This is a genomic window from Streptomyces sp. NRRL S-350, assembly GCF_000719705.1.
Classification (GTDB): domain Bacteria; phylum Actinomycetota; class Actinomycetes; order Streptomycetales; family Streptomycetaceae; genus Kitasatospora.
The window spans coordinates 1-56,876 of sequence record NZ_JOHO01000017.1; the positions used below are offsets into that span (position 1 = coordinate 1).

Genomic DNA, 56,876 nt, shown 5'->3' on the forward strand with positions numbered 1-56,876 from the left:
GTGCGGAGCTTGTCCGGATCGGCGTCGGGCCACCACATGCCGGTGAGTTCACGGACGGCCTTGGCGACCGTGGACTCACCCATGCGCCCGCTCCTGCGGCACGGGGCGGCCGGTCACGCGGTGAGGTCCCTGCGGGCCTGGTCGCCCTGGTCGCCTGGTCGGCGCGGCCGCCGTCGGCCCCCCTGGCCGGATCCTGCGACCCGGCCGGCCCGCTCTCGCTCCGCCGTCCGTCATGACTTCCCCCTGCGTGATCGTCGACCTCGTCATTCCGGTGAGGAGATCGACGAACCACGGGGCAGGGTTTCAGTCCGGTCCCGTGATGTCGGTCACGTCGGCGGGGAGGCGCGCGAGGGCGCCGAGCCGCAGCCCAGGGGGAAGGAGGTGGGTAGCGTTCGGGGCATGACGAACCGTGACTTCCTCGTGGTGACCACGACGCACGACGACGAGTCGAAGGCCCGCGACCTCGCCTCGGCGCTGGTGCGCGACCGGCTCGCCGCGTGTGCGCAGGTGTATGCCGTCCGGTCCGTCTACTGGTGGGACGGCGAGGTCCGGGACTCCGCGGAGTGGCGCATCGACCTGAAGACCCGGGCCGAGCTCGCCGAGCGGCTGGCGGCGCGCATCGCCGAGCTGCACTCCTATGACACTCCGGAGGTCGTCGGCGTTCCGGTGGTCACCGGCTCGACCGCCTACCTGGACTGGGTGGACGCGGAGACGACGCAGGACCGCTGAGCACCCGCGCGACCGCCGAGCATCCGCACGACCGCCGAGCATCCGCGCGCGGGGGCCGGCAGTCGCACCCTCCCCGCGGCCGCCCCGGCGTCGGCCGCGGCGGGCTTCTCCCCCTCGGCCCCGCCACCTCGGCGTGCACGCACGGTCCGGCCTCCGATTCCGCTCGCGCTGCAGCCCTTTCGAACAGTCAGAGGCGACGGGGGCCCGGCCAGGAGGACACGAAAGCGGTGTGATCATGGTCATAGCGCGAGTGCCGACCGCCCGCCGCGCCCGACGTCGACGGCCGCCCCGCGACGCGACCGCCCCGGCCGACCGCCAGAATGGCGCCATGAGGTTGATCCACACCGCGCTCGGCGCACTGCTGCTCCTGCTGATCGTCGGCAGCATCCTGCGCACGCTGGTCGTCCCGCGCGGGCTCTACTCGTCCCTGGTCAACCGGCTCTGGGCGGTGCTACGGACCGTGCTCCGGCTCTCCGCCACCCCCTTCGGCGGGTACCGCGCGCAGGACCGGGCACTGACCTGGCTGGCGCCGCTCGTCCTGCTGGGCATGCTCGGCATGTGGCTCGGCGGGATGCTGCTCGCCTACACCCTGCTGCTGCACGGCACATCGGACTTCGGCTGGACGACCGCCATCCGCGAGGCCGGCTCCAGCCTCTTCACCCTGGGCTTCGCGAGCGGCGAGCGGTTGCAGTTGTCCGCGATCGACTTCATGGCCGCGGCCAGCGGCCCGCTGGTGATCGCCCTGCAGATCTCCTACCTGCCGACCCTGTACGCCGCCTACCAGCGCCGCGAGACCGAGGTGACACTCCTGCAGTCCCGGGCCGGCGAGCCCGCGTGGGGCCCCGAGCTGCTGGCCCGTCAGTCCCTGGTCGACACCGAGACCGCGCTGCCCCAGCTCTACCGCGACTGGGAGCGCCTGGCCGCCGACATCGGGGAGAGCCACTCCAACTACCCGGTGCTGCTCTCCTTCCGCTCCCCTCAGCCGAACCGCAGCTGGGTGGTCGGCCTGATCGCCGTGATGGACGCCGCCGCGCTGCACCTCGCCCTGTGCCCGCGCTCGGCCCCGCCCGAGGCCCGCCTGGTGCTCCGCGCCGGCTTCACCGCGATGCGCGACATCGCCCGCTCGCTGCGCATCCGCTTCGACCCGGACCCGGACCCGGACGTCCCGATCCGGCTGACCTACGCCGAGTACCTGGGCGCCGTCGCCATGATCAGCGCGGCCGGCTTCCCCCGCGAGCGCCCGGTCGAGGAGGCCTGGCCGCACTTCCACGGCTGGCGCGTCAACTACGAGGCCGTGGCGTACGAACTGGCCCGCCGCAGCGACGCCGTCCCCGCCCTGTGGACCGGCCCGCGCGACTTCCGCGCAGCCGTCATCCCCCCGACCCGCCCGACCGACCGCCGCCCGGGGGCGGCCCAACCGCCCCAGGCGCCCCGGTTGCCGCGCTGACGACGCCGGGGCGGGCGGCTCCGGGGTCTCGGCACCCGGGGACCGGGCCCCGGGACCTCAGTACCTCACACGTCCACCGGACCACCTGCGGCCAGCGAGCGCTCGGCTGCCGCGAGGATCTCCACCACCCGCAGGCCGAAGTCCACCCCGCACGCGTGCGGCTCGCCGGAGGCCGCGGCGGACCGCAGGGCGTCCAGCGCCCGGTGCAGGGCGGCGAGCGGCCCCTCGCCGCGCTCCGGCAGGTGCACCACGCCGTGCTCGCCGCGCAGTTCCATGGCCGTCCCGCCCGCCGCGACCGGCGCGGTCAGACTGAGCGCGAGCGTGCTGGAAGCCCCGCCGGCGTGCCGCAGCACCAGGTGCACGGCGTCCAACGGCCCGGCCACCGCCGTCACCTGCGTCACGTCGCCCAGCACGGGGAGCAGCACGGACAGCGCGTGCGGGCCGACGTCCCACAGCGAGCCCTTCTCCTGCCGCCACGGCGACGCCGCGTACGGGCTGGAGCTGCCGGGCGCGAACACCGAGCCGAGCCAGTCCGAGCGGCCGGTGTACCAGCCGCCCAGCGCCGCCTGCTCCTCGATCCACGGGATCTGCGGGCCGCCGAAGCGCACCGTGAAGAACACCACCGAGGCGAGCTTGTGCTCCCGCACCGCCGCGGCCACGGCCCTGGCGTCCGGCACGGTCAGCGCGACCGGCTTGTCCAGCAGCAGGTGGCAGCCGGCCTCGGCGGCCCGCACCGCGAGGCCCGCCTGGACCGTCGGCGGCAGGGCGATGGAGACGGCGTCCACGTCGGCCAGCAGCCGGTCGAGGTCCGCGTACCCGGGCACGCCGTGCGCCGCGCCCAGCGCCTCGGCCGCCTCCGGGCGGCGGCCCCAGACGCCGGTGAACTCCAGCCCGGGGTGCTCGGCCAGCACGGGCGCGTGCACCCGCTCCGCCCAGGGGCCGGTGCCCAGCAGTCCGATCCGCACGATGTCTCCGTTCCTCGTGTGCCTGGTGACGCGGCCGCAGCCGGTCGGTCAGCCACCGTACCGGGTCGCTCGGCCGCGCCCCGGGCCGTGTTCCGGTGGCGTCCGACGCCTCTGCCGTGCCCGGTGCCTCAGCCCTGGACGCGGGCGAGCGTGAAGCCGTCGTAGCCCTTGCTGCCGACCGTCTGCACCGAAGTCGCGGTGACCCTCGGCTCGGCCGCGATCAGCTCGTGCAGGGCCCGGGTGCCGACCACGGCGGGGTCGCTGCTGTCCGCGTCGGCGACGGCACCGCCGCGGACCACGTTGTCGACGATGATCAGCGAGCCCGGCCGGGTCAGCTGGAGGGCCCGGCGGAAGTACTCGGGGTTGCTCGGCTTGTCCGCGTCGACGAAGACCAGGTCGAAGGGCTCGACGCCCTGCTCGACCAGCGCGGCCAGCGAGTCGGCGGCGCGGCCCAGCCGTACCTCGGCGACCGCCTCCAGCCCGGCGGCGGCCAGGTTGGCCCGGGCCACCTCGGCGTGCCGGGGGTCGATCTCCAGGGTGATCAGGACGCCGTCCGCGGGCAGGGCCCGGGCCAGCCAGATCGCGCTGTAACCGCCGAGCGTGCCGACCTCCAGGATCCGCTTCGCGCCCTGGGTCAGCGCCAGCAGGTGCAGGAGCTTGCCCTGGTTGGGGGCCACCGCGATCTCCGGCAGCCCGGCCGCGTCGGCGGCGGCCGCCGCGGCCTCCAGCACCGGGTCGTGCCCGACCAGCTGTTCCGAGAAGTACGCGTCCACGGCATCCCACGTCGCCTGCAACGCCATCGGGCCCTCCAGAGTGCAAGATCGGCAAGTACCCCGCCGATGCTACTCCGAGGGCCCGACGGCTCCCGCTGCTTCGAGGGCGCGGTGCTCCGGGACGGCCGTCAGCCGTGGTCGGTCACTCCGCGACCACGGTCTTGGCGGCCGCGGCCGCGGCGGCCGCCTCCTCCGCCTCGATCCTGGCGTGCGTCTTCGCGGCCCGGCGCTTCATGATCCATGCCGAGAGCGCCCCGACCACGATCGCCGCGGCCAGACCGGCCCATGAGAAGCGGGCCAGCCACGGCTCGATGCTCTTGCCCACCTTGTAGACCAGCAGGGTCGTCCCGCCGGCCCAGACGACGCCGCCCAGCACGTTGGCGATCAGGAACTTCCAGTACGGCATCTTCAGCGCGCCCGCCAGCGGGCCGGCGAAGATGCGCAGCAGGGCGATGAACCGGCCGAAGAAGACCGCCCACATGCCCCACTTCTGGAACGAGCGCTCGGCGGTGGCCAGGTGGGAGGGGCCGAAGTGCTTGGGGAACTTGCGTCCCAGCTTCTCGAAGAGCGGCTTGCCCCCCTTGCGTCCGATCGAGTAGCCGATCGAGTCGCCGATGATCGCGCCGGCGACCGCGCAGGCCGCGACCCCCCACGGGCTGACCACGCCCTTGACCGCCATCAGGGACGCCGTGACCAGGGCGATCTCGCCGGGCAGCGGAATGCCCAGTGATTCGATGCCGATGATCAGGCCGACCACGGCGTACACCGCGGCCGGTGGGATGCCCTCGATCCAGGCGTCGATGTGCAAGGCCAGTACCTCCGTGGCAGGACGGGACCGGCCGCGCCCTCCGTGGAGCCGCGGGCCGGTCCCGGCAGTCTTCGTCCGATGGCGGCACGACGCCGCTCCCCCTCAGGGCAGGGTAACGTGCCGGGCGGGCCCGTCCCCCTGGCCGATCACCCGTCGACTTCGACGTGCGGCCGGACGTCATGGTTCCAGTCCGGCCCGCATTTCTTCAAGAGTCGGCAAAGTACCGCGACCGGGCGGACGCCCTCCGGCGCGGTCGGCGCCCACCGCGCCGCCCCCCCTACGCCCCGGCGAACCGGAGTGCGACGACGGACGGCCGCTGCCGCACCCGGCGCGCGAGCGGCAGCAGGGCGCGCACCGGGCCGCGCCCGCCCTCCGGGTACACCTCCCGCACGTCGGTGACCGCCGGGTGGGCGGTGGCCAGCTTGCCGCGCTCGTCCGCGTCCATGCCGAACGGCATCGGCGGCGCCTGGTAGTACCGGTCCCGCAGCCTGCCCTCCACGGCCCGCCTGCTGAACCAGCGCGGCACCGCGTCGAGCACCAGCGAGCCGCCGGGGAAGCGCTCGGCGCAGGCCGCGATCAGCTCGCGGACCTCCTGTGGCCGCAGGTACATCAACAGCCCCTCGGTGCTGACCAGCACCCCGTCGGCCGGGTCGACCTCGTCCATCCAGCGCGGGTCGTTGGCGGAGCAGGCGAGGATCCGGTGCCGCTCGTCCGGCGGCAGCAGCCGCTCCCGCAGCGCGGCCGTCTCCGGCAGGTCCACCGACAGCCAGGCCGCCCGCCCGTTGTCGACCCGCCACGCCTGCGTCTCCAGCCCGTCCCCGAGCCCCACCACCGTGCCGCGCGGGCACCGCTCCAGGAAGTCCGCCACCTCCCGGTCGAAGCAGGCGGCCCGCAGCGCCTGCAGCTGGCTGAGCAGCGTGTTCTCCCCGAACTTCTCGGCGAACGGGAAGTCGATCCGGTCCACCAGCTCGACCGCCTTCGGGTCCGGCAGCACGGTGTCCGGCCGCCGTGCCTCCAACGCCCGGTGCCACAGCGTCCACAGCGCCGTCTCCGGCACCGCCGCCAACTCGGGCCGTTCCACCCCGCCACTCATCGTTGCGCTCCTTCGCCGTACTCCGCCCGCGGTCGTGAACGCGCCGATTCTGACACCCGTCCGTGCGACGCCCCCGCCCGACGCGCGGCCCGCCACGGTCCGGCCTCGGCCCTCCGCGTCCCGGGCCGCCCGTCGGCGGGCGACCGCCTCCCGGACGTGCTCGGGCCGGCGGCGCGGCGCCGCTCAGCCGAGGGTGAAGGCTCCGTCGGGCGGGGGCGGGGAGTCAGTGGCGTCCGCGTCCGTGACCGGGGCGGTGCGGCCGACCAGGGCCGCCAGGTCGTCGCCGTCCACCAGTCGGGCCGGGAAGACGTCGCCGGCGAACAGCCGGCTCAGCTCCGCCGCGGGCAGCGGCGCCGTCGAGCCGGCCAGCAGCACGTTGCCGTACCGCCGGCCGCGCAGCACCGACGCCTCCGCCACCAGGCACACGTACGGGAACACCGCCCGCACCGTCGCCGCCTGCGCCCTGGCGAAGGCCAGCGGCGGGCCGTCCGCCAGATTGGCGGCGTAGCAGCCGCCGTCGCGCAGCACGCCCGCGGCCAGGCCGACGAACTCGACCGAGGTCAGGTGCGCGGGGGTGCGGGAGCCGTGGAAGACGTCCGCGATCACCAGGTCCTGCGAGCCCGCCGGGATGCCGGCGAGGGCCGCCCGGGCGTCGCCGACGGTCGCGGAGACGTCCGCGCCGGGCCCCTGCCAGGGCAGGTGCTCGGCGACCAGTTCCAGCAGCGGGCCGTCCACTTCCACCACCCGCTGCCGCGAGCCGGGCCGGGTCGCGGCCAGGTAGCGGGGCAGGGTCAGCGCGCCGCCGCCCAGGTGCAGGGTGTCCAGCGGCCGGCCGGGCTCGGCGAGCGTGTCGGCGAGGTGGCCGAGACGGCGGGTGTACTCGAACTCCAGGTGGGTCGGGTCGGCGAGGTCGACGTACGACTGCGGGGTGCCGTCCAGGGTGAGCAGCCAGCCGCCGTCCCGGTCGAGGTCCGGCATCAGCTTGGCGAAGCCGAGGTCGGTCCGCCGCCCGACCGGCACCGGCTCGTCCGTCACGCGTTCTCCCCGACGGACCGGACGTCGCCGACCGGCCGGACGTCCTCACCGGGCTGCGTGTCCCCGCCGGGCTGCTCGTCCCCGGCGGGCTGCGTGTCCCCGGCGGGCTGCTCGCCCTCGGCAGGCTGCGCGGCCTTGACGTCCAGGTACGCGGCCAGCCAGCGGTCGAGTTCGGCGAACACCTGCGTCCGGGCCGTCTCCGCGGAGAGCACCAGGTCGTGCATGCCGCCTTCGATCCGCACGATCGTCACGTGCCGGCCGAGCTTCGGCCCCTGCGCGGCGATGTCGTCGGCGCGCAGCACCGCGTCGGCGTGGTGGAGGGCGTTGTGCCACTTGGTGGTGGTGACGGACTTGGTCGACGCCATCAGCAGGACGGGCACGTCGATCCCCAGCCCGCGCCGCAGCCGCCGGTGCCCCTGGTGGATCGCCGCGAGCCAGCCCGCGAACAGCGGGAACCCCTCGGCGGGCTTGAGGGTGAGGTCGAAGTCCCACTCGCCCCTGTGGTCCTTGTGCAGGCTGTGCGTGTAGTGCGGGTTGAGCGTCGAGGGCAGCACCCGGGTCGGCGCCAGCCGCGCGATGGCCAGCACCGCCGGTGCGCCGACCGTCCGGACGGCGGGTGCGGCGGGCATCGAGAGGAACGGGCTGTTCAGGAACAGGCCGTCGACCAGTCCGCGCCCGGCCCGCCGCCCGGCCCACAGGGCCCCGACCAGCCCGCCGGTCGAGTGCCCGTTCACCAACAGCTGCCGGTGCCCGTCCACCTCCCGGATGATCCGCACCGCCTCGTCGATCTCCTCGTCGTACTCGGCGAGGTCCCGGACGAAGTTCGGCGACTGGTGCGGCCGCAGCGACCGTCCGTACTTGCGCAGGTCCAGCGCGTAGAAGGAGAACCCGAGCGCGGCGTAGTGGTCGGCCAGGTTGGTCTGGAAGAAGTAGTCGTTGTAGCCGTGGATGTAGAGCACCGCCCGCTTCGCGCCGGGGACGACCCGCCGCACGAGCGTCGCGCACACGGCGCCCTCGGTGTCGGCCCGGAGCTCCAGCTCCGCCGCCTCGTAGGGCGCCCCCAGGATGTCTTCCCGAAACTCCATCGCCGCCGCACCGATCCTCTGCTCTGCCTGCCGCTGCGGCAGGTGACCACCCGTTCCGCCCCGACGATACCGGCCGGTAGGTGCGCGGCGCTCGGCGGCCGGTCCGGCCGGCCGGGTTGCGCTACCGGGCCTGTTCGGCGCCGGACTCGGCCCTCGCCTCGGACTCGCCCGCCTGGAACTCGGTGGCCGCCCAACTGGCCAGCAGGCGCAGCGACTCGGCCGAGGCCGAGCCCGGTTCGGCGTGGTAGGCGACCAGCACCTGGTCGGCGTCGCCGGCCGGGCGCAGGGTCTCGTACTGCAGCCTGAGCCCGCCGACCACCGAGTGGTGCAGGAGCTTGGTGCCGTGGCCTTTGTCCTGGATGTTGTGGGAGGCCCAGAGACGGCGGAACTCCTCGCTCTTGACGGAGAGTTCACCGATCAGCGAGGCGAGCCTGGGGTCGTCCGGGTCGCGTCCGGCGTCCAGCCGCAGCATGCCGACGATGTCGGAGGCCTTGCCCTCCCAGTCCACGTACAGCTCGTGGGCGCCCGGGTCGAGGAAGACGTGCCAGGCCATGTTGCGCTGCTCGGGCGGCATGGCCGCGAAGTCGCCGAACAGGGCGGTGCCGAGCCGGTTCCACGCGATGACGTCGAGGCGCCGGCCGAGGACGTACGCGGGCACGCCCTCCATCGCGTCCAGCAGCCGCTGCAGTTCGGGCCGCACCCGCTGCACCCGGGCGGCGGCCCGGCCGGGGCGGCGGCGCGGCGGCTTGGTGAGGCGGCCGAGGTGCTCGCGCTCGGCGGGGGTGAGCCGCAGGACCCTGGCGATGGCGTCCAGCACGGCGGTGGAGACGCTCTCGCCGTGGCCCTGTTCGAGTCGGGTGTAGTAGGCGGTGCTCACTCCGGCGAGCTGGGCCAGCTCCTCGCGGCGCAGCCCGGGCACCCGGCGCCTGGTCGCGGTGTCCGGCAGGCCCACGTCCTCGGGTCGCAGCCGGGCGCGGCGGGATCGGAGGAACTCGCTGAGTTCGGTGCGCTGGTCCATGACTGCAGTATGCGGGCGATCCGGTGCCGGGGGTCGGGCGCGAGGGTGATACTGCCGTGCGTACGTTCCGGGGCCGTACGTCCCGCCTCCCTACGTCCCGGCTTCGTACGTTGATCGTTGATCTGGCTGGCCCGATCGGGCCGCCGCAGGCTTGGGGCATGACGAACGAGACGCCGCAGAGCACCACCACCCCGAACACCACCACCGCGAGCACCACCACCGCGAGCACCACCCGCACCGTCGCTGCCTACGCGGCGCAGCAGCCCGACGCCCCGCTGGCGAAGACCACCGTCACCCGACGGGCCGTCGGCGCGCAGGACATCGTGATCGACGTCCGGTACTCCGGCATCTGCCACTCCGACATCCACCAGGTCGGTGAGGACTGGGGCACGGGCATCTTCCCGATGGTCCCGGGCCACGAGATCGCCGGCGTGGTCGCCGAGGTCGGCCCCGGCGTCACCCGCTGGAAGGTCGGCGACCGGGTCGGCGTCGGCTGCTTCGTCGACTCCTGCCGGGAGTGCGACAACTGCCGGGCCGGCCTGCAGCAGTACTGCACCGGCGAGGGCGGCGTCGTCTTCACCTACAACGACACGGGCAAGGACGGCCTGCCGACGTACGGCGGCTACTCGACGGAGCTCGTCGTCGACGAGGCGTACGCGCTGCGCATCCCCGACAACCTGCCGCTGGACGCCGCCGCGCCGCTGCTGTGCGCGGGCATCACGCTGTACTCGCCGCTCGCGCACTGGGGCGCGGGCCCGGGCAAGAAGGTCGCGATCGTGGGCCTCGGCGGTCTCGGCCACCTGGGCGTGAAGCTCGCCCACGCGATGGGCGCGGAGGTCACCGTGCTCAGCCAGTCGCTGCGCAAGCGCGAGGACGGTCTGAAGCTCGGCGCCGACCACTACCGGGCCACCTCAGACCCGGCGACCTTCGCCGAACTCGCGGGCAGCTTCGACCTGATCGTGAACACCGTCTCCGCCGACCTCGACCTCAGCGCCTACCTGGGGCTGCTGCGCGTCGACGGCACCATGGTGCAGCTCGGCGCGCCGGAGAAGCCCGTCACGGTCAACGCGCACGCGCTGCTGACCGGGCGGCGTTCGCTGGCCGGGTCGATGATCGGAGGCCTGCCGGCGACCCAGGAGATGCTGGACTTCTGCGGTGAGCACGGCATCACCGCCGAGATCGAGCTGATCCCGGCCGACCGGATCAACGAGGCCTACCGTCGGGTGCTGGACGGCGACGTCCGGTTCCGCTTCGTCATCGACGCCGCGACCATCTGACGGTCGGCTCTGACGGCCGGCGCGCGGAACGGCCGCCCAGTACGGCGGCACGTCCCGCCGTACGGAACCCGTACGGAACCCCCGTACAGGACCCCGTACGTGAACCCCGTACTCCGACCCCGTACCTGAGCCCGCACGAAGGTGCCCCGCGTCCCGGCGCTCTCCCGCCACCCGGACGCGGGGCACCCGCGTCACACCGAGGCCGTCCCGGCCGGCCTCCTCCGCGCCTCGCGGCGCTCCAGCCGCCGCTGCCGGCCCCGGCGCAGCGGCTGGTCGGGCAGCCAGCCGAAGGTGAGGCAGGATCCCACCACCCCGAGCAGCATCCCGAGCAGGAAGCCGCCCATGTTGGAGGTGATCCAGCTGCCCAGCGAGGCGAGGACGGCGAGGATGGAGTAGAACAGCCGCTGCGCCGGGTTGAACAGGATCAGCAGGCCGCACAGCACCATCACCGCCGGCACCAGGTACCCGGCCAGCCCCTGCATGCCGACGTGCAGGACGACGGGCAGCGGGGCCTTGAGGGTGAACAGGACCTCGGCCCCGCCGAGCGTCACCAGCAGCCCGCCCCAGAACGGTCGCCTGCCCCGCCAGTCGCGCTTGGCCGGTCGGGCGGCGGGCTCGGCGGCGGGAGCCGTGGCAGCGGCGCGGGGTGTGGCGGCCGTCCCCTCGGCCGCCACCTCCTCGGCGCGTGTCGGGGCGCTCTCGCCGGTCGCGGCCGGTTCCGGTACGGACGCCGTCATGCTCAGCAGCCCTGGGAGTTGAAGCTCAGCCGCAGGTTGGGCAGTTTGAACCCGACGGCGGTGCTCGCGTAGTTGTGCTGGTTGAGGTGGGTCAGCTGGACGGTGTCGGCCTGCTGTCCGAAGACGCCCGGGTTGCCCTTGCCCGCCGGGCCGGCCTTGGTGTAGGTGCTGGCGTCGCCGCCGATCTCGATGTTGGTGAACTCCGCGTCGCCGGAGAGCATGTCGGAGTCGGTGGTGAGGTTGGTGGCGCTGACGGGGGTGCCGCCGTCGCCCGCGTGGATCACCAGGTTGATGCCGCCGAGGTCGACGCTCTGGCACAGGTTGGTGATCTGGGCGGTCTTGATCGCGGACACCGCGACCAGCACCTGCCCGCCGGTGGAGCCCGCGTTGGGGCTGTCGGGGATCATCGAGTCCAGGCCGCCGAACTGTGCGAAGCCCTGGCCCTCCAGCTTGTCCGCGGTGATCGTGAACGGCATGCCGGAGATGGAGAACTGCGCGGCGAGCACGCCCTGGGCGGTGAGCGCCATCAGGACGCCCCCGGCCGCGACGGCCGGTACGGCCATCAGGGCGGTGCGCTTCAGTCGGACCCGGCCTCTTCTCGGCCCGGTCGGCGTCTGCTCGGTCTCGGCCGCCGCAGCGGCGTCCTCGGACATGGCCATGTGTGCTCCCTGTGGGTGGGTGGGGTGTGCAGGCACTGGCACGTCGTCCTGGCGCGGACAGCGTTCGCCGGCCCGACCGGCCCGTCCGCCCCGTGGCAGCGGGGCGGATCCGGTCGGAGCGCGGTGGGTAACTGGTAAGCTACTGCCGGGTATTGGCCGGGTCAATACGGGTGCACGAAGGATCTTCACCGATTCCCGACCCGAGCCGCGCGGCCGCCTCCGCCGGGCCCAGGAACGGTGCCAGGCAGAACAGGCTCAACCCCGGCAGGAGATCCGGGAGTTGTTCGGTCCGGCCGGAGTCCACCCGGCGGTAGATCGCACTGTGGACACCGCCCACCACCGCGTCCACGATCTCCTGGACAGCCACCCCGCAAGGCAGTTGGGGCACCTCGGCGAAGAACGCCCGGAATTTCTTGAGGAGTTGGTCGCGCTCGCGCCGCCCGGCGGGGCCGACCGCCTCGACCTCGATCACCGCCATGGTGGCGAACGCTGGTGTACCGGCGAGTAGTTGGAGCATCGCGCCGAGAGCCTGCCGGATCCCGTGGCACCAGTCCGATTCGGCCGCGAAGGCCGCCGCCATCCGCCGGATCACCACCCCCGTCCCGTACCGGTGCGCCGCCAGGAAGGCGTCCTCCTTGCCGCTGAACAACTCGTAGAAGACCGGCCTGGTCACGCCCGCCGCACGGCAGATGTCGCTCACCGTGGCGTGCCGGTAGCCGCGCTCGGCGACGGTCTGCACCAGCCCGTCCAGCAGCCGCTCGCGCTGGGTCGCGGCGACCACGCCCGCGGGCAGCCGGCGCGGGCCGGGCTTGATCGACCGGGCGGGATCGCGGCCGGTGCGCGCGCCCGGCAGCAGGACCACGTCGGCACTCCGGAGGTAGTTCCGTTCCATCACCAACTCCTGTGTCCTGTATTGACATTGACGCAACATCTGGTTTACAACACTGACAGGTTTCCAACCGGTGGCCGAGCAGGCCGCCACCGGCCGACCTCCAGGGGCTCCCACCACCCGGGCGAACCGCACGGACCGAGGGGCCAAGGGGCCGACGGACCACGGCGCACACAGGCCCTCGGCGGTGGCAGCCGCCGACGTGCAACCTCCACGCACCACCGCACGTCCGCACCGACCCGGCGCAGTGCCGCCGCGTTCCGCACCGCCGGACGCCCGCCCCGCGCACATCCGTTCACCGCCATACCGCACGAGCGGGCCCGTGGCGCCGGGCCCGCCCCCACCGCGGCCCCCCGCCGGAGCCCCGGTACGCCAGGCACCTCCCCCGTCGTGCACACCACCACACCCGCACGCCGGGATTCCCCCACCCGTCCCCACGGGACGGAGAGAGGCACCCTCATGCGCATCCGCCGCACCCTCGCCACCGCCGCCCTCACCGCCCTCGCCCTCACCGGCGCGGCCATGGCACCCGCCGAGGCCGCATCCGCCGTACTGACCACCGGCAGCCCGTCCGGCCCGGCCGTCGCCGTCGGCGACGTCCTGACGGCCAACCTGGCCTCCGGCAGCTACGCGACCTTCTACAACAGCGCCACCGGGACGAGCGGCATCAAGTGCGCCGCCTCCTCCTTCTCGGCGACCGTCACCGCCAACCCGGCAGCGCCGGGCAGCGCCGTCGAGCAGCTCAACGCCCAGACCTTCGGCTCCTGCACCTCCAACGTCCTGGGCGTCACGGGCGTCAGGAGCATCACCGTCACCAACCTGCCGTTCACCAACACGGTCAGCGACGCCCCCGGCAACCCGGTCAAGCTCGCCCCCGGCGCGGCCGGCCCGATGGGCACGACCGTGGTGCTCAGCACCATCCTGGGCAGCATCAGCTGCAACTACCAGAACTCCACCGGGATCAACGGCACCACCTCCAACACCGGCAACACGATCGGCTTCTCCGCCCAGCCCTTCACCCTGGTCTCCGGCCCGGGCCTGTGCTTCTCGACGGGCTACTTCAGCGCCACCTACGGCCCGGTGACCGACACCTCCGTCGCCGGCAGCCCGGTCCTCTTCGTCAACTGACGCCGGGGCCCCACCGGCCCGACAGCGGCGTACGGCACCCGCACCACGCCGTACGCCGCTCCCCCGTACCGTGCCCGCGCCGTGCCGCCGCGGCGCGCCCCGCGCCCTCCCCCGGACGTCGGGACGCCGAAGTGACCGGCCGGTAGGGTGGCGCCGCACGGAGACGGCGAACCGGAACGGGGCGGGCACATGGCCAACGGCACCAGCGGCGGCAACGGCACCAGCGGTGCGGGCGACACACCCGGCACCCGCGACACGCAAGACAGCGGTAGCGGCAACCACACCGGCACGGGCTTCTTCACGTCGGTGGCCGACGCCGCCGAACAGCTGGCCGCCGCCGGCTACCTCGCCTCCACCGCCGTGGCCACCACCGTCTTCCTCGCCGACCGGCTCGGCAAGCCGCTGCTGGTCGAGGGCCCCGCCGGAGTCGGCAAGACCGAACTCGCCAAGGCCGTCGCCGAGATCGGGCGGGCCCGGCTGGTCCGCCTGCAGTGCTACGAGGGCATCGACGAGGCCCGCGCGCTCTACGAGTGGAACCACGCCAAGCAGTTGCTGCGGATCACCGCCGGCCGCGACGAGGGCTGGCAGGACGCCCGCACCGACATCTTCGGCGAGGAGTTCCTGCTCACCCGCCCACTGCTCACCGCCATCCGCGGCGAGGAGCCGACGGTGCTGCTGATCGACGAGATGGACAAGGCCGACGTCGAAGTCGAGGCGCTGCTGCTGGAGGTGCTCAGCGACTTCCAGGTCACCGTCCCCGAACTCGGCACCATCACCGCGAGCCGCCGCCCGTTCGTCCTGCTCACCTCCAACGCCACCCGCGAACTCTCCGAGGCGCTGCGCCGGCGCTGCCTCTTCCTCCACCTCGACTACCCGGACGCCGAGTCGGAGCGCCGGATCGTCCGGCTCAAGGTGCCCGGCCTGGACGACACCCTGGCCGAATCGCTGGTCCGGATCGTCGGCGCCCTGCGCGCGATGGACCTCCGCAAGGCCCCGTCCGTCGCCGAGACCATCGACTGGGCCCGCACCCTGCTCGCCCTCGGCTCGGACACCCTGGACGAGGCGGCCGTCCGGGACACCCTCGGCGTGGTCCTCAAGCACCAGGACGACATCCGCAAGGCCGCCGGGAAGCTCACTCCCGCATGACCGCCACACCGCGGCCGGGCGGCCCGGGACCGTCCACCCGGGAGGCGGCCGACACCGCCGCCCGCCTCACCGGCCTGGTCCGGGCCCTGCGCGGGCACGGCCTGCGGATCGGCCCCGCCGAAACGGTGGACGCAGCCGCCGTCCTCGACGTCCTCGGTTTCGCCGACCGCGAGCAGATGCGGGCCGGGCTGGCCGCCGCCCTGCTGCGCTCCGACGGCCAGCGGTCGGTCTTCGACGCGACCTTCGACCTGTTCTTCCCGCTGGGCGTCGGCACCCCCGAAGCCGTCCGCGCCGACCCGCCGCCGCTGCCCGACGGCCCCGAGCCACCCCGCTTCGGCCGCCCCGACCCGCTGCGGGACCAGCTGCGCGAGCGGCTCGCCGCCGCGCTCGCCGCCGACGACCTCGCCGCTCAGGCCCGACTGGCCGGCGAGGTGGTGGAGGCCTTCGGCCGCTACGGCGCCGGCAGCGCCCCCGGCTCCGCCGGCTGGTCCGCGCAGCAGGCGCTCGGCCGGCTCTCCCCCGAGACGCTGCTCGCCCGGATCCTCGCCGCCCTGCGCGACCGGCAGGCCGTACGCGACCAGCACGGCGGCCCGCTCGACCGGCATGGCGCCACGGACCTCGCCGACCGTCTCCTCGCCGACGAGATCCGCCGCCGCATCAGCGACTTCCGCGCCCTGGTCTCCGGCGAGGCCCGCCGCCGCGCCGCCGAACTGCACGGCCCCGAGCGGATCGCCGAACGCGCCGTCGCCCCGACCGCCGACCGGATCGACTTCCTCTACGCCGGCCGCGACCAGCTCGCCGAACTACGCCGCACCGTGCACCCGCTGGCCCGCAAGCTCGCCACCCGCCTGGCCGCCCGACGCCGCCGCGCCGCCCGCGGGCAGATCGACCTGCGCCGCACCCTGCGCCGCTCCCTGACCACCGGCGGCGTGCCGCTGCGCCCCGCGTACCGGCTGCGCCGCCCGGCCCGGCCGGAACTGGTGCTGCTGTGCGACGTCTCGGGCTCAGTGGCGGGCTTCGCCGACTTCACCATGCTGCTGGTGCAGGCGATGAGCGAACAGTTCAGCAAGGTACGGGTGTTCGCCTTCGTCAACCGCACCGCCGAGGTCACCGGCCTGCTCCGCGACGGCGACGACCCGGCCCGCCTGGCCGCCCGGATCCTCGCCGAGGCCGACGTGACGGGCCACCACGGCAACAGCGACTACGGCTCCGCCCTGGGCGACTTCGCCGGGCACCACCTGGACGCGGTCGGCCCGCGCACCTGTGTCCTCGTCCTCGGCGACGCCCGCACCAACCACCGCGACCCCGACCCGGACGCACTGCGCCGGATCGCCGCCCGGGCCCGGCGGGTCTTCTGGCTCAACCCCGAGCCGCCCTCCCTCTGGCCCACCGGCGACTCCGCCGCCCTCGCCTACGCCGACGTCGTGGAGATGCACCCCTGCCGCAACGCCCGCCGCCTCGGCGAACTGATCACCCGCCTGCTGCCGGTCTGACGCCGCCCGGGGAGACCCCGGGCGGCGCAGGCCGGCTTCGCCTCCCGGCCCGGGCGACCGGCCCGGCGACTAGCCCTGCGGCTAGTCCTGCGACTGGTCCTGCGTCCGGTCCAGTGACCCGAGGAAGTCCAGCAGCGCCTCGTTGACCTCCGCCGGCCGCTCCTGCTGCGTCCAGTGCCCGGTCTCCGGGAGGCGGACGTGCCGGTGCAGATGCGGCGTCACCTGCTCCAGCAGGTGGGCCATCACCTCGGCCGGGACCATGGCGTTCACCAGGTCCTCGTCACCGACGACGTACAGCGCGGGCGCCTCGATCCGCCGGCCGGCGAACGCCGCCATCAGCTCGTTGTTCCGGTCGATGTTGCGGTACCAGTTGAGGCCGCCGGTGAAGGCCCGCTCACCGTGCCGGGCGTAGTCGGCCGCGAACGCGTCGAGGTCCGCCTCGGTGAGCCAGGCGGGAAGCCGCTCCGGCTCCGGCAGGCTGTCCAGCAGCTTCGTGCCGTCCGGGACGACCCACGGCTTCGGGTCCCCGTCGGCGCGGGGGTGCCCGAGGATGCGGCGGAAGGAGGCCTTCGGGTCGGCTGCCAGCTCGGCGTCGGCCCGGCCCGGCTCCTGGAAGTAGATCTGGTAGAAGCCCTCGCCGAACTTCTCCCGGGCCGGCGCCAGCGGCGACGGCCCGGACGCCAGCGGCGGCACGCTCAGCCCGGCGACGCCGCGCACCAGGTCGGGGCGCAGCGCCGCGGTGGCCCAGGCGACGGGGGCGCCCCAGTCGTGCCCGACCACCACCGCCCGCTCCTCCCCGAGGGCGCCGATCAGCGCCGTCACGTCGCCGACCAGGTGCAGCAGGGTGTAGGCGTCCACGCTCGCGGGCTGCTCGCTGCGGGCGTAGCCGCGCTGGTCGGGCGCCACCACCCGGTAGCCGGCCTCGGCGAGCGGCCCGAACTGGTGGCGCCACGAGTACCAGCTCTCGGGGAAGCCGTGCAGCAGCAGGACCAGCGGCCCCTCCCCCTGTTCGGCGAGGTGCAGCCGCACCCCGTTCACCTCGACCTCGCGGTGCTTGACCGCCTCGTAGGACACCGGACTCACAGGACTCGCAGAACTCACGGAACTCCCCATTCGACAGAACGTACGTCCGTATCCGAACCTGCCCACCCGGCGACGGTCGGAACCCCTCGTCCTTCCGTCCACCGGAAGCAGCCGAGGCCGCCCCGGGGGATCCGGGACGGCCTCGGCCTCAGGGTGGTCCGACGTGGTGTCAGTTCACCGTGTAGCTGTAAGGGATCGCCGCGAGCACCGAACCGGTGGTGTTCAGGGCGTTGTTGGCGGTGGCCACCCCGGTCGGGCCGGAGACCAGGTACAGCACGCCCTTGACCGTGCTGCCCTTCGGGCCGGTCGGGGTCAGCGTCACCTGAAGCGAGCCGGTGGCGCCGGGGGCGACGGCCACCGGGTTGGCGGCCTGGGCCGAGGCGTTCACCGAGGCGGCGTACGGGTCACCGGTGCTGGAGGCCAGCGCCGGGTCGAAGGCCTGGGTGTGCGCGGTGGCCGTGATGGTGGAGGTGCCGGTCGGCGCCCCGCCGTTGCCGAACGGGCCGATCTGCTGGACGAAGGTGCCCCAGTTGCCCGGGACGATCGGCTGCTCGGCGGTGCCGTTGTCGGTCACGACCGAGAGGGCGGAGCCGTCCTGGGCCTTCTTCAGGTCGCCGAACAGGTCCGGGGAGCCGGTGGTGGCGCTCAGCTCGATCTGCGCCGGCGTCGAGGACGCCGCCACGGCCTTGAGCTGGTCGGTGCCCGGCGGCACCAGGAAGGACGGCACCGAGGAGCTGAGGCTCAGCGGCAGGTTGACCGTCGCCGAGGTGCCCTGTGGCACCAGCGGCAGGTCGACCCGGCGGTCCAGCCGGCCGTCGGCCGCGATCTTCTGGGTGGCGACGGTGTTGTTGGTGTAGTTCACCTGGACGGTGACCGGCTTGCCGGCCGCCAGCTTGGTGTGCGCGTCGTTCGGCAGGCCGGCCGCGGTGGCCTGGTCCTGGTTGAAGGCGACGGTGCCGGTGAAGTCCTGGGCGAGCTGCTGGCCGCTGACCGGGCCGAGCACGTTCAGGACGAACCGCCAGTGGCCGGCGGCCGGGTTGACGGTGGTGGCCGAGACGCCGGCCGCGGAGCCGGTCAGGTTGCCCTGGGCGTCGAACAGGCCGTTGCCCTCGATGTCGATCGGGGTGCCGTTCGGGCTGATCAGCGCGCCCTGCATGAGCAGGTTGGCGTCCTTGCCGACGGTGACGCCGACCCGCAGGTCCTTCTGGCCCTTCGGGACGTCGAAGCCGTAGGTGAAGCTCTGCGTCGGCGAGGCGCTGCGGCCGTTGCCACCGGTGATGGTGCCGGTGAAGGTGCCCTTGCCCTGGTTGACGGGGACGAGGCTGCGCAGCACGACGGGCACGCTGGTGGTGTTGCCGTTGGAGGCGGAGACGGTGATCGCCTCGCTGGAGTCACCGCTGGTCGCCGGGGTGGTCAGCTGGACCTTGAGGGTCTTGGTCTGACCGGGCTGCAGCTCGGTGGTGCTCGGGCTGACGGCGCCGGCCGGCACCGCGCGCTGGGTCGCGGTGCCCAGCTGGACGGGGCCGGTGAAGCCGGCCTTGCCCGCCGGGGTGTAGAGGATCGCGGTCCACTCGCCGGCCACCGGGTGCGGGACGTCGACGAGGCCGAAGTCGGCCGGCGTGGCGCCGCCCTGCGGGCGGGTGTTGGTCTCGAAGCGGCCCGACGGGTCGAGCAGCGTCATGCGGACCACCGGGCCGTTGGTGACCGGGTTGGGCGCGCCGTGCCAGGCGATCGAGGCCGCGAGGCGGTCGGCGCCGGCCGGCACCGTGAACTTGACCTGCTTCTGCACCCAGTCCGCGCCGTTGGTGGCGTACTTGAAGGTGTCCTTCGCGGACGAGTCCAGCTGGACGGTCTGCTGGCTGCCGGACTGCGGGGCGAAGCTGCGGGTCGCGGCGCTCACCGTCTGCGGCTCGTCACTGGTGTTGGTGACGGACACGTCGGCGGTGTGGGTCGAGCCGGGGGCGCCGGCGATGTCGACCTGGCCGGTGTTGACCACGACGGTGTTGGCGCCCTCGGTGCCGTCGCCGTCGTCGTAGCCGCGGGCGGCCTCGACGGCGGCCCGGACGTTCAGCAGACCGGCGCCCTGCTCCTCGGCCGGGACGCCGAGGTCGGTGGCGGTGCCGGTGATGAACTTCTTCACCAGCGCCGGGGAGGGCGAGTCGCCGCCGTGGGTGTCGCGGTAGGCCTGGATGACCAGGGCCGCGGCGCCGGTGACGAACGGGGCGGCCTGGCTGGTGCCGCCGAACGGCTGGATCGGCGAGGCCTGGCCGTTGAAGCCGGTGCACTCGGTGTACTTGGTGACGTCGGGGGTGCACACCGCCCAGTCCGACTCGCCCGGCGCGACCAGGTCGACCGTGCGGCCGGCCTGGGTGAAGCCGCCCGAGGAGAGCGCGGAGATGCGGTTGTCGCTCCAGGTCTTGTTGGAGAACTGGGAGGCGGCGTAACCGGTCTGCTGGTAGTTCTGGTTGTCCGTGGAGGCGCCGACCGAGATGACGGACGGGTCGGTGGACGGCGTGCCGATGGTGCCGCTGATGCCCGCGTCGCCGGAGGAGACGGCCACGGTGACACCGGCCTTGACGGCCTGCTCGTTGAAGAGCGAGATGGTGTCGTGCGCGCCGCTGTCCGGGGTGACGTTGCCGCCGAAGGACTCGTTCAGGACGTCCACGTGGGCGACCCGCACCGCGTAGTCGATCGACTGCAGGATCGACGAGTTGGACATCAGCTCGCCGCCGGCCTTGAGGGCGACCAGGTCGGCGTCCGGGGCGAGGCCGCGGATGCGGATGTTGCAGCCGGCCGGGAGCGGGTGCGAGGAGTTGACGAACTTCGAGACGTCGTAGGTCTGGCGGCCCTGGGCGATGACCGCCGAGGCGTCGCCGAAGGCCTCCGCCGCGCCGCTCGGCGCGTCCCAGCCGTCGCCCGCGAAGTCCTTGTAGTCGACCACGGCGTGCGAGCCGTCGGCCCGGATGAAGTCCGGGTTGTTCGGGTCGAGGGCGTCCGCGATGTAGGCGACCTTGACGCCCTTGCCGGTGGCCAGGTCGGCCGCGCCGGGCTTGCCGTTGCCGGTGACGGCGCGGGTCGAGTACAGGCCCTCGGGCTCCAGCAGGGGCTTGCCGGGGTCGGAGGGGCAGACCGTGTTGGTCGCGTTCTCCTCGGCGCCCTGGCCGTTGCTGCCCGTAACGGCCTGCGCGGCGGCGGCCTTGGGCGCCTTCGCGGCCGCGGCACCCGCGGTGTCGGCGGCGTCCTTGGCGGTCTTCGCCTTGCCGGCGGCCGCCGGGGCGACCTGGACCTGGGCGTCCGTCACCACGGAGGAGACGGCCGGGTCCGCCTGCAGCTGGGCGCGCAGGGCGGGGCTGACCGTGGCCGAGAAGGCGTTGCCGACCACGAAGGTCTTGATGTTGGTGCCGCCGCCCGCCTTGACCTTGTTCAGCAGCGGCGCCTGCGAGTCGGCGGCCTTCTGCTGGCGGGCACCCAGGTGGCCGTGGTCGGCCGGGGCGTCCGTTATCTGGTCCTTGAGGATCACGATCACCGGCACCGGGGTCCCGTCCGCGGACGCCGCCTGGGCGTTCTGCGGGTCCGGGGTCGGAGCTGCGTTGGCACTGGTCCCGAAGCTCAGGACCATGGACGCGGCGGTGACCGTGATGGCAGCTGTTAGCTGGGCTTTCCGCCAGCCGATCATGGACATCCTTTCGTCTGATGCGACGTCAGGTTGCACGGCTCAGCGTACGCGGATCCGGATCGGAGGCGTGGTTGCTCGGACCGCGCGTCCCGACAGCTGTCGAATTCCAGCGCATCCGGCACGACCACGACAAGGGGAATATCCCCATCAAAAAGTAAAAATGACCATCAGAAAGTAAAATTCACGGCAGAAATCGGGCCATGTCCGCCCCTTTTCCCCGAGCAAGCCCGACCGGACCCGGGCGGAACCGGCCGGACCGGCACCGGAAATGCGGATGGCGAACTCCCGACAGTGGCGAAACACCGCCACCGGCAGCAGCCTTGTCGACTGCCTACTTGTCGACACAGACACTTGTCCTTCCCTGCCCGCCCGGGCCGAAACCGGGCCCCACGGCCGGGGCTTGCCGCCCGTTTTCGGGCGACCGGGAGTTCGTCCACGCACCCTCGGGGCCGCACCCGCCCGGACCTGACCGGCCGTCCGCCCGATCAGGTGGCGGCCCGCCGCTCCTGAGCGTCCACCAGGTCCTCGGTGGCGGGCGCGCGTCGTCCCGGGTCAGCCGGTGGCGTCAACAGCCCGTGAAGTCGACCGACGACGTCGGCGCCCCGAGCCCTCGACCAGGTGCCGGCCCCTCGGTGCGGCGCGCAGCGCCCAGGCGGAGGCCGGGCCGGTGGCGCCGTACGGCACGAGGTCGATGTCGACCAGCCGGGTGCCAGGGTTTCCGGCCGCGCAGTGAAGCTGCGCAGCAGCGGGCGCAGGGGTTCCGGGACCCGCCAAGTAGGCCCGGTACCAGCCCCGTCGGGCCGTCTCGACGGGCGCTCGGCCTGCCCGGCGCGGGGAGGGCGGAGCTTGAGCTGCTGGTCGGGCGCGGTGCCGACGGTGTCGGCCGGTTCCCTCGGCCGCGAAGGCGGTCCGGGCGGTGCGCGGGGCGATCCGGCGGTCCTCGACGGCCTCGACGAGGTGACCGGCAGTGACCTCGCGAAAACCCTTCGATTGATAACCTCGCGCCATAAAGAGTCGCTTTTCCGCGACGATTCTTTATGCCATAAGGAGATTCCGGATGACCGTCCACGCCGGGCAGGGCGCCGCCCACCGGTCGCTCACCCTGCTGTGGGGCGGGCGCGAGGAACCGCGCCCGGGGTGCAGCGGCCCCAAGCCGGGCCTGAGCGTGGACGCGATCGTGTCCGCCGGAATCGCGGTGGCCGGCGCCGAGGGCATGGCCGCGCTGTCGATGCGCGCCGTGGGCGAACGGCTCGGCCGCACCGCGATGGCGCTCTACACGTACGTTCCAGGAAAAGCCGAACTGCTCGACCTGATGCACGACCGCGTGCTCGCCGAAATGCCGGAACCTCCGGAACCGCCGGAACCCGCCGGACGCCCCGCGTTCGCGGTCGGATCGGCGCCCGCGGACGGCTGGCGCGGAGCCGTCACCACGTGGGCCGAGGAGTTGTAGGCCTGCTCCCTGCGCCGCCCCTGGGTGCTCCCGGTCTTACAGGGCCGCCCGGTGCTCGGGCCCGCCGAAGTCGCCGCGGTGGAACGCCTGTTGCGCGCGCTGCGGCCGGCCGGCCTGGCACCGGCGCGGTTGCGCGGAGCGGTCGCCGCGCTCTGGCAGTTCGTCGGCGGCCTCGCGGACGAGGAGTGGTGGACCGCGCGCTCCGCCCGACCGGCCGAACTGGCGCCGGACTTCGCCGATCGCTTCCCGCTGCTCACCGGCCTGGCCATCCTGCTCGACGGGATCGCCGCGGGGGCGGTAGCCGACCCGTGCGGTGGCTGATCGAGGAGGGCCGGTCCGTACCCCCGATCAGTGGAGGCACAGGCAGAACGGATGGCCCGCCGGGTCCGCGTAGACGCGCCAGTTGGCCTCCGGGCGGAGCCGGTCCGTCCGCTCCAGCAGGGTCGCCCCGAGGGCGAGCGCCCGCTCCTCCTCGCCGTCGAGGTCGTCCACGTCGAAATCCAGGTGGAGTTGTTGCGGATGCTGCCGGCCGGGCCATTCGGGCGGCCGGTAGCCGTCCACCCGCTGGCAGGCCAACGGCGTCCCCTCGAACCCGTGCACCTCGATCCAGTCGGGGTCCTCCGGGTCGGGGACGACCCGGCCGCCGAGCAGGTTCGCGTAGAACTCCGCGAGCCGTACCGGATCGGCGCAGTCCAGCGCTACCGCCTGCAGCTTCCTGATCACTTCCGGGCACCTTCCGTAGCGGGGCCGCCCGCCACGGCCCGTTTGTCGCACCGGTGTGCGTACCCGGTGCCCGGGCCGGCATGCACCGTCGTGAGCCGGGCCGGCGGGCGGCCGCACGGGCGGGCGGCTTGCGGCGCTCAGGGGCGGACCGGTTTGAACAGGCGGATCGCGTCGCGCCCTTCCTGGACGAGCGCGTAGGACGATTCGGGAACGGGGTTCCAGGCCCCCGACAGGTCGCCGAGGGGTTCGGAGACGATGATGCGGGTCTCCTCGGACACCTTCTGCAGGACGGGATTGTCCGGGTGCAGCGCGCGCAGCGCCTGGAGGCTGGTGCTGAAGAACAGCGAGCGCGAGGCGCGCTCGGTCGAGTAGCGGAACGCCCACAGCCGCTTCCCCTCGGAGACGGCGACCGTCATCTGCATCGGGTCGGCCACGTCGTGGCGGGCCGCGACCGTCTCGACGAAGCCGGCCATGCGCTCGACCGCCCCCGGCACGTCGTCCCGCAGGCCGAAGGTGAGCGCCAGGTAGAACATCAGCTCCGAGTCCGTGGAGCCCTCGATGCCGGGGTAGAGGGAGGCGTCCACGGCGAGGGCCAGATCGCGCTTGAGCTTCGGGAAGTCGCGGATCGCCCCGTTGTGCATCCAGAGCCAGCGCCCGTACCGGAACGGGTGGCAGTTGGTCTGCTGCACCGCTGTGCCGGTGGAGGCGCGGATGTGGGCGACGAACAGCGGTGAGCGCACGCAGTGTGCCAGCTCGTGCAGGTTCCGGTCGCTCCACGCCGGCCCGACCGCCCGGAAGACCGCCGGCTCCGCGGCGCCGTCGGCCTCCTGGTGCGCGTCGGGGTACCAGCCGACGCCGAAACCGTCGCCGTTGGTCGTCTCCACGCCCATCCGGGCGTGGCGGCTCTGGTCGATCAGCGAGTGCTCGGGCTTGTAGAGCAGTTCCTCCAGCACGATCGGGGACCCGGAATAGGCCAACCATCGACACATGCGGCTCACCGTCCTCACGGCAACGCGTCGTACGGCCTCGTCGGCCGACTCCTTCCACCGTAGGCCGAGGCGCCCGGCCGGGCCCCTCGGCCCGGACCCCGCACATGGCTGCGCCGATTGCGGGCACGAGCAGGACATGGGCACACAACATGCGGAAACGGAGCGGAAGTACGACGGGGCCGCGCTCCCCGAGCGGCTCGACCGGGTGCCGGGCGTCGCCACCGCTCAACGCGCCGAGTCCGAGGACCTGGACGCCGTCTACTACGACACACCGGACCTGCGTCTGCTCCGCCGGCGCATCACCCTGCGCCGGCGCACCGGCGGGAACGACGCGGGCTGGCACCTCAAGCTGCCGCGCACCGACGACGTGCGCCAGGAGGTCCGGCTGCCGGTGGAGGCCGGCGGGCCCGGCGACGTCCCGGCCGAACTCGCGCAGCTCGTCGCCGCCTTCACCCGCGGCGGCGCGCTCGCCCCGGTGGCGCACCTGCGCACCCACCGCTCGCAGCTGGTGCTGCGCGACGACCGGGGGGACGCCCTCGCGCGGATCACCGAGGACCGGGTCGCGGCCCACGTCCTCGACGCGGACCGCGTCGCCCCCGCCCCCTCGGACGCCCGGCCGGCCGCGGACGGCCGGGCGGGGGACGACGGCGAAGGCGGCCCACCGGGCGGGACCACGACCGAGGTCCGCGGGTGGACCGAGTTCGAGGTCGAGCTGGAGCACGGCACGCCGGCGCTCCTCGACCGGGTCGAGGCCGCGTTCACCGACGCGGGCCTGGTCCGCTCGCCGTGGCCCTCGAAGCTCTCCCGGGCCCTCGGAGAGCGCCGCGCGGCCGCGGTCGAGGCGTCCGAAGGGCCCGGAACGCCCCGGTCCGGCAGGTCGGGCGGGCCGGCATCCACCCCGGCCGCGGGATCGGCCGGCGCCCTCGTCATGGACGGATTCCGGAGCCGGCTCGACGCGCTCCTCACCCTCGATGCGGCGGTGCGCCGCGGCGAGGCGGACTCCGTCCACCGCATGCGGGTCGCCGCACGGACGCTGCGGAGCCTGCTCAAGGCCCACCGGCGGCTCTTCAAGGGCGACCGGGCGCAGACCGCGGCCGCCGAGTTGCAGTGGCTCGGGCGACTGCTCGGCCGCGCCCGGGACCGCGAGGTACTGGGCGACCTGCTGGTCGGCGGGCTGGACGCGGTGCCCGCCCAACGGCGCGGCGGCGCCCTGCGCGGCCGGCTCGCCGAGCACTACGCCAAGGAGTACCGGGCAGAGTGGCAGCGGGCCGTCGCCGAACTCGACGGCGACCGCTACTTCGCCCTGCTGGACCGGCTCGACGCCTTCGCCGCCGACCCGCCCCTGCGCCACCGGGCCGACCGGGACGCGCGCGGCTACGTCTCCGACGCCCTGCGGCGCGAGCAGCGCCGGACGACGGAGCGCCTCGACCGCGCTCTGCGCAGCGAGCCCGGCCCGCTCCGCGACCAGGCGCTGCACGGCGCCCGCAAGGCCGCCAAGCGGGCCCGGTACACGGCGGACCACGCGCAGTCGCAGCTCCCTCGGCGCGCGGCCCGGCGGGTGGCGAAGTTCGGTGGCCGGATGAAGAAGCTGCACAAGGTCCTCGGCACCCACCAGGACAGCGTCGTGGCCCGGGCCGAGCTGATCACCCTCGCCGGGCAGGACGCGGGCGGCGAACGGGACGCCTTCGCCTACGGCGTGCTCCACGAACAGCAGCGGCACATCGCCGACGCCGCCCGGCGACGGCTGCCGAAGCTGCGCCGCCGCGCCGGACGCCGCAAGCTCACCCGCCTGCCCTGAACCGTCGCGCCGCCGGTGCCGGAGCACTCACGACGGTGCCGGGGCCGCCGGTGATCGGGCCGGCGTCGGCCGGCGCGAGGCCCGGGGCCGCCGCCCGGCGCGGAGGCGCCGGGCCTCAGCCGCGCCGGGCGGCGGGGACCGCCAGCAGGACGCCGAGCACCAACAGGGCGGCGTACCCGGCCGTCTGATGGCCCTCGGGCACCAGGAAGCGGACGAAGCCGAACAGCCGGAACCCCCCGGTCCAACCGGACAGCAGACCGGACGCGCCGCCGAGGATCAGCACGAAACCGAGGTAGCCGAGCAGGGTCTTCATGTCCCCGAGCCCAGGAATCCGCCACCGCTGGGGCATCCGACTTTCGGTGCGCCCGGCCGCCACCGAAGTCGTGCGCGGCGGCCGTCCACCGACGGGCACCGGACGGAGCAGCAGGCACGGCGGGCCGGCGGCGGCCCGGGTACGTTCGCGATGTGCAGCCCAAGCGAGTGCAGCAGAAGTCACCGTACGTGACCAGGGTCGCGGCGGCCGCCGCCTCGGCCCTGGTGCTCGCCGTCGGCGCCCCGGTGGCGCTCACGGCCCTCGCCCAGGACGCCGCCGGCCCGGTCGGCGGAGAACGGCTCGCCAGCCCGGACGTCCAGGTCGCGCCGCTGGCCGGGGCGCCCGCGCTGCCGAAAGCGCTGAGCGGCCGCTCCTGGCTGGTCGCCGACGCCCAGACCGGCGAGGTGCTCGCGGCCCGCAACGCCCATCTGCAGCTGCCCCCGGCCAGCACCCTCAAGATGCTGTTCGCGGACACCGTGCTGCCCAAGTTCGACCGCGCCCTGGAGCACCGGGTCGTGCCCGCCGAACTCGCCGGCCTCGGCACCGGCAGCAGCCTCGTCGGCGTCAAGGAGAACCTGCCGTACCGCGTCGAGGACCTGTGGCGGGGGGTCTTCCTCAGCTCGGGCAACGACGCCGTCCACGTCCTCGCCCACATGAACGGCGGCATCCCGCAGACCGTCGCCGAGATGCAGGCCCGCGCCGGGACGCTGCAGGCCAGGGACACCAAGGTGGTCTCCCCCGACGGCTACGACATGGACGGCCAGGTCTCCTCCGCCTACGACCTCACGCTCTTCGCCCGCGCCGGGCTGCGCAACGCCGACTTCCGCTCCTACTGCGGCACCCGCACCGCGCACTTCCCCGGCGGGCTGGACAAACTCACCGGGCAGCGCACCAGCTTCGACATCGCCAACACCGACCGGCTGCTCGGCACCTACCCGGGCCTGATCGGCGTCAAGAACGGCTACACCACCAACGCGGGCGCCACCTTCACCGGCGCCGCCGAACGCGGCGGCCGCACCCTGCTGGTGACGGTGATGCACCCCGAGGCGCAGGGCAAGGTCTACGAGGAGGCGGCGAGCCTGCTCGACTGGGGCTTCGCGGCGGCGGGCAAGGTCCAACCGGTCGGCCGACTGGTCGACGACCTCGGCGCCCCGGCCGCCTCCGCCCCGACGTCCTCCCCGGCCCCCTCCCAGGGCACCTCCGCGGCCCCCTCCGCGGGCGCGGAGGCCGAAGCCGACTCCCAGCTCCCCCCGTGGTCCCGCCCGCCCGTCATCAGCGGCGACGGGCCCGGCCTCGCCCCCGCCGTCTGGACGGCCGCCGTCCTCGGCACCGCCCTCGCCGTGTGGGCCACCGCCCGCGCCGCCGACCGCCGCCGCACCGTCCGGGCAGCCGGCGCCGCTGCGGCCGCGCCGCAGGCCCGCCCCGGCGCGACCGCCCTCGGCGGCCCCGGCCGGCGCCGCCTCACCCGCCGCGCCCGCGCCCTGCTGCGCCCCGCCCGCACCCGCCGGCCCCGGGCGCCGCGCTGACCTGCGGCCGGACGGCCCGTCGCGCCCTCTAGACTTCCGGCCATGACCACGCCCGACCCCTCCGCCGCGGACCGGCTCGCCCGGATCGTCCAGCTCTCCGCCGGGAGCTACCTGCTCGTCACCACGTACAAGAAGGACGGCACCACCGTGCCGACCCCCGTGTGGGTGGTCCGCGACGGGGATGCGCTCGGCGTCTGGACCGTCGCGGACTCCTGGAAGGTCAAGCGGATCCGCAACCGGGCCGACGTCCTGGTCGGCCCGTGCGACGTCAAGGGCCGGCCGACCGGCGGGCAATACCCGGCCACCGCCGAAATCCTCGACCCCGGGCGCACCGCCGCGTACCGCACGCTGCTGCGCCAGAAGTACGGGCTGCTCGGCGTGCTCACCCTGCTCGGCAGCCGGCTCCGCCGCGGCGAGCGCGGCACCGTCGGCATCCGGATCACCCTGGCGGACTGACGCCGGCCACCTGCCGACCGCACCCGCCGCCGGACGAGCCGCGCAGGTCGCCCGTTTCGGTCCGATGCGGCCCGGGGTGGCAGGCTTGACGGCCATGGGAGAGAACGGGACCGCGCCGCTGCCACTGCTGGTGGTGGACGGCGCGAACGTGGTCGGATCGGTGCCCGACGGCTGGTGGCGGGACCGGCGGGGCGCCGCCGAGCGGCTTCGGGACGCGCTGGTCGACGTCGCCGGTCGGGGCCTGCCGGACCGGCCGGGGCCGCTGGAGGTGGTCCTGGTCGTGGAGGGGGCGGCCCGGGGCGTCGCCGGGCGGCCCGAGGTGCGGGTGGTCGAGGCGAGCGGCAGCGGGGACGACCGGATCGTGGAGCTGGTCCGGGCGGCCCGCGCCGAACACCCGGAGCGGGCCTGCCTGGTGATCACCGCCGACCGTGAACTGCGGGCCCGGGTCGGCGCGTTGGGAGCCGCCGTGGCCGGTCCGCGCAGCGTACGGCCCTGATCAGCTCGGTCTCGGGCCCGCCCCGGCGTCGCTGCCGACTCCCACCTCGCGCCCGCCTGCGGCCTCGCCGTCGGCCCACTCCCACGGGCGGGCGGCGGAGGGGCCGTGCTCCAGCAGCGGGATCAGTTCGAAGGACGCGTCGCTGAGCCCGCCGAAGGTGTAGCGGTGCGGGCCCGGGGCGGTGTGGCCGGTGGCGTAGCCGGCCAGGTTCCAGGTGTACACCGGGACGTTCGAGGGCACGGGCGCGAAGACGTCGTTCGGCGACCAGTGGGTCTGCTCGTCGGTCACCACGACCACCCGGTCGTGGCCCCGGTAGCGCGTCCGGACCGCGTGGGCGGTGGCGGTGCCGCCCAGGTTGCGGAAGCGCCGCAGGGTCTGCAGGACCGACGGCTCCGGTTCGACCACCCGGCTGTCGCTGCCGAACTGCACCAGGTCGGCCTGCTCGGCCCGCAGCGCCAGCGCGGTGCCGAAGATGGCGGCCGAGTCCGCCCGGTTGAGCTGGGTCCGGGCCGAGGGCTGGTCGAACATCGAGCCCGAGCGGTCCACCAGCACCAGCGTGCGGCCCGCGAGCGCGGGCACCCTGGCCAGCGAGTGGCCGAGGGCGGCCTCCAGGGCGTCGGCCCAGCGCGGCGAGCGCACGGCACGGTGGGCGGCCAGGAAGCGGAACGGGAACTGCCGGGAGCGCCGGACCTCCTCCGGGTCGGCCACCCTGCGGGCCACCTCCGCCGCCACCTCGTCCGAGACCCCGGCCTGGTCGAAGTTCCGCAGGTTGCGCACCAGCGCCATCAGACCCATCGAGGGGATGACGGCCTCCCAGGCGGCGGCGTCCAGCGGGCCCTGCAGCCAGCCGGCCAGGGCCTCCCACGTCATCCCGGCCTGCGCGAGGCGCTGCGCTCCGCCGGGTTCAATCACCAGCGTGCGGCGGTCCGCCGTCGGCACCGCGAGCAGCGCGTGGTGGGCGCCCAGCAGGTGCTCGTCGGCGGGCGGCAGGGCGTGCTCCGGGTGGTGGCGGCGGTCCAGGGCGTACCGGAACAGCGCGCCCTGCCAGGGCTTGGCCGGGTCGGGCGCGGGGTGGGTCAGCTCCAGGACGTCGCCGAAGCGGAAGCGGTGCGAAGGGGTGTCGTACTTCAGCAGGGCCCGGCCGGTGTAGAGGCGGCGGACGGCGTCGCCGATTCCGCGGCGCAGCGGCTGGGGCAGCCGGCGGCCGTACCGGGACGTCCAGTAGGCCAGCAACTCGCCCGGCTCGTCGGGGCGTTGGAGCACGGCGTCGACGGCCTGGCGGGACAACCCGGCGGCGCCGGCCGTGGTCCGGGCGTGGACGAACTCGGCGGCGCCGACGACGGCGGCCGTCCGGATGCGGGCCTCGGCGCGCAGGCGGCGCAGCAGGCCCAGGGTCCACTGCGGATCGCTCACGGCGTGCTCCCGGACCAGGCGGACGTAGCGTGCGTCGCGCTCGGCGGCCGCCTCGTAGAAGCTCTCCTGCCCGTACAGGTGGGAGACGGCGAGGAGGAACAGCTCCTCCTTCGGTTCCCGGACGTATCCGGCACCGCCCTGGTGGTTGGTGACCGCGCCGCCCGGACCGACCGCCCCGCCCGGGCCCGGCGCCCGGCGGGAGAGGAGCGGAGGCGGCGGGCAGCGCAGGTGCCGGACCTCCGGGACCGGCCACTGCCCGTCGGTGGCGAGCGGGGAGGACACCCCGCGCCTGGTCAGTCCCGGCAGTTCTCGCTGGATCTCGGCCCTGGTGTCGGCCTTGGTCCGTTGGCGGTTGAACCGGGTCATGCAGAGGTCCCCCTGGTGGGTGGTCAGGTTCGGCTGGGAAGGCGGGAGCGGCGGGAGCGGTGGCGGCGGCGGGAGCGGGAGCGGTGCGAACGCACGCGGCGGCAGGCGCCTCCCGGGATCAGAAGTGGCACCGGTGGCACTTGTTTTCAGTAAGGAAGTAACCGGGGCCGGGCGCATCGGGAGGCGCCGTCCCGGACGCTACCCGGTCGGCCACGGGGCCGTCATCCGATTATTCGCGCGGGCATTTCGGAGCGTCCGGGAACCGATCGCGCCGCCCGTCCGACTGCTGGTGGGTGAGTGCGAAGAAGTCGCCGGGAGTCCGGCCCTCGAGTGTGCTGGCGGGGTTCGCCCTGCTGCTGGTGGTGGTGTTCGTGGTGGCGTACGGAGCGGGCCGGCAGGTGGGCCCGGTGGCGCCCGGGCTGCGGCCGGGCAGCGGGGGCGGCGCGTCCCCCGGGATGGACGGGCACGACATGGACGGGATGCGGTGAGCGCCCTCGCGGGGGCCGGTGCCGAGGCCCTGGTCTCCACCGACCTGGCGGTCGGCGGGATGACCTGCGCGGCGTGCGTGGGCCGGGTCGAGAAGCGGCTGGCCCGGATCGACGGGGTGACGGCCGAGGTGAACCTGGCCACCGGCCGGGCCCGGGTGCTGCACCCGGCCGGGGTGGCGGTGGCCGACCTGGTGGCCGCCGTCGAACGGGCGGGCTACACCGCCGAGCCGGCGCCGGCGGGTGCGCCGGTCACCGTGGCGCCGGAGGAGCCCGACGACCGGTGGCGGCTGCTGGTGACCGCCCTGACGGCCGTCCCCGTACTGGCGCTGTCCATGGTGCCCTCGCTGCAGTTCACCGCCTGGCAGTGGGTCTGTTTCGCGCTCGCCGTCCCGGTGGTGACCTGGGGCTCGGCTCCCTTCCACCGCCGGGCCTGGCAGGGGCTGCGACACGCGGCGGCGACCATGGACACCCTGGTCAGCCTGGGCGTCGTGGCCTCCTTCGGCTGGTCCGCGTACGCGCTGCTGCTCGGCGGGGCCGGGGATCCGGGCATGCGGATGCCGTTCTCGCTGACCGCCGACGGCGGCGGCGCGGCGCACGTGTACCTGGAGGCGGCCGTCGGGGTGCCGCTGTTCGTCCTCGCCGGGCGGCTGCTGGAGGGCCGGGTGCGTCGGCGCAGCGGTTCCGCGCTGCGGGCGCTGGCCGAGCTGGGCGCCAAGCGGGTGTGCCTGCGGGGGGGCGGACGGTGAGGAGCGCCTGGTTCCGGTCGAACTCCTGCTGCCCGGGCAGGAGTTCGTGGTGCGCCCGGGCGAGCGGGTGGCCACCGACGGGGTGGTGGTCGAGGGCGGTTCGGCGCTCGACCTGAGCCTGCTGACCGGGGAGAGCGTGCCCGTCGAAGTCGGCCCCGGGGACGCGGTGGCGGGTGCCACGGTGAACGTCGGCGGAGCGCTGGTGGTCCGGGCCACGGCCGTCGGCGCGGACACCCGACTGGCCCGGATCACCGCCCTGGTCGTGGACGCCCAGGCCGGCAAGGCCCGGGCGCAGCGCCTGGCGGACGCGGCGGCCGGGGTGTTCGTGCCCTGCGTGCTCGCGGTCGCGGCCGCGGTGCTGGGCTTCTGGCTGGGCGCGGGCGCGGCCCCGCAGGCGGCGGTCACGGCGGCCGTCGCGGTACTGGTGGTGGCCTGCCCGTGCGCGCTCGGGCTGGCGACGCCGACGGCGCTGCTGGCGGCGACCGGGCGGGGCGCTGAGCTGGGCGTCCTGGTGCGCGGCCCGGAGGTGCTGGAGAGCCTGCGCCGGGTGGACACCGTGGTGATGGACAAGACCGGCACGCTGACCACCGGCCGGATGGAGCTGGCGGCGGTGGCCACGGCCGACGGCGTCACCGAGGAGGAGGCGCTGCGGCTCGCCGGCGCGGTCGAGCACCGCTCCGAGCACCCCATCGGCCGGGCCGTCGCGGCGGCGGCCCGGGATCGCTGCGGGGCCCTGCCCGCCGTGGGCGGCTTCACGGCGGCCACCGGGCTCGGGGTGTCCGGGACGGTCGAGGGCCGGGCCGTCCGGGTGGTCCGGCCGGACGACCCCGCACTGCCCCCGGTACTGGCCCCGGCGCTGGCCGAGGCGGTCACGGCGGCCGGGAACGCGGGCCGTACGGCGGCCGTGGTCGAGCTGGACGGACGGCCGGCGGCCGTGCTGACGGTCGGCGACACGCTGCGCTCGGGCAGCTGGCGGGCGCTGCACCGGCTGCGCGCGCTGGGCCTGGAGACCGTGCTGCTCACCGGGGACGGCCCCGGCGCCGCCCGCGCGGTGGCGGCCGCGCTGGGCATCGAACGGGTGCACGCCGCGGCCTCGCCCGAGCGCAAGGCCGCGGTGGTGGCCGAACTGCGCGCCGCCGGACGGACGGTGGCCGTCGTCGGCGACGGCGTCAACGACGCGGTGGCGCTGGCCTCCGCAGACCTCGGGGTGGCCCTCGCCTCCGGCAGCGACGCCGCGATCGGCGCGGCCGGACTGACCCTGGTGCGCGACGACATCGAGGCGGTGGTGGACGCCGTCCGGCTGGCACGGCGGACCCTCGCGACGATCCGCGCCAACCTGCTGTGGGCCTTCGGCTACAACGTGGTGCTGATCCCCCTGGCGGCGGTCGGACTGCTCAACCCGATGCTGGCGTCGGTGGCGATGTCACTCAGCTCGCTGCTCGTGGTGGGCAACAGCCTGCGGCTGCGCACCTGGCAGCCGGGGCGGGGCGGTTCCGCGCGGCAGCCGGGGCGGGGCGGTTCCGCGCGGCGGCCGGGGGCCGGGCGATGAGCGTGTCGGAACGGCTGAAGGCCCTCGGCCCGCCGGTCGGCGCGGCGGCCCTGACGCTGGCCCTGCTCACCGGGTGGACGGCGGTCGGCGGCGCCGGCCGCGCCCGCCCGGTGGAGGCCGGGCCCGGCTGGGTCCTGCTGCCGACGGTGAGCGCGGCCCCGGCCACGGCGGCCTTCTTCACCATCCGCAACCCGGGCGCCATACCCGACGAACTGACCGGCGCCCGCTGGGAGTTCGGCGGCCGGATCACCCTGAAGCGACACCTCCACCAGGGCGCGGCGGGGCGCTGGGAACCGACCGCGTCCCTCGCCGTGCCGGGCGGCGGTGAACTGGCGATGTCACCGGAGGACGCCGATCTGATGATCGCCGACCCGCCACCGCTGCGGGCCGGGCAGTGGGTGGAGTTCGCCCTCACCTTCCGCCACAGCCCCGAACTCCGGCTCCGAGCACAGGTGCTGGCACCGGCGGAACGGCCGCGCTGAGCGGCCTCCGGGGCCCGGTCGGCTCAGCGACCGGCCGCTGAGTCGACCGGGCCGCCGAGCCGCCGAACGGCGCCCGGGCCTTCGCCGCCCCGCCGTCACCCGTGCGGGACGACCGCGACCGGGGCCTCCGCATGGTGCAGCACCGCGTGCGCGACCCGTCCGAGCCGGGGGCCGAACTCGCCCGCACGCCGACGCCGGCCGACCACGACCAGCGCGGCGGTGGCCGCGGCCTCGACCAGGCCGCGGGCCGCACCCAGGCGGACGTCCTCGACCACCGCGACGCCCGGGTACTGCTCGCGCGGACCAGCCAGGGCGAGTGAGAGCAGCTTGGCCTCCAACGCCTCCAACTGGGCGACCTCGCCCGCCGGGACGGCCCCGCCCGCGTAGCCGAACACCGGCGGCAGGTCCCAGCCGTGCACCGCCCGGATCCGGGCACCGCGCAGCGCGGCCTCGTGGAAGGCGAACTCGAGCACCTCCTCCTCCGGGCCGTGCGCGTCGACGCCCACCACCACCTCGCCCGCGCCGCGCGCACCCTCGTGGGCGTCCCGCACCACGACCACCGGAACGCCGCTGCGCCCGGCCACCGACCGGCTGACCGAGCCGAGCAGCAGTCCGGTGAAGCCGCCGCGACCGCGTGAACCGAGTACCAGCAGGTCGGCGTCCGCCGCGGCGGCCACCAGGCCGTCGACCGGCGCGTCCAGGACCGCGTCGGTCCGCACGTCCAGCTCCGGATGCCGCCCGCGGACGTCCTCGGCCGCCTCGGCGAGGGTCCGCTGGACGGCGTCCGGCAGGGCGTCGGGCTCGGCGAAGGAGGACTCGCCGTCGGTCAGCCACGGCCAGGCGTGCACCAGCCGCAGCGACCCGCCGCGGCGGACCGCCTCCTCGGCGGCCCAGTGGGCGGCGGCGGTGCTCTGCGGCGAGCCGTCGATTCCGGCCACCACGGTCGACGTCAGCTCGCTCGGCTCGCTCATCGGTATGCCTCCAAGGAACCCCGGCCTTCCGGCCGGGGATGAATCGGACTTCCACCCGGCTGGCCGGAGTCCTGTGATGGTCCGCCGGACGGTCCGCCGGGTGGGCGGCCCGTCCGGCGGTCGGGGTGTTGCGGGCCCCGGCCTTGCTGACGCCCCGTCCGCCCCTCCCTCACCCTGGCGGCCGCACCAGACCGCACGGCAGGGGCGCAGGACCCTCGGCGGCGGGACGAAAGGCCCGCCCGCGGAGCCTACGGCCGCCCCCGGCGCCCACCCCGCCGACACCCTGGCCCTGCCGCGAACAGGGCGGTCCCGCCGGTGGGACGGCGTCCGACCCGAGCCGAGCCGAGCCGGGGCGAGCCGGGACCGGCCAGGCAGGGCGGACAGCAACGGGAAACCAGCGGGACCGACAGGTGGGGCGGCGAAGCGGGCTGTGCAACCTGAGCGAGCGGGCCGACCGGGTCGGCGGGGCCTTCACCGCCGCCCGGGCGGGTTCCTGCGGGGCCCGTGCGGGCTCAGGACAGCATGTTGATCCGGTACTGCATGATCCGGTAGTTCGTCGGGTCGTACCACTGGCTGACGACGATGTGGAAGTTGCCGAACGTCGAGCCGGGGATGACGAACCCGCCGTACGGGCTGGCGACGAGGTTGCCGACCTCCTGGCCCGGGCTGCCGGGGAGGATCATGGCCTGCTCCAGCGTCCTGGTCAGGTCCGAGGTCGGGAGCGGGAAGACCATCGCCCTGATCGACAGCGGGTCCATGTTCAGCCAGGTGAGGACGTACTTGCCGTCCATGGCGCGGAAGCACAGCTCGCCCCACTTGCGGGTGCCGAAGACGGTGGTCGGCGCCGGCGCGTTCCACCGCCAGCCGCCGTCGGCGTAGCCCCACGGCTCGTAGGCGTCCGGGTTGCCGAGGCTCTCCTTCCGCACCCGGTGCAGCAGCATGCCCGACTCCACCTCGCGGTTGAAGACCGTGGACAGCACGTAGCAGTAGCCGTCGTCGGCCACGGCGTACGTCTTCTGCTGGAACTGGCCGCCGTGCAGGTCACCCGCCCACTGGCACAGGTACTCCCACGTCTCGCCGTTGTCGGTGGAGCGCCAGAAGTCGGTGTGGTGGGTGTCGTAGATGACGCCGCGCATGAGGTGCATGTACAGCACTCCGTCGACCACGAACACGTCGGACGGGATCGCCGTGGTGAACTTGTCGCCCACCGGGTTGTGGGGCTCGTCGACGAGGCTGTTGGCGTGGCCGCCGCCGACGCTGCCGTCGATGCGCAGGTTGTTCAGGTCCGCGCTGCCGGAGCGCAGGCCGACCGGGGCGCGCCAGTCGGCGGCACCCACCCGGTCGCCGTCGAAGGTGTCGCCGCAGACGAAGAGCATGGTGCCGTCCGGGCACCGTACGGGGATGCCGAGGTCGGTCCACGGCGAGGCGAACGGCCCGGTCTCGGCCGGCCCGCTGAGGTTCCTCACCTTCGTGGCGATCGTCGGACTGGTCGGGTCGTACGGGCCGTTGGCGATCGCCGAGGTGGCGCCCGGACCGAGGGCTCCCGCCCCCACCGCCACGCCGAGGCCGAACCTGAGGAGGGTGCGGCGGGAGGGCCCGCCGGGTGTCGCGCCGTCCCCGCCCGACGGGCTCGGCACGTCCGAGGGGTCCGACGGATCCGATGAGGACGAGAACGGTGAGAGCGTTGAGTGGGTCATGCTGTCGACGGCCTTTCCGGGTCGGCGAATTCACGGCATTCCTGCGGCCCCGCATGGATCGCGCACCTCGTCGGCGGGCCGCCACCGACGCTAGGCGGGCCGCCGACGCCCCGTCGGTCAGTGGACGGACCTTCACCCGAACGGGCTAAGCGTGCCGAGGTGAGGCGCCCGGCCGCGGGCGCCTCACCGGACTTGGGGCCGGGCGCCAGGGCTCCGGGCGCAGTGCGTAGCGGCCGGTGCACCGACAGCTTCCCCCTCGCCGGACGCCGTCCCGGCACCGCCCGCATCCGGCCGGACGGCCGCAGGGCGATCCGGGCGGGCGAGGCCTGACCGCGTCGGCTCCGCCGACGTGCGCGGCAGGGTGGTGGACGTGCCTCCGGCCGGGTCCGTCCCCTGCGCGGACCCGGCCGGTAGCCCGTGGGCGGGTGTGGGACGGGCGTGTCGACCGGGTTCCGGGTCGTGGCTGCCTGTCCTGTGCCGTGGGGGTCGAGCCTAGGGGGGCCGTCTTACCGATGGCTTACCGATCGGGCTGCGGTCGGTGAGGCGGCGGTGAGGGCCGGGGTGGTGCAGCGGTGAGCGCCGGGGTGAGGCGGCCGCGAGGCCGGGGTGAGGGTGCCTGCGTGCGGTCGGGCCGGGGTGGCGGGTGTCAGTTCCCGTGCGTCGGGGTGTCGGTCAGCTCGCGGGCCTCGCGGAGGACGCGGGCGGCGGAGTCGGGCAGCCCCGCCGCCTCGTAGGCCCGGCCGAGGGTGCGGAGGGCGCCGGCGAGGAAGGACCGCCAGCCGCGGGCCCGCCACACCAGGACGGACTCCTCCAGGTGGGCGACGGCCGAGGCGTGGTCGCCGGCCGTCAGGTCCAGCTCGCCGAGGATGCCGAGGGCCTGGGCGAGGTGGTGTCCGAGGTCGAAGCGGCGGGCGATGGCGAGTGCGGCGTCGGCCGTCTCGCGGGCGCGGCCGTCGCCGGTGGCCGCGTAGAGGGTGGCCAGGTAGAGCAGGGAGAACGCCTCCACGTAGCGGTCGTCGAGGGAGCGGGCCATGGCGAGGGAGCGGGTGAGCAGTTCGCCGCCCCGTTCGACCTGGCCGGCCCGGCCGTGGGCGGCTCCCAGGAACTGGATCGCGGTCGCTTCGAAGCGGGTGTTGCCGATGAGCCGGGCGAGGCGCAGCGTCTCCGTCAGGTGCTCGATCGTGCGGTCGAGGTCGGTCTCGCCGTAGGCGATGGCGATGATCTGGTGGGCCCTGGCCTGGCCGCCCGGGTGATCGTGGGCGGTGGCGAGGTCCAGGGCGCGGCGGGCCGCGTCGAGGGCTTCCCGTTCGCGGCCCTGGGCGACCAGGCTCCAGGCGGTCAGGACGAGGGCGTCGGCGGTGCCGCGCGGCTCCTCCACCTGATCGAACAGGCGTTGCAGGTGCCGGGCGTGGTCCTCCAGGGCGACCATCGTCTGGCTGCCGTCCGTCCGTCCGACGGCGGTGTGGGTGTCGTCGGCCGGGGTGGTCCAGGTGGTGACCTCGATGAGGCCGCGGGTGAGGACGGCCGTGCCCAGGTGGTCGCCGGCCGTCCGGCAGGCCTGGAGGACGGCCAGGTGCGTGGTGCGCCAGTCGTCGTACAGGCCGCGCACGTCGCAGTACTTCTCCTGGCAGGCGGCGAGGTCCCAGGCCAGCGGGACCATGCGCAGGGCGGCGGCCTGCCGGGCGCTCGCGTCGAGGGCGGGCTGCTCGGCGTCGAACCAGGCCATCGGGTCGTCCAGCAGTGCTGCCGTGACGGCGGACGGCAGCGGGTGGCGCGGCGCGGCGCCGTGGATCGGTGCGAAGCAGGGCCCGGGCACCTGGTCGGCGGCCTGCTCGGCGAGCCGGAGCCAGGCACCGAAGGCCCGTTGGAGCGCGGCGGTGCGCGCGGCCGGTTCGTCGGCGGCTTCGGCGTGCTCGCGCGCGTACAGCCGGACGAGGTCGTGGAAGCGGTAGCGCAGGTGCGGTTCCGTGCCGGTCTCCTGGAGGAGTTGGGCGTCGATCAGCTCCTCCAGCTGCCGTTCGGCCTGTTCCAGGGGGATGTCGGCGACCGCCGCGGCGGCCCACGGCGCGAAGTCGGGCGCGTCGAGCAGGCCGAGCAGCCGGAAGGTGCGGCGGGTCGGCTCCGGGAGCCGGGTGTAGCCGACGGCGAAGCCGGCCCGTACGGCCAGGTTCCCGGCTGCCAGTTCGTCGAGTCGTCGGCGTTCGTCGCGCAGCAGGTGGGCGAGCCGGGCCAGGGTCCAGCGCGGCCGGGCGGCGAGCCGGGCTCCGGCGATGCGGACCGCCAGCGGCATGCCCCCGCACAGGTCGACGATCTGGGCGGCGGCCACCGGCTCGGCGGCGACGCGGTGGTCCCCGAGGATGCGGCGCAGCAGCGTGCGGGCGTGGGGGGCGTCGAGTTCGTGGAGGTCGACGAGCCGGGCGCCGGGCAGCGCCGTCAGGGGCGCGCGGCTGGTGACGAGGACGGCGGTGCGGGCGCCGCGGGCACCGGCCGAACGGGCTGCCGGACTTGCCGCGCCTGCCGCGCCTGCCGGGTCCGCCGTCTCCGCGGGGTGTTCGGGGTGCGCCGGGGTGCCGGGGAGCAGCGGGACGAGCTGCTGTTCGTCGGCGGCGTTGTCGAGGAGGACGAGCGTGCGGCGGTCGGCGAGCAGGGTGCGGTACAGCGCGGCGCGCTCGTCGAGGGAGGCCGGGATCTCGCGGGGGTCGGCGCCGAGGGCGCGCAGGAAGGCGGCCAGGACGCCGGCGGGGTCGGCGGGCGCGTCGTCGGCGCCGCGCAGGTCCGCGTACAGGCTGCCGTCCGGGTAGTCGGCGGCGGCGCGGTGGGCGGTGTGGACGGCGAGCGCCGTCTTGCCGATGCCGCCCATGCCGGCGATCACCGGCACCCGCCCGGCCGCCAGGGCGTCCAGGATGATCCGCACCTGCTCGTCCCGGCCGGTGAAGTCCGTCACGTCTCGCGGGAGTTGGGAGGGGACGCGGGACCGTCCGGGCTCCGGTCGGGCGCCCTCGCGGTCATGGGCCAGCAGCGCCAGGAAGACGTTCTGCACCTGCTCGCCCGGCTCGATCCCGAGTTCCTCGGAGAGCCGCCGGCGCAGCGACTGGAAGCGGCGCAGCGCTTCGGCGGCCCGGCCGTCCGCCGCCAGCAGCTCCAGCAGGGCGGCGTGCAGGGGCTCGTCGTACGGGTGCTCCTGGGCGAGTTCCGACACGACGGGAAGGGCGGCCCGCGCCGCCCCGGGCGACCCGGTGGCCCCGCTTGCTCCGCCGGCCCCGGCGGCCAGGGCGTCCCCGGCCAGGGCCAGCACCGTGGCGCGCACCAGGCTCTCCGCGGACGCCACCAGGGGGTCGGCGCGGTTCAGCCGCTCCAGCCCGTCCAGGACCGGCCCGCGGCGCAGGGCGACCGCCGCGGCCCGGTCCCCGGCGGCGGCGAGTCGGCGGAACCGCCCGAGGTCCACCGCGTCGGGCCCGGTCGACAGCCGGTAGCCGTGCGCGTCGGACTCCAGCACGACCGTGTCGTCCCCGAAGCTCCCGAGCCAGGTGCGCAACCGGGACATCCCGGTGTGCACCGCTCCCCGGCCGATCCGGTCCGCCTGGTCCGCCCACACCAGCTCCAGCAGTCGCGCGACGGGCAGCCGCTCCCCCTCCGCGAGCAGCAGGGCGCCCAGCAGGCCCCGCAGGACGGTGGCCCTGGGCAGCGCCTGCGGTACGGAGTCCACGGCGACCGCGAGGGGGCCCAGCAGTCCGAACGTCATCTTCATCCGCTTCGACCCCCGGTTCTCACGACCGCGCCGGGATCCGGCCGTGCCGCCCGGTCGGGTGGCGACCGCCGGCCGCGGCGCGACCACGACACTAGTACGGACGCTGATCGACGGCCGTCACCGGGCCCGCGCGCCGCCGTCCGGCCGGCACCGCGGGCGGCGGCCGCCCCCCGGCCGCCCGGCGTGCACCCGCACCGGCGGCTCACTCGGCCCGGTGTCACGGCGGCCGGGGCGGCCGATGCCCGATTCTTGCTGATGGCATGTCAGAACGGCCGCGCCGCAACGTCCTTACCCGAACGACCGTACCTGCCGGGGGCGGTTCACAGTTCCGTTACGACCTCCTGGAAGAACGCCCTCAACATCCATTGTCGCGACGCATGTTCGAAGGTAGAGTCGCCGTTCGCCGAGCACGGATGAGCACTTCTCTGCGTCATTTGGGGCGGGCATGTCAATTAGTCACGGTTCCCTCCAGGTCTTCCCCGACCTGCTCGACATGTTCAGCGATATCGCACGTCGAAATCCCCGTCGTCCGGCGATTGTCCACAACGGACACGCCCTGAGCTACGGCCGGCTCCTGGAGTCGGCGAACGCCCTGGCCACACGCCTGGGGCCGGATCCCGGCGCGGTCGCCGTACCGGCGGTCCACGCACCGGAAACGGTGGTCGCACTTCTCGGCGTGCTGACCGCCGGGGGCACCTATTGCCCTGTCGACCCGGCATTCCCGGCGGCCCGCCGACAAGCCATGGCGGCTGCCGCACAGTGCCGCACCGCCGTGTCCGGCCGGTCCGGCGACATCCTCCGACTCGATGCCCGATTAGTGGAGTTACCGGAACCGACGGAATTCTCCGGGGATCCCCCGGCAAGCCCCCCGGCCGGCTCGGCCCGGGCCGAGCCGGAACAACCGGCCTACATTCTCTTCACGTCGGGTTCGACCGGGCAGCCGAAACCCGTCGTGACGCCCCGCCGGGCCGTCGCGGCCACGGCCCACGCGCTGCGCGAGCTGTTCCACCTCGCCCCCGAGGACCGGGTCCTGCAGTTCGCCTCGCTCAACTGGGACACCTGCTTCGAGGAGATCCTGCCGGCGCTCACCGGGGGTGCCGCGCTCGTCATCGACCCGGACGCGCACAGCGGCTCGTTCCCGCGCCTCCTGCGGCTGGTCGAGCGCGAACGGATCACCGTACTGGACCTGCCGACCGCCTTCTGGCACGAGCTGGTCCACCACCTGGTCGACTCCGGCGACCGACTGCCCTCCTGCCTGCGCCTGGTGGTGATCGGCGGGGAGGCGGCCGGGCCCGCCCGGCTGGCCGACTGGGCCCGGCTGCAGACCGGACGGATCCGGCTGCTGAACACCTACGGCTGCACCGAGACCACCCAGATCACCCACGCCGTGGACCTCGCCGGCCCGCTGGCACCGGGGCGGACCTGGGACGGCACCACCCGCGCCCCGATCGGACGCGCCCTGCCGCACGTCGTCGAACACCTCGACGAGCACGGCGAGTTGCTGATCGGCGGACCGGCCCTCGCGCTCGGCTACCTCGGCCTGCCCGAGGCCACCGCGGCGCGGTTCACCACCCTGGACTGCCGCCGGTTCTTCCGCACCGGCGACCGGATGAGCCGCGATCCGGACGGCCTGCTCACCCACCAGGGCCGCCTGGACGGCGAGTTGAAGGTCCGCGGGATCCGGGTGGACCCGGCCGAGGTCGAGGCGCACCTCACCGGCCACCCCGACGTCACCGCGGCCGCCGTCACCGGCACCACCGTGGCGGGCCGCACCACCCTCGTCGCGTACGTCGTGGCGCGCCCGCACACCCCGGCCCGGCAGTTGGACCGCGACCTGCTGTCCCACCTGCGGGCCAGGGTGCCCGGCCACCTCGTGCCGAGCCGGATCACCCTCGTGCCCCGGCTCGTGCACACCCCGAGCGGCAAGGTCGACCGGGCCGGCTGCCACCTGCGGTACGCGGCTCCCCCCGACAGGTCGAAGGAGACCTCCCTTGAGCACTGACCTCACCACCCCCGCCACGCCCCCCGCCCGCACCGGCACCACCGCCTCCGCCATGTCCGAGGCCCTGACAGCCGTCTTCCGGCGCGTCCTGGAACGCGAGGACGTCACCGCCGACTCCGACTTCTTCGAACTCGGCGGTGACTCGCTGATCGCCACCCGGGTGCTGAGCGCCGTCGCCCGCGGCCACGGCGTCGAGCTGACCTTCGACGACTTCCTGCTCGCGCCCACCCCGGCCCGCCTCGCGCAGCGCATCACGGCCGCCGCATGAGCGAGGACGCAAGACGCACCGCGGTCGTCGTCGGTGCCGGACTGGCGGGGCTCACGGCGGCGACCGGACTGGCCGCCCGCGGGATCGACGTGACCGTCCTGGAGGCCCGGGACCGGGTCGGCGGGCGCACCCGCGGCATCGAGGCCGCACCCGGCGCATGGGTCGACGCCGGCGCCGCCTACCTGGGCGACCGGCACACCGAACTGCTGGCCCTGGCAGCGGAGACGGGCCTCAAGACCACCCCCACCACGATGCTCGGCGCCAGCCGCTTCGCCCTCCGGACCGGCACGCCGAACGGAACCGGCACCCCGGACGCAACCGGCGCCCCGGACACAACCGGCACCCCGGACGGAACCGGCACCGAGGCCACCACCGGGGACGGCCGGTTCCCCCCGCTGAACGCCGTCGCCCTCGGCGACCTGTTCGAGCGGCTGGCCGAACTCACCGCCGCCGTGAGGCCGCAGGCGCCGTGGCTCACCCCGGACGCCGAGCGGCTGGACGCCCTGACCGCCGCCGAATGGGCCGAGCAGCACCTCTCCCATCCGGACGCCCGGCTCTTCTTCCCGCTCTTCCTGGGTGAGATGTGCGCCGCCGATCCGGCCGACGTCTCCGTCCTGCACCTCGCCTTCTACCTGCGCTCCGGCGGCGGCCTGCGCTACCTCAACGCCTTCGCCGGCGGCGCCCAGCAGGACCGGATCGACGGCGGCGCCCACCAGGTGTGCGAACGGCTGGCCGAGCGGCTGGGCGCCCGGGTGCGGCTGGGCGAGGCCGTCCGGGCCGTCCACCAGGACGACCGGTCGGTGACCGTGCGCACCGACGGGGGCGCGTACCGGGCGGACGTCGCGGTCATGGCGCTGCCCCCGCTGCTCGCCGACGCGATCGCCTACGAGCCCGCCCTGCCGACACGCCGGGCCGGGGAGCGCACCGGTCGCGGCTGCGCCGTCAAGGTCCACCTGGTCTACCCGGCACCGCTCTGGCGCCGCCACGGCTTCTCCGGCTGGTCGGTCAACGCCCGGGGGCCGCTGCTCTCCACCGTGGACGACTCCCCCGAGGGCGGGATCGGCGTCCTGACCGGGTTCGTCACCGGCGCCGAGGCCCACCGCTACGGCGCGCTCACCCCGCAGCGACAGCGCGCCGAGGCCCTCGCGCAGGCCGCGCGACTGTTCCCGATGCTGCCCGAGCCGATCGGCTTCCACGTCACGGACTGGCTCAACGACCCGTACAGCCGGGGCTGTTACGCCGCCCTGCTGGGGCCGGGCGACTGGACCCGGCTGGGCCCGACGCTCACCGCGCCGCACCGGCGGGTGCACTGGGCCGGCACCGAGACCAGTACCGCGTTCTTCGGACTGATGGAGGGCGCGGTCCGCTCCGGCCACCGGGTGGTCGCCGAGATCGTCGACCGCACCTAGCCCTCCCCGCACCCCGCCCGACCGCCCCACCCGCACCTTCCGCACCTTCCGCACGCCCTGACGGGCCCCGACGCCCTCGACGGCCTCGACAGCCCCGACGCCCTCGACGGCCCAGCTGCCCTCGACGGCCCAGGGGCCCAGCTGCTCACCGGCCCAGCGGCCCCCATGGCCCACCGGGAACCCCTCACCCCTCTCCCGGGCGCCGGTTCCACGAGAACCCGCGCCCGGCACCCCTCGTCCGGAGCCCGCCATGAGCGACCAGAGTCCCATCGCACCCCTCGCCGCCCGAGAGCGGCTGATGACCGAACCCGCCCTCGGGGCAGGGAACTTCCTCGACCACGCGATCGCGGTGAACCCCCACCGGTCCGTCCCGTTCGTCTTCACCCACCGCACCGACCACCGCGGCGAGGTCGTGCTGCGCGGCCACAGCCTGCTCGACCTCGCCGCCCTGCGCGACCGCTACGCCGCCTGGTACCACGCCAACGGGGTGCGCCCGGGCGAGCCGGTCGCCGTGGTGGTCGGCGAGGGCCTGGAGCCGCTGCTGCACTTCCTCGCGCTCACCGCACTGGGCGCCGTTCCCGCGCTGGTCAACGACGCGATGCGGCATGACGTGATGGTCCGCTACCTGGACCACGTCGGCGTGGTCGGCGTGGTCGCCGACGACACCACCCGGCTGGCCGCCGCCTACCGCGAGGACCCGCGCAGCCGCCCCCGCTTCCTCGCCCTGGCCGCCGAGGTGCGGGCCTTCGACGCCGCCGAAGCCGTCGGACCGCCCGCCGGGTACCCGTACCGGCACGCCGCCGACGACGTGGTGGCGCTGATCCACTCCTCCGGCACGACCGGCACGCCCAAGTCCACCGTGCTGACGCACCGCCGGTTCTGGGACGGCAAGCAGCCGCGCATGGTGCGCTTCCCCGCCGAGCCGTACGACCGGCTGATGTCGCTGATGCCGCACACCCACGCCGGGGGCCTCAGCTACTTCCTCACCGCCGTCCTGCTCGGTCTGCCGACGGTGGTGATGTCCGACTGGCGGCGCGCCGTGGTCGAGCCGGTGATGGAGGCCTTCCAGCCGACGATGGTCGCCTCCTTCCCGCGCACCTTCGTCGAACTGGCCACCGGGGAGCTGCCGGTGCGCGGCGCGGCCCGGGTGCACTCCTGGTTCAACACCGGCGACAGCGCGCACCACGGGCACGTCCGCCGCCTGGTCACCCTCGGGGAGCGGCCCGCCGGGCTGGTCCGCCCGTGGCTGCTGCCGCGGCAGCGGGCCGGGCAACCCGCCCTGCCCGGCTCGCAGTTCATCGACGGGCTGGGCTCCTCGGAGATGGGCATGGCCCTGTTCGGCCAGGTCACCACGCCGGAGAGCGGGCGCGAGGACCGCTGCGTCGGCAAGCCGCTGGAGGTGGTCCGCAGGGCCGCCGTGCTGGACCACGACGGCACCGAACTCCCCGACGGCACCGTCGGGTTGCTCGCGGTGGACGCCCCTTCGCTGACCCCGGGCTACTGGAACGACGAGCGGCTGACCGCGAGCTTCGGCCTGGCCGGCTACTGGCTCACCGGCGACGTCGCCCGCCGCGACGGCGACGGCCGCTTCTACCACCTGGACCGCACGGTCGACGTCATCGACACCGCCGACGGCCCGGTCTACAGCCTGCCGATCGAGGAGGTGCTGCTGGCCGACTGCGCGGACCTCGTCCGGGACTGCTCGGTGATCGGGGTGCCCGCCGGCCAGGGTCAGGCCCAACGTCCCATCGCCGTCGTGCAGTTGCAGTCCGAGGCGGCCGAGGCCGACGCCGATCGGGTGCAGGCCGCGGCCAACGAGGCGCTCACCCGGGCCGGTCTGGCCGCCCTCGCCGCCGTCCGGATCGCCCGCACACCGCAGGACTTCCCGCTCGGACCGACCGGCAAGGTGCTCAAACGCGAGCTGCGCACCCGCCACGCCGGCCTCCTGACCGGCCAGTAGGTCGCCGTGGACCACCCCGTGATCCGTCAGCCGTACCAGTACGCGCGGACGGCGCTGGTCGAACCCGACTGGCGCCGGCTGCCCGGCTGGCGGCAGGTCACCGAGGCGCAGTGGCGCGACGCCCAGTGGCAGCGCGCCCACTCCGTCAAGGACGCCCGCCAGCTGCGGGCGGTCGCCGGCACCCTGCTCACCGACCGCTTCTACGACGAACTCGCCGCCGACCAGGCGGGTTTCGCCACCATGCCGATGCTGCTGCCGCCGCAGGTGCTGAACACCATGGCCTCCGGCACCGCGGACACACCGGACGCCCCCGTGACCCCGGAGGCCTTCACCGACGCCTTCCTGGCCGACCCGGTGCGCCGCTACATGCTGCCGGTGCGCAGCGACCGCCACCCCCGCTGGCCCAGCCACCCGCTGGCCGAACGGGACTCGCTGCACGAGGCGGACATGTGGGCGGTGGAGGGCCTGACCCACCGCTACCCCACCAAGGTGCTGGCCGAGTTGACCGCCACCTGCCCGCAGTACTGCGGCCAGTGCACCCGGATGGACCTGGTGGGCACCTCCACGCCACAGGTGGCCAAGACCCGGCTGCTGCTGCGTCCCGTCGACCGGCAGGAGCAGATGCTCGACTACCTCAAGCGCACCCCCTCGGTGCGCGACGTGGTCCTCTCCGGCGGCGACCTCGCCAACGTGCCCTGGCCGCGCCTGGAGTCCTTCCTTCTGCGGCTGCTGGACCTCGGCTCGGTGCGCGACATCCGGCTCGCCAGCAAGGCCGTGGTGGGCCTGCCGCAGCACTGGCTGCAGCCCCGGGTGCTGGACGGCGTGGCGAAGGTCGCCGGGATCGCCGCCCGGCGCGCCGTCAACCTCGCGGTGCACACCCACGCCAACCACGTCCGGTCGGTCACCCCGCTGGTCGCCGAGGCCGCCCGGGCGCTGCTGGACGCGGGCGTGCGGGACGTCCGCAACCAGGGCGTGCTGATGCGCGGTGTCAACGACACCCCGGAGGACCTGCTGGACCTCTGCTTCGCCCTCCAGGGCGAGGCGAACATCCTGCCGTACTACTTCTACCTCTGCGACCTCGTCCCGGGCGCCGAGCACTGGCGGACCCCGCTGCACCGGGCGCAGCACCTCCAGGAGGCGATCATGGGCTACCTGCCCGGGTACGCCACCCCGCGCCTGGTCTGCGACGTCCCGCGGGTCGGCAAGCGCTGGGTGCACCAGGCGGTGGACTACGACCGCGAGCGCGGCATCTCGTACTGGACCAAGAACTACCGCACCAGCCTGGAGGCCGACGACGCCGGCCCGCAGGCCCCGCTCGACCGGCGCCACCCCTACTACGACCCGGTCGACACCCTGCCCGAGGCCGGCCGCCGCTGGTGGACCGGACCGGCCGCCACACCCGCGGCCCGACCGGCGCCCGCACCCGCGCCCGCACCCGCACCCGCACCCGCACCCGGAGGAGCACGATGAGCAGCCCCCACCCGGCCGGCGAACTGCGCCGGATGTGCTGGATCTTCCCCGACCGGGAGTCCTCCCGGATGGCCGAGATGTGGCACGGCTTCTTCTGGGACCTCTACGCCGAGAGCGCCGCCGGCCTCGGCCTGCGCTGGAGCAGGCACGCCCCGGACGCCGTCACGGTGGACGCCACCTCGCCCGGCCGCCCCCGGGTGTACGTGGACGACGAGCCCGTCACCCCCGAGGACACCCTGTTCATCACCGCGCTGTACTCGCTGCCCTACCAGTCGATGGACGTCTTCAACCAGTACGCGCTCTACGCGGTGCTCGAACAGGCCGGCTTCTACCTGCCGTTCCCGCCGCAGGTGTCGCTGATCGGCAACGACAAGCTGGCCACCCTGCTGTTCCTGGCCGGCTCCCCGGTGCCGGCCATCCCGACCGTACGGATCGGGACGGGCCGCGACACCGCCAAGCACGGCTACGAGGTCGCGCTCGGGGCCATGACCTACCCGGCCATCGTCAAGCCCGCCGGCTGGTGCGGCGGCGGCGGGATCAACCTGGCCCGCGGCCCCGAGGACGTCCGGGGGCTGGCCAGCCTCGCCCAGGGCGGTGACACCACCCTGGTCGTCCAGCCGTACCTGGGCGACGGCACCGTCGACTACCGGGTGTACGTCGTCGACGGCCGGCCGTACGCGGTGATGAAGCGCACCCCCGAGGCCGGCTCCCCGGTCGCCAACGCCAGCCGCGGCGGCGCCATGGAGTTCCCACCGGTGCCACCCGAACTCGCCGCCGCCACCGCCTGGTTCGCCGAGCGGCTGCCGATCCCGTTCTTCTGCATCGACTTCCTGTACGACGGCGAACGCTACTGGTTCTCCGAGCTGGAACCGGACGGCGTCATCGCCCCGGACTTCACCGACCCCGACCGCACCCTCCAACGGGACGTCACCCGGGCCCGCTTCGCCGCCTACCGGGACGGCCACGCCAAGTGGCTCGCCGACGGCGCCCGCCCGCTCACCCTCGACCCCGCCACCCCCCGGACGGACCCCCGATGACCGTCTCCTTCTCCCTCTCCCCCGAAGCCGCCGCGCCCCGGCTGCACGTGGCCCGGCGCACCCTGGAGCGGCTGCGGAGCGTCCCCGCGCTGGCCGAGCGCTACCCGGGCCACCTCGACGCCGACTCCCTGGACGGGCTCGCCGGTCTGCCGCCGCTGGCCAAGGACGACCTCAACACCGCGCTCGCCCACCTGGAGCCGGCCGCCGAGCAGGCCGCCACCTGGCTGTTCCAGAGCGGCGGCAGCACCGGCGCCCCCAAGGTCGGCTACGCCCCCACCGGCTTCTACATGGCCGGCGTCCACGCCCACTGGCAGCCGCTCGACCGCACCGACGTCTTCGTCAACGCCTGGGGCGCCGGGCGGATGTGGGGCGCGCACTTCCTCGCCGCCGCGCTCGCCGACCTCTCCGGCTGCCGGATCATCGCCCTCGGCTCGGTCGCGAAGGAGGAGTTCGGCGACTGGCTGGCGTTCCTCGCCGCGCGGAAGGTGACGGCCATCGGCGGCACGCCCAGCGTGCTGCGGCTCTGGTTCGCGCACGCCCGCGCCACCGGGCTCCGCCTCCCCTCGCTGCGCAAGGTGCTGTGGCTCGGCGAGGCCTGGCAACCCCAACTGGCGGACGACCTGGCCGTGGTGGCGCCGCGGGCGCGGCGCTGGGGCATGTTCGGCAGCACCGAGACCTGGGTGGTGGGCACCAACACCCCGCACTGCCCGGCGGACGTCTTCCACCCGCTGCCGGACCACCTGGTGCACGCCGACGCCGACGGGCTGCTGGACTTCACCACCCTCGACCCCGAGGTGCTCAACCCGGTGCTGCGCTACCGCACCGGCGACGCGGGCGGGTTGACCACCTGCCCGTGCGGCCGCCCGGAGCCGGCGGTGCGGATCGCGGGCCGGCGCGACAGCGTCGTCCAGGTGCGCGGCCTCGGACTGGACGTGGACGAGTTGATCGCCCGGGCGGAACGCGAACCGGGCGTGGCCCGGGCCCAGGTGGTGCTCACCGAGCGGGGCGGCCGGGCCACCGGGGTGGAGGTCCTGGTGCTGACCGGGCGCCCCGACCCGGGGCCGGGCCCGGGCGCGGGCTCCTCCCCGGACTCGGCCGCGGACGTCGAACGGCTGCGCAAGGAGCTGTTCGCCGCCACGTTCACCCTGAGCACCGCCTTCCAGCACGACCCGGAGTCCTTCCGGGTGCGCCCGGTGGACGAGCTGGTCAGCAACGGCCGCACTGGCAAGACGGCCGCCCTGGTCGTCCGGGAGGAGTCGTGACGGCGGAGCCCGGGTCGGCGGAGGCGGGGTCGGCACAGATCGGGTCGGCGCAGCCCGGGTCGGCTCAGGCCGAGTCCACGCAGGCCGGGCCGGCCCAGGCCGACCGCCCGGCGCCGCTCGGGCGGAGCTTCACCCTCTTCTGGGCCGGGCAGACCGTCAGCCTGGTCGGCGACAGGGTCACCGTGTTCGTCGTCCCGACCCTGATGATCTTCGTGCTGCACGCCTCCGCCCTCCAGGTCGGCGTGGTGGCGATGGCCCAGTACCTCGGCATCCCGCTGCTCGGGCCGATCGCCGGAGTGCTGGTCGACCGCTGGGACAAGCGCCGGACGATGCTCGGCTGCGACCTGGTGCGGCTGGTCGCGGTGGCGGCGATCCCGCTCGCGTACGCGCTGGACGTGCTCTCCACCCCGCTGCTGTTCGGCTGCGTGGCCGTCATCAGCGGGGCGACCATCTTCTTCAACGTCGGCTACCTGGTCGCCGTCCCCGCCGTGGTCCCCGAGGACGGCATGGTCCGCGCCTATTCGCGGCTGGAGGGCAGCGGCTCGGTCTCCGAGGTCGCCGGGCCGTCCGTCGCCGCCGCCCTCTACGGCGCGCTGGGCGTGGCCGCCCTGCTGGTCGACGCGGCCAGCTACCTGGTCTCGGCGGCCTGCTTCCGCTCGATGCGCCCCTGGGGCGAGCGGACGGTCGAGGAGGGCTCGATCCGGGAGCGGCTGACCCGCGGCTTCCGCCTCAACTGGGCCGACCCGGTGCTGCGCCGGGTGGTGCTGGCGGCCGTCACCCTGAACTGCGGCGGGCCGGTCTTCGTCACCGTGCTGCCGGTCCTCGCCTACCGCGGCTTGGGCGTGCGGGTCGGCGTCTTCGGCGCGGCCATGTCGGTCGCGGCGCTCGGCGCGCTGGCCGGGGCGGTGGTCGCACCCCGGCTCGGCCGGCGGTTCGGCCTGGGGCGGACGATGGCCTGGTCGCTGCTCCTGCACTGCCTGGTCGGCCTCGGCGTGCTCGCCGCGCCCGCCCTGCCCGCCGGGCCGGTGATCGCGGTGACCATGGGCTGCTACGGCTTCTTCATGTCCTGCATCAACGTGTGCAGCGCGCCCACCCGGCAGTCCCGGATGTCGGCGCGCAACCAGGGCGTGATGCACGCCGCCTTCCGGACCGTCACCTGGGGGGTGATCCCGCTCGCCGCGCTGGTCGGCGGCCTGGCCGTCTCCCTGCTCACCGGGCCGCTCGGCATCCTGGACGCCGCCCGGGCCGTGATGGCCGGCGGCACCCTGCTCGCCGCCTGCTCCTTCGTCCCCGCCCTCGGCCTGCAGCCCCTGCTGGACGCCGCCGAACCACTCGCGGAGAGCGCCTCATGAACCCGGAACACCGCACGGGCACCGGGCACCGCACGGACCCCGCCGGGCAGGTCCTGCTGATCACCGGGACGTCCTCCGGCATCGGCCTGGCCACCGCCGTCGCCGCGGCCCGGGCCGGGTTCACCACGGTCGCGACGATGCGCGAGCCCGACCGGGCCGGGGCGCTGCGCAGCGCCGCCGAGGACGCCGGGGTCGCCGTGGACGTCCGCCGACTCGACGTCACCGATCCCGGCTCGGTCGCCGACTGCCTGGACGCCGTGCACCGGACGTACGGGAGGCTGGACGCCGTCGTCAACAACGCGGGCGTCTCCAACTCCGACCCCACGCTGGAGATGTCCACCGACGCGGCGCTGCGCGCCAACCTGGAGGTCAACTTCTTCGGCGTCGTCGCGGTCAGCCGGGCCGCGATGCCCCTGCTGCGCGCGGCGGGCGGGCGGCTGGTCACCGTCGGCAGCGTGCACGGCGTGGTCGGCCAGCCGTTCAACGAGGCGTACTGCGCGGCGAAGTTCGCCGTCGAGGGCTTCATGGAGGCGTTCGCCCCGGTCGCGGCGGCACACGGCGTCCGGGTCTCGGTGGTGGTGCCCGGTTTCGTCCCGGACACCGGGTTCGGGATCTTCCCCGACGTCGACCGGTCCACCATCCAGGCCGCCTCCGGACCGTACGCGCCGACCTTCGCCGGCTATCTGGCCTGGGTCGGCGGCCAGGGCTGGGAGTCGGCTGGCCAGCCGGCCCGGGAGGTCGCCGAGGTCGTGGTCCGGACCCTGTGCGAGCGGCGGCCGCCGTTCCGGGTGCCCACCAACGCGTGGGCCGCCGACCACCTGGCCGCCAAGCTCGCCGACGCCGACGGCTCGGCCGTCCAGGCCCTCGCCCGGACCTGGCTCGGGCAGCCGGCCCCCGCGCCTTCGCCGCCGTCCCCGACCCCGACCACACACCCGCCGCTGCCCGAACCCGCCTCCTGACCCACCGCCCGTCGATCCGCCGCCCCGCCGCCCCGCCGCCCCCTGACCTCCTCCAGACCCCCGGAGTCCTGCCATGCCCGCGAAGCCCCTGGCCGAGCTGGTCCGGTTCGCCCGCGCCAACTCGCCGTTCTACGCCGAGCTCTACCGCGACCTGCCCCCCGCCGTCGACCGGCTCGACCTGCTCCCCGTGATCGACCAGGCCGCGTTCTGGGCGGCCAACACCTGGCCCGACAACCGGGTCCTGACGGGCCCGCTCACCGACGCCGGCGTCTACCGGACCGGCGGCACCACCGGCGTCCCCAAGTTCTCGCCGTGGACCCGCACCGAGCACGCCGACTCGGTGACCGCCTTCGGCGCCGGACTCGTCCGGGCCGGACTGCGGCCCGGACACCGGGTGGCCAACCTCTTCACCGCCGGCGAACTCTACGGCGGCTTCCTCTACATCGAGAACGCCCTGCACCACGCGCCGGTCGACAACGTCCGCCTCGGCGTCGGCGGCGCCGCGCCGGACCGCTACATCGCCGACCTGATCCAGGCCTTCGGCGTCCAGGTACTGGCGGGCGAACCGATGAAGCTCAGCGCCGTCGCCGACTGCCTGGTCGGGCTCGGGAAGAGCGCCGAAGGGGTGGAACTGCTGCTGTTCGGCGGCGACCTGCTCTTCGCCGACCTGCGACCGCTGCTCTCCCGGGCCTTCCCGAACGCGGCCGTCGCGTCCGTCGGCTACGCCTCCAACGACGCCGGACTGGTCGGCGCGCCCGTCCCCGGGGACGACGTCCGGGTCCACGAGGCCTTCGCCGACCGCACCGTGGTGGAGCTGGTCGACGAGGCCACCGGCGAGGCCGTCACCACCCCCGGCACGCCCGGCCGCGTCGTGGTCACCAACCTGTTCCGCACCCTGATGCCGATCCTGCGCTACCCGACCGGCGACCGCGCCGAGTGGGTGGACGGCGGATGCCGCCGCTTCCGCCTCCTCGGCCGCTCCACCGAGGGGGCCCGGGTGGGCACCGTCGCCCTGCCCACCGAGGAGATCCGGGCCGTCCTGATCGCCGCCGACCCCGACCGGCACATCGCCGGGATGCAACTGGTGCAGCGCCGCTGGGACGGCCGGGACGGCGTGATCCTGCGCCTCGGCCACATCGAGCGGCCGCCGGCCGACCTCGCTGACCGGCTCGTCCGCGCCGTGTACGCCGCCTTGCCGCTCTACCCGTCGGAGGCCGACCTCGGCAGCATCCACCACCTCACGGTCGAGTGGGTGCCGCGCTCGGAGCTGGTCACCAACCCGCGTACCGGCAAGCTCCAGCAGGTCCTGGACGAACGCCCGCGGACGTAGGACGGGCAGCGGCGGGCCGGCCGCTCAGTCCGTCCGCGGCCGGCCGCCGATCGTCACGCTCTGCCCGCGGAACTCGGCAATCACCTTGCCGTCCGCCCGGCGCACCGTCACGTCGTAGATCCCGCTGCGGCCTGCCCGCGAGCGCTCCACCGCCTCGGCGACCAGTTCGTCGCCGACCGCCGCCGGGGCGAGGAAGACCACCTGCGCCGCCTGGGCGACGGTCACCGGGCCGTGGCTGTTGCAGGCGTACGAGAACGCCGCATCGGCCAGCAGGAACAGGAAGCCGCCGTGCGCCGTGCCGTGCCCGTTCACCATCGTCGCGGCCACCGTCATCCGCATCACCGCGTGACCCGCGGACACCTCCTCCAGGGCGATGCCCAGCGTCCGGCTGGTCTCGTCGCGCTCGTACAGGGCGGCGGTCACGGGGTCGAGCATGGTGTCACGGTCCCTCCGTCGGCGGTGTGCGGCCCAGCGTAGGGGACGCGCCCCGGCCGGTCGCCCGTGGCCCCGTCAGCACCGGCCGACCGCAGCGGGGCAGCTGCCCGGGGGCCGCGGCGTGGCGTCGCTCGGTGGCGATCGGAGCCGCCGCCTGCACCCGCGGTTCGTCGATCTCGACGAGCCGCGCGAGACGTGGTTCTCGACCGTCTTCTCGGCGAGGTGGGGCCGCTCGCCGATCGCTCCGTCTTCGTCACCCCGCACACTTCCAGCGCGGCCCAGGGCCGAACGGCTCCATTGCACGCAGCTCCGTCCGCGCACCCCCTACGCGCGCCCCGTCCGCGCAGCTCTTCCGCGCACGGCCGTCGCCGCGCTCGGGCCGCGCTCGCCCGGCTGCGGAGGCGCGGTCGAGAACCACCGGAACGCCGCCCCTCGCACGCTCCCGAACACCCGGCCGGCGGACGTCCGCGCACCGCCCGGGGCCTGGGCGCCGCCCCTGCCGTCCACCGCCGCCGGCCGGCGCGGACCGGGCCGCGACCAGCCGGAACGCCGCCCGCACGCCAGTACGGAAGCATCCGCCGATCCCACCCCCGGACACCCGGGTCGTGCGGGCGGCGTGGCCGAACCGGCCCGATTCCGTGCCCTTCAGCGCCGACCGCCCGTCAAGTAGCCTGCGGCCCACCGACGGACCGCCCCGCGAGCCCTCCCGCCAACCCGCCTGCGCACCACCCCGCCCCGCGAACCACCCCGCCCCGCCCCCGCAGCACCGCCGACCACGCCCCGGAGGTACGCCGATGCCCCTGGCCCTGCCCGCCGCCCCCGCCCGGCCGCGCTTCTCCGTCCTCGGCCCGCTCACCGGCGAGTCCGCCGGCCGCCCACTGGCCCTCGGGCCGTTGAAGCAGCGGCTGGTGCTGGCCGTGCTGCTGAGCCGCGCCAACGCGGCCGTCCCGGTCGACCTGCTCACCGACGCGGTCTGGCCCGAGGAGCCGCCGCGCACCGCCCGCAAGAACCTCCAGGTCTACATCTGCACCCTGCGCACCCTGTTCGGCCGCGAGGACGGGCCCGACCGGCTGGTCCACTCGTCCGGTGGCTACCTGCTGCGGCTCGCCGAACCCGAGCTCGACCTCCTGCGGTTCCGCGCCCTCGCCCGGGCCGGCCGGGCCGCCGCCGACGGCGGCGCGCTCGCCCCCGCCGCCCGGCTGCTGCGTCAGGCGCTCGACCTGTGGCAGGGCCCGCCGCTCGCCGACCTGCGCTCCTCGCCCGCCGTCGACACCGAGGCGCGGCGCCTGGAGGCCCGCTGCCTGGGCGTCCACGAGGACTGGGCGGAGACCGAGTTGGAACTCGGCAACGCCAGGGCCGTGGCCGAGGAGCTGGCCGAACTCGCCGAGCGCCACCCGCTGCGCGAGCGGCTCCAGGCCGCCCGGATGAACGCCCTCCACCTCTGCGGTCGACAGGCCGAGGCCCTGGCCGTCTATGACACCCACCGCCAGCTGCTCGCACGGGAGTTGGGTCTGGAACCGAGCCCCGCCCTGACCGCCCGCTACCGCGAGCTGCTCACCCGCGGCCGGACCGGGCCCGCCGCGGCCCGCGCGGAGCGCACCGCCGCCCCGAACGGCGCCCTGCTGCCCGCGGACACCGCCGACTTCACCGGGAGGACGGCCGAACTGCGTGCGCTGGTCGACGAGTTGGGTACCGGCAACGGACGCGTCGCGGTGCTCTCCGGCCCGGCCGGCAGCGGCAAGACCGCGCTCGCCGTGCACACCGGCCACCTGCTCGCCGACCGCTTCCCGGACGGCAGGCTGCTCGTCCGGCTGCGCACCGCCGACGGCGCCCCGCGCCCGCTGCCCGAGGTGCTGGCCGAACTCGCCTCCCTCACCGCCCGGTCGACCGCCACCACCTCGACCGCCACCACCTCGACCGCCCCGGCCGACTCCGGGCCGGCGGACCCCGGACAGGCCGCCGCGCTGTGGCGCGCCTCCCTCGCCGGGCGCCGGATGCTGCTGGTCCTGGACGACGCCCCCGGCGAGGCCGTGGTCCGGGAGCTGCTGCCGGGCTCCGGCCCGAGCGCCGTCCTGGTCACCTCCCGCAGCCAGCTCGCCGGCCTCGCCTCGGTGCGCCGCGTCCCCGTCCCGCCGCTGGCTCCCGCCGAGGCCCTGGCCCTGCTGGGCCGCATCGTCGGCACCGGCCGGCTCGGCACCGACCGTGCGGCCGCCGCCCGGATCGTGGACGCCTGCGGGCTGCTGCCGCTCGCCGTACGGGTGGCCGGCACCCGGCTCGCCGTGCTGCGCCACCTCCCGCTCGCCGAGTACGCGGCCCGGCTGGAGGACCCGGCGGGGGCCCTGGACGAACTGGTCGCCGGGGACGTCACCGTCCGCGCCCGGCTGGACTCCGGCTGGCAGGACCTCACCGACCAGGGCCGCCTGGCCCTCGCCCGGCTCGCCGCCCTACCGCTGTCCCTGCTGTTCACCCTCCCCGAGGCCGCCACCGCGCTCGGCCGCCCCGAACACCTCGCCCTGCGCACGCTCGAATCGCTCACCGACACCGGAGCGGTCACCTCGCCCACCGGCGAGGTCACCGCCCACGCCGCCCTGTACGCCCTCCCCCGGCTGACCCAGCTGCACGCCCGGGAGCGCGCGGCGGCCTGCCTCGACGCCGTCTCCTGACGCCGCGCCGGGCCCCGCGCGCCGGGCCCGGCTCCGAGCCCCGCGCCGGGCCCCGGGCCGGGCGACCGGCGCGGCGCGGAGCCTCAGCCCAGCGTCAGCAGGTCCAGCACGTCACCCCGCCCGCGTTCCAGCCCCCACAGCCCGAGGAGTGCCCCCGCCGCCCCGGTGTGCAGGTCCGCCGAGAAGCGCCGCAGCCGCATCCCCGGCACCAGCAGGCCCTCCGGCCGGGCCACCAGGTGCCACTGCAGGCGCGCCACCTGCCCGGCCACGGCCTCCGCCGGCCCGCCCAGCCGGTCCAGCGCGAGCGTCAGGCCGACCCGCCCGCGGAACAGCCCCGGCTCCCGGACGAACCCGGGCGCGCAGACCGTCCGGACGTCCGCCAGGAACGCCTCCCCGCCGGGCAGTTCGGCCGTCTCCAGGAACTCCCGCACCACCAGGGCGATGCCGCTGCTCCCCCGGTCCAGGTACGCCAGCCGC

Annotated in this window: 46 protein-coding genes and 1 pseudogene (1 of these 47 running past the window's edge); 26 read left to right on the forward strand and 21 right to left on the reverse strand. The window is 75.0% G+C overall.

Annotated elements, in window-relative coordinates; genetic code table 11:
- Positions 1-399 precede the first annotated feature (399 nt).
- Positions 400-729, forward strand: a complete 330-nt coding sequence (gene cutA, locus IF30_RS0117730; RefSeq protein ID WP_030238919.1) for a divalent-cation tolerance protein CutA — start codon at positions 400-402, stop codon at positions 727-729.
- Positions 730-1,057: 328 nt separating this feature from the next.
- Positions 1,058-2,176: a hypothetical protein gene (locus tag IF30_RS0117735; protein WP_030238922.1), complete on the forward strand. Its 1,119-nt coding sequence runs from the start codon at positions 1,058-1,060 to the stop codon at positions 2,174-2,176.
- 65 nt (positions 2,177-2,241) lie between these two features.
- On the opposite strand, the gene IF30_RS0117740 is transcribed toward IF30_RS0117735, so the two are convergent.
- From IF30_RS0117740 to IF30_RS0117770, 7 genes are all read right to left on the reverse strand, one after another.
- Complete coding sequence (locus tag IF30_RS0117740) at positions 2,242-3,141, reverse strand: Gfo/Idh/MocA family protein (RefSeq protein ID WP_030238924.1); 900 nt, start codon at positions 3,139-3,141, stop codon at positions 2,242-2,244.
- 128 nt (positions 3,142-3,269) lie between these two features.
- On the reverse strand, positions 3,270-3,941 hold the full coding sequence (locus tag IF30_RS0117745; protein WP_030238927.1) for an O-methyltransferase: 672 nt from the start codon (positions 3,939-3,941) through the stop codon (positions 3,270-3,272).
- A gap of 115 nt (positions 3,942-4,056) precedes the next feature.
- Positions 4,057-4,722: a DedA family protein gene (locus tag IF30_RS0117750; protein WP_030238930.1), complete on the reverse strand. Its 666-nt coding sequence runs from the start codon at positions 4,720-4,722 to the stop codon at positions 4,057-4,059.
- A gap of 277 nt (positions 4,723-4,999) precedes the next feature.
- The gene (locus tag IF30_RS0117755) at positions 5,000-5,815 is read right to left on the reverse strand and encodes a class I SAM-dependent methyltransferase (protein ID WP_030238933.1); all 816 of its coding nucleotides are present in this window, start codon (positions 5,813-5,815) and stop codon (positions 5,000-5,002) included.
- Between the two features lie 183 nt (positions 5,816-5,998).
- A complete protein-coding gene (locus IF30_RS0117760; RefSeq protein WP_051710544.1) occupies positions 5,999-6,793 on the reverse strand; it encodes a spermidine synthase in 795 nt (264 codons plus the stop codon).
- Between the two features lie 53 nt (positions 6,794-6,846).
- Positions 6,847-7,935 (reverse strand): alpha/beta hydrolase, encoded by a 1,089-nt coding sequence (locus tag IF30_RS0117765; RefSeq protein ID WP_078891474.1) that lies wholly within the window; start codon positions 7,933-7,935, stop codon positions 6,847-6,849.
- Between the two features lie 121 nt (positions 7,936-8,056).
- Positions 8,057-8,953: a helix-turn-helix domain-containing protein gene (locus tag IF30_RS0117770; protein ID WP_030238943.1), complete on the reverse strand. Its 897-nt coding sequence runs from the start codon at positions 8,951-8,953 to the stop codon at positions 8,057-8,059.
- A 158-nt stretch (positions 8,954-9,111) separates the two neighbouring features.
- Here IF30_RS0117770 and IF30_RS0117775 point away from each other — a divergent pair, with 158 nt between their 5' ends.
- The gene (locus IF30_RS0117775) at positions 9,112-10,230 is read left to right on the forward strand and encodes an NAD(P)-dependent alcohol dehydrogenase (protein ID WP_078891475.1); all 1,119 of its coding nucleotides are present in this window, start codon (positions 9,112-9,114) and stop codon (positions 10,228-10,230) included.
- Between the two features lie 191 nt (positions 10,231-10,421).
- On the opposite strand, the gene IF30_RS0117780 is transcribed toward IF30_RS0117775, so the two are convergent.
- The 3 genes from IF30_RS0117780 to IF30_RS0117790 all read right to left on the reverse strand — a co-directional run bounded on the left by IF30_RS0117780 (position 10,422) and on the right by IF30_RS0117790 (position 12,518).
- Positions 10,422-10,967 carry a DUF6114 domain-containing protein gene (locus IF30_RS0117780; protein WP_324605636.1) on the reverse strand — a complete coding sequence of 182 codons (546 nt, stop codon included), beginning with the start codon at positions 10,965-10,967 and terminating at the stop codon, positions 10,422-10,424.
- A 2-nt stretch (positions 10,968-10,969) separates the two neighbouring features.
- Positions 10,970-11,626, reverse strand: a complete 657-nt coding sequence (locus IF30_RS0117785; RefSeq protein WP_030238951.1) for a DUF6230 family protein — start codon at positions 11,624-11,626, stop codon at positions 10,970-10,972.
- Positions 11,627-11,765: 139 nt separating this feature from the next.
- Complete coding sequence (locus IF30_RS0117790; RefSeq protein WP_063752677.1) at positions 11,766-12,518, reverse strand: TetR/AcrR family transcriptional regulator; 753 nt, start codon at positions 12,516-12,518, stop codon at positions 11,766-11,768.
- A 456-nt stretch (positions 12,519-12,974) separates the two neighbouring features.
- Between IF30_RS0117790 and IF30_RS0117795 the strand changes: the two genes are divergently transcribed.
- The 3 genes from IF30_RS0117795 (at position 12,975) to IF30_RS0117805 (ending at position 16,282) form a co-directional block, all read left to right on the forward strand.
- Positions 12,975-13,643, forward strand: coding sequence for a hypothetical protein (locus tag IF30_RS0117795; RefSeq protein WP_030238959.1), 669 nt, complete (start codon positions 12,975-12,977; stop codon positions 13,641-13,643).
- Between the two features lie 189 nt (positions 13,644-13,832).
- Positions 13,833-14,789, forward strand: a complete 957-nt coding sequence (locus IF30_RS0117800; protein ID WP_078891476.1) for an AAA family ATPase — start codon at positions 13,833-13,835, stop codon at positions 14,787-14,789.
- Positions 14,786-16,282 carry a VWA domain-containing protein gene (locus IF30_RS0117805; RefSeq protein ID WP_051710521.1) on the forward strand — a complete coding sequence of 499 codons (1,497 nt, stop codon included), beginning with the start codon at positions 14,786-14,788 and terminating at the stop codon, positions 16,280-16,282. Before IF30_RS0117800 ends, IF30_RS0117805 begins: the two co-directional genes overlap by 4 nt.
- An 81-nt stretch (positions 16,283-16,363) precedes the next feature.
- Here IF30_RS0117805 and IF30_RS0117810 read toward each other — a convergent pair whose 3' ends face one another.
- Positions 16,364-17,395: an alpha/beta fold hydrolase gene (locus IF30_RS0117810; protein WP_051710523.1), complete on the reverse strand. Its 1,032-nt coding sequence runs from the start codon at positions 17,393-17,395 to the stop codon at positions 16,364-16,366.
- Positions 17,396-17,534: 139 nt separating this feature from the next.
- Positions 17,535-21,041 (reverse strand): S8 family serine peptidase, encoded by a 3,507-nt coding sequence (locus tag IF30_RS0117815; RefSeq protein ID WP_030238973.1) that lies wholly within the window; start codon positions 21,039-21,041, stop codon positions 17,535-17,537.
- A gap of 1,057 nt (positions 21,042-22,098) precedes the next feature.
- Between IF30_RS0117815 and IF30_RS50590 the strand changes: the two genes are divergently transcribed.
- Together IF30_RS50590 and IF30_RS50595 are read left to right on the forward strand one after the other, a co-directional pair.
- Complete coding sequence (locus IF30_RS50590) at positions 22,099-22,491, forward strand: TetR/AcrR family transcriptional regulator (RefSeq protein WP_051710525.1); 393 nt, start codon at positions 22,099-22,101, stop codon at positions 22,489-22,491.
- 9 nt (positions 22,492-22,500) lie between these two features.
- Entirely contained in the window at positions 22,501-22,812 is a 312-nt protein-coding gene (locus IF30_RS50595) for a TetR/AcrR family transcriptional regulator C-terminal domain-containing protein (protein ID WP_324605637.1), read from the forward strand.
- 27 nt (positions 22,813-22,839) lie between these two features.
- Here IF30_RS50595 and IF30_RS0117825 read toward each other — a convergent pair whose 3' ends face one another.
- Positions 22,840-23,214 (reverse strand): VOC family protein, encoded by a 375-nt coding sequence (locus IF30_RS0117825; RefSeq protein WP_030238976.1) that lies wholly within the window; start codon positions 23,212-23,214, stop codon positions 22,840-22,842.
- 137 nt (positions 23,215-23,351) lie between these two features.
- Positions 23,352-24,203, reverse strand: a complete 852-nt coding sequence (locus tag IF30_RS0117830) for a class II glutamine amidotransferase (protein WP_030238979.1) — start codon at positions 24,201-24,203, stop codon at positions 23,352-23,354.
- Positions 24,204-24,339: 136 nt separating this feature from the next.
- Here IF30_RS0117830 and IF30_RS0117835 point away from each other — a divergent pair, with 136 nt between their 5' ends.
- The gene (locus IF30_RS0117835; RefSeq protein WP_030238982.1) at positions 24,340-26,001 is read left to right on the forward strand and encodes a CYTH and CHAD domain-containing protein; all 1,662 of its coding nucleotides are present in this window, start codon (positions 24,340-24,342) and stop codon (positions 25,999-26,001) included.
- Between the two features lie 115 nt (positions 26,002-26,116).
- Here the strand turns inward: IF30_RS0117835 and IF30_RS41630 are convergent, their stop codons facing one another.
- The gene (locus IF30_RS41630) at positions 26,117-26,314 is read right to left on the reverse strand and encodes a hypothetical protein (RefSeq protein ID WP_037900330.1); all 198 of its coding nucleotides are present in this window, start codon (positions 26,312-26,314) and stop codon (positions 26,117-26,119) included.
- 152 nt (positions 26,315-26,466) lie between these two features.
- Here IF30_RS41630 and IF30_RS0117845 point away from each other — a divergent pair, with 152 nt between their 5' ends.
- The 3 genes from IF30_RS0117845 to IF30_RS0117855 all read left to right on the forward strand — a co-directional run bounded on the left by IF30_RS0117845 (position 26,467) and on the right by IF30_RS0117855 (position 28,792).
- On the forward strand, positions 26,467-27,840 hold the full coding sequence (locus tag IF30_RS0117845) for a D-alanyl-D-alanine carboxypeptidase (protein ID WP_234322738.1): 1,374 nt from the start codon (positions 26,467-26,469) through the stop codon (positions 27,838-27,840).
- Between the two features lie 42 nt (positions 27,841-27,882).
- Complete coding sequence (locus IF30_RS0117850) at positions 27,883-28,296, forward strand: PPOX class F420-dependent oxidoreductase (RefSeq protein WP_037900331.1); 414 nt, start codon at positions 27,883-27,885, stop codon at positions 28,294-28,296.
- Between the two features lie 94 nt (positions 28,297-28,390).
- Positions 28,391-28,792, forward strand: coding sequence for a hypothetical protein (locus IF30_RS0117855; protein ID WP_030238992.1), 402 nt, complete (start codon positions 28,391-28,393; stop codon positions 28,790-28,792).
- Here IF30_RS0117855 and IF30_RS0117860 read toward each other — a convergent pair whose 3' ends face one another.
- Positions 28,793-30,571, reverse strand: coding sequence for a TROVE domain-containing protein (locus IF30_RS0117860; protein ID WP_078891479.1), 1,779 nt, complete (start codon positions 30,569-30,571; stop codon positions 28,793-28,795). It lies immediately after the preceding gene.
- 293 nt (positions 30,572-30,864) lie between these two features.
- Between IF30_RS0117860 and IF30_RS47930 the strand changes: the two genes are divergently transcribed.
- From IF30_RS47930 to IF30_RS0117875, 3 genes and pseudogenes are all read left to right on the forward strand, one after another.
- Complete coding sequence (locus IF30_RS47930; protein ID WP_030238999.1) at positions 30,865-31,059, forward strand: hypothetical protein; 195 nt, start codon at positions 30,865-30,867, stop codon at positions 31,057-31,059.
- A 59-nt stretch (positions 31,060-31,118) separates the two neighbouring features.
- Positions 31,119-33,354 (forward strand): annotated as a pseudogene (locus tag IF30_RS41635) (heavy metal translocating P-type ATPase).
- Complete coding sequence (locus IF30_RS0117875; protein ID WP_037900333.1) at positions 33,351-33,836, forward strand: copper chaperone PCu(A)C; 486 nt, start codon at positions 33,351-33,353, stop codon at positions 33,834-33,836. Before IF30_RS41635 ends, IF30_RS0117875 begins: the two are co-directional and overlap by 4 nt.
- A gap of 95 nt (positions 33,837-33,931) precedes the next feature.
- Here the strand turns inward: IF30_RS0117875 and IF30_RS0117880 are convergent, their stop codons facing one another.
- From IF30_RS0117880 to IF30_RS0117890, 3 genes are all read right to left on the reverse strand, one after another.
- Positions 33,932-34,807, reverse strand: a complete 876-nt coding sequence (locus tag IF30_RS0117880) for a universal stress protein (RefSeq protein WP_030239005.1) — start codon at positions 34,805-34,807, stop codon at positions 33,932-33,934.
- A gap of 512 nt (positions 34,808-35,319) precedes the next feature.
- On the reverse strand, positions 35,320-36,444 hold the full coding sequence (locus IF30_RS0117885; protein ID WP_030239007.1) for a DUF4185 domain-containing protein: 1,125 nt from the start codon (positions 36,442-36,444) through the stop codon (positions 35,320-35,322).
- Between the two features lie 706 nt (positions 36,445-37,150).
- Positions 37,151-40,252: an ATP-binding protein gene (locus IF30_RS0117890; RefSeq protein ID WP_051710531.1), complete on the reverse strand. Its 3,102-nt coding sequence runs from the start codon at positions 40,250-40,252 to the stop codon at positions 37,151-37,153.
- A 493-nt stretch (positions 40,253-40,745) separates the two neighbouring features.
- Here IF30_RS0117890 and IF30_RS0117895 point away from each other — a divergent pair, with 493 nt between their 5' ends.
- The 10 genes from IF30_RS0117895 to IF30_RS0117940 all read left to right on the forward strand — a co-directional run bounded on the left by IF30_RS0117895 (position 40,746) and on the right by IF30_RS0117940 (position 53,301).
- A complete protein-coding gene (locus tag IF30_RS0117895) occupies positions 40,746-42,254 on the forward strand; it encodes an amino acid adenylation domain-containing protein (RefSeq protein WP_234322742.1) in 1,509 nt (502 codons plus the stop codon).
- A complete protein-coding gene (locus IF30_RS0117900) occupies positions 42,244-42,522 on the forward strand; it encodes a phosphopantetheine-binding protein (protein ID WP_234322739.1) in 279 nt (92 codons plus the stop codon). Before IF30_RS0117895 ends, IF30_RS0117900 begins: the two co-directional genes overlap by 11 nt.
- Positions 42,519-43,931, forward strand: a complete 1,413-nt coding sequence (locus IF30_RS0117905) for a flavin monoamine oxidase family protein (RefSeq protein WP_030239018.1) — start codon at positions 42,519-42,521, stop codon at positions 43,929-43,931. The genes IF30_RS0117900 and IF30_RS0117905 overlap by 4 nt, the downstream gene beginning before the upstream one ends.
- Positions 43,932-44,181: 250 nt before the next feature.
- On the forward strand, positions 44,182-45,891 hold the full coding sequence (locus IF30_RS0117910) for a class I adenylate-forming enzyme family protein (protein ID WP_030239021.1): 1,710 nt from the start codon (positions 44,182-44,184) through the stop codon (positions 45,889-45,891).
- Positions 45,892-45,909: 18 nt separating this feature from the next.
- The gene (locus tag IF30_RS0117915; protein ID WP_051710533.1) at positions 45,910-47,361 is read left to right on the forward strand and encodes a KamA family radical SAM protein; all 1,452 of its coding nucleotides are present in this window, start codon (positions 45,910-45,912) and stop codon (positions 47,359-47,361) included.
- The gene (locus tag IF30_RS0117920) at positions 47,358-48,398 is read left to right on the forward strand and encodes an ATP-grasp domain-containing protein (protein WP_158835227.1); all 1,041 of its coding nucleotides are present in this window, start codon (positions 47,358-47,360) and stop codon (positions 48,396-48,398) included. Before IF30_RS0117915 ends, IF30_RS0117920 begins: the two co-directional genes overlap by 4 nt.
- Positions 48,395-49,660, forward strand: a complete 1,266-nt coding sequence (locus IF30_RS0117925; protein WP_030239026.1) for an AMP-binding protein — start codon at positions 48,395-48,397, stop codon at positions 49,658-49,660. The genes IF30_RS0117920 and IF30_RS0117925 overlap by 4 nt, the downstream gene beginning before the upstream one ends.
- Complete coding sequence (locus IF30_RS41640) at positions 49,657-51,012, forward strand: MFS transporter (RefSeq protein WP_037900336.1); 1,356 nt, start codon at positions 49,657-49,659, stop codon at positions 51,010-51,012. Before IF30_RS0117925 ends, IF30_RS41640 begins: the two co-directional genes overlap by 4 nt.
- A complete protein-coding gene (locus IF30_RS0117935) occupies positions 51,009-51,971 on the forward strand; it encodes an SDR family NAD(P)-dependent oxidoreductase (RefSeq protein WP_063752681.1) in 963 nt (320 codons plus the stop codon). Before IF30_RS41640 ends, IF30_RS0117935 begins: the two co-directional genes overlap by 4 nt.
- Before the next feature lie 73 nt (positions 51,972-52,044).
- Positions 52,045-53,301 carry a phenylacetate--CoA ligase family protein gene (locus IF30_RS0117940; protein ID WP_030239033.1) on the forward strand — a complete coding sequence of 419 codons (1,257 nt, stop codon included), beginning with the start codon at positions 52,045-52,047 and terminating at the stop codon, positions 53,299-53,301.
- 24 nt (positions 53,302-53,325) lie between these two features.
- On the opposite strand, the gene paaI is transcribed toward IF30_RS0117940, so the two are convergent.
- Complete coding sequence (paaI, locus tag IF30_RS0117945; protein WP_030239037.1) at positions 53,326-53,736, reverse strand: hydroxyphenylacetyl-CoA thioesterase PaaI; 411 nt, start codon at positions 53,734-53,736, stop codon at positions 53,326-53,328.
- Positions 53,737-54,530: 794 nt separating this feature from the next.
- On the opposite strand from paaI, the gene IF30_RS0117950 reads away from it, so the two are divergent.
- Positions 54,531-56,399: an AfsR/SARP family transcriptional regulator gene (locus IF30_RS0117950; RefSeq protein ID WP_051710536.1), complete on the forward strand. Its 1,869-nt coding sequence runs from the start codon at positions 54,531-54,533 to the stop codon at positions 56,397-56,399.
- Positions 56,400-56,482: 83 nt separating this feature from the next.
- Here IF30_RS0117950 and lanKC read toward each other — a convergent pair whose 3' ends face one another.
- Positions 56,483-56,876 carry the 3' end of a class III lanthionine synthetase LanKC gene (lanKC, locus tag IF30_RS0117955; RefSeq protein ID WP_030239044.1) on the reverse strand. 2,144 nt of this gene lie beyond the right edge of the window, so the window shows 394 of its 2,538 coding nt (coding positions 2,145-2,538); its start codon lies off the right edge, out of view; its stop codon occupies positions 56,483-56,485.

Excerpts from the sequence above, each read along its gene's own strand:
- paaI (WP_030239037.1), bottom strand. The coding sequence starts at position 53,736 with ATGCTCGACCCCGTGACCGCCGCCCTGTACGAGCGCGACGAGACCAGC.
- IF30_RS0117800 (WP_078891476.1), top strand. The coding sequence starts at position 13,833 with ATGGCCAACGGCACCAGCGGCGGCAACGGCACCAGCGGTGCGGGCGAC.
- IF30_RS0117875 (WP_037900333.1), top strand. The coding sequence starts at position 33,351 with ATGAGCGTGTCGGAACGGCTGAAGGCCCTCGGCCCGCCGGTCGGCGCG.
- IF30_RS0117815 (WP_030238973.1), bottom strand. The coding sequence starts at position 21,041 with ATGATCGGCTGGCGGAAAGCCCAGCTAACAGCTGCCATCACGGTCACC.
- IF30_RS0117835 (WP_030238982.1), top strand. The coding sequence starts at position 24,340 with ATGGGCACACAACATGCGGAAACGGAGCGGAAGTACGACGGGGCCGCG.
- IF30_RS0117765 (WP_078891474.1), bottom strand. The coding sequence starts at position 7,935 with ATGGAGTTTCGGGAAGACATCCTGGGGGCGCCCTACGAGGCGGCGGAG.
- IF30_RS0117790 (WP_063752677.1), bottom strand. The coding sequence starts at position 12,518 with ATGGAACGGAACTACCTCCGGAGTGCCGACGTGGTCCTGCTGCCGGGC.
- IF30_RS0117950 (WP_051710536.1), top strand. The coding sequence starts at position 54,531 with ATGCCCCTGGCCCTGCCCGCCGCCCCCGCCCGGCCGCGCTTCTCCGTC.
- IF30_RS0117830 (WP_030238979.1), bottom strand. The coding sequence starts at position 24,203 with ATGTGTCGATGGTTGGCCTATTCCGGGTCCCCGATCGTGCTGGAGGAA.
- IF30_RS0117910 (WP_030239021.1), top strand. The coding sequence starts at position 44,182 with ATGAGCGACCAGAGTCCCATCGCACCCCTCGCCGCCCGAGAGCGGCTG.
- IF30_RS0117795 (WP_030238959.1), top strand. The coding sequence starts at position 12,975 with ATGCGCATCCGCCGCACCCTCGCCACCGCCGCCCTCACCGCCCTCGCC.
- IF30_RS0117895 (WP_234322742.1), top strand. The coding sequence starts at position 40,746 with ATGTTCAGCGATATCGCACGTCGAAATCCCCGTCGTCCGGCGATTGTC.
- IF30_RS0117755 (WP_030238933.1), bottom strand. The coding sequence starts at position 5,815 with ATGAGTGGCGGGGTGGAACGGCCCGAGTTGGCGGCGGTGCCGGAGACG.
- IF30_RS50590 (WP_051710525.1), top strand. The coding sequence starts at position 22,099 with ATGACCGTCCACGCCGGGCAGGGCGCCGCCCACCGGTCGCTCACCCTG.
- cutA (WP_030238919.1), top strand. The coding sequence starts at position 400 with ATGACGAACCGTGACTTCCTCGTGGTGACCACGACGCACGACGACGAG.
- IF30_RS0117775 (WP_078891475.1), top strand. The coding sequence starts at position 9,112 with ATGACGAACGAGACGCCGCAGAGCACCACCACCCCGAACACCACCACC.
- IF30_RS0117850 (WP_037900331.1), top strand. The coding sequence starts at position 27,883 with ATGACCACGCCCGACCCCTCCGCCGCGGACCGGCTCGCCCGGATCGTC.
- IF30_RS41630 (WP_037900330.1), bottom strand. The coding sequence starts at position 26,314 with ATGAAGACCCTGCTCGGCTACCTCGGTTTCGTGCTGATCCTCGGCGGC.
- IF30_RS0117810 (WP_051710523.1), bottom strand. The coding sequence starts at position 17,395 with ATGGGGAGTTCCGTGAGTTCTGCGAGTCCTGTGAGTCCGGTGTCCTAC.
- IF30_RS0117890 (WP_051710531.1), bottom strand. The coding sequence starts at position 40,252 with ATGAAGATGACGTTCGGACTGCTGGGCCCCCTCGCGGTCGCCGTGGAC.
- IF30_RS0117805 (WP_051710521.1), top strand. The coding sequence starts at position 14,786 with ATGACCGCCACACCGCGGCCGGGCGGCCCGGGACCGTCCACCCGGGAG.
- IF30_RS0117905 (WP_030239018.1), top strand. The coding sequence starts at position 42,519 with ATGAGCGAGGACGCAAGACGCACCGCGGTCGTCGTCGGTGCCGGACTG.
- IF30_RS0117735 (WP_030238922.1), top strand. The coding sequence starts at position 1,058 with ATGAGGTTGATCCACACCGCGCTCGGCGCACTGCTGCTCCTGCTGATC.
- IF30_RS0117745 (WP_030238927.1), bottom strand. The coding sequence starts at position 3,941 with ATGGCGTTGCAGGCGACGTGGGATGCCGTGGACGCGTACTTCTCGGAA.
- IF30_RS0117935 (WP_063752681.1), top strand. The coding sequence starts at position 51,009 with ATGAACCCGGAACACCGCACGGGCACCGGGCACCGCACGGACCCCGCC.
- IF30_RS0117860 (WP_078891479.1), bottom strand. The coding sequence starts at position 30,571 with ATGACCCGGTTCAACCGCCAACGGACCAAGGCCGACACCAGGGCCGAG.
- IF30_RS0117780 (WP_324605636.1), bottom strand. The coding sequence starts at position 10,967 with ATGACGGCGTCCGTACCGGAACCGGCCGCGACCGGCGAGAGCGCCCCG.
- IF30_RS0117920 (WP_158835227.1), top strand. The coding sequence starts at position 47,358 with ATGAGCAGCCCCCACCCGGCCGGCGAACTGCGCCGGATGTGCTGGATC.
- IF30_RS0117785 (WP_030238951.1), bottom strand. The coding sequence starts at position 11,626 with ATGGCCATGTCCGAGGACGCCGCTGCGGCGGCCGAGACCGAGCAGACG.
- IF30_RS0117880 (WP_030239005.1), bottom strand. The coding sequence starts at position 34,807 with ATGAGCGAGCCGAGCGAGCTGACGTCGACCGTGGTGGCCGGAATCGAC.
- IF30_RS0117770 (WP_030238943.1), bottom strand. The coding sequence starts at position 8,953 with ATGGACCAGCGCACCGAACTCAGCGAGTTCCTCCGATCCCGCCGCGCC.
- IF30_RS0117760 (WP_051710544.1), bottom strand. The coding sequence starts at position 6,793 with ATGCCGGACCTCGACCGGGACGGCGGCTGGCTGCTCACCCTGGACGGC.
- IF30_RS0117855 (WP_030238992.1), top strand. The coding sequence starts at position 28,391 with ATGGGAGAGAACGGGACCGCGCCGCTGCCACTGCTGGTGGTGGACGGC.
- IF30_RS0117940 (WP_030239033.1), top strand. The coding sequence starts at position 52,045 with ATGCCCGCGAAGCCCCTGGCCGAGCTGGTCCGGTTCGCCCGCGCCAAC.
- IF30_RS0117925 (WP_030239026.1), top strand. The coding sequence starts at position 48,395 with ATGACCGTCTCCTTCTCCCTCTCCCCCGAAGCCGCCGCGCCCCGGCTG.